Source organism: Microbispora sp. NPDC049633, assembly GCF_040675265.1.
Taxonomy (GTDB): domain Bacteria; phylum Actinomycetota; class Actinomycetes; order Streptosporangiales; family Streptosporangiaceae; genus Microbispora; species Microbispora maris.
Genome location: NZ_JBFAOO010000015.1, coordinates 1 through 56959, shown reverse-complemented (window position 1 = coordinate 56959; position 56959 = coordinate 1). Strand labels below are relative to the sequence as shown.

The 56959-nt window shown below is 71.1% G+C and carries 48 protein-coding genes, 2 tRNA genes and 1 pseudogene (1 of these 51 cut by a window edge); 28 read left to right on the top strand and 23 right to left on the bottom strand.

What is annotated here, in order from left to right; translation table 11 throughout:
• Positions 1–1054 carry the 5' portion of a helix-turn-helix domain-containing protein gene (locus AB0J39_RS06635; RefSeq protein WP_363462431.1) on the bottom strand. Its footprint begins 1196 nt before the window's first position, so only the first 1054 of its 2250 coding nucleotides appear in the window; its start codon is at positions 1052–1054; its stop codon lies off the left edge, out of view.
• Positions 1055–1221: 167 nt separating this feature from the next.
• Between AB0J39_RS06635 and AB0J39_RS06630 the strand changes: the two genes are divergently transcribed.
• Positions 1222–1677: a carboxymuconolactone decarboxylase family protein gene (locus tag AB0J39_RS06630; protein WP_363462430.1), complete on the top strand. Its 456-nt coding sequence runs from the start codon at positions 1222–1224 to the stop codon at positions 1675–1677.
• 56 nt (positions 1678–1733) lie between these two features.
• Positions 1734–2177: a DUF1801 domain-containing protein gene (locus AB0J39_RS06625; RefSeq protein WP_363462429.1), complete on the top strand. Its 444-nt coding sequence runs from the start codon at positions 1734–1736 to the stop codon at positions 2175–2177.
• A gap of 73 nt (positions 2178–2250) precedes the next feature.
• Here AB0J39_RS06625 and AB0J39_RS06620 read toward each other — a convergent pair whose 3' ends face one another.
• Positions 2251–3303: a serine hydrolase domain-containing protein gene (locus tag AB0J39_RS06620; RefSeq protein WP_363462428.1), complete on the bottom strand. Its 1053-nt coding sequence runs from the start codon at positions 3301–3303 to the stop codon at positions 2251–2253.
• Between the two features lie 118 nt (positions 3304–3421).
• On the opposite strand from AB0J39_RS06620, the gene AB0J39_RS06615 reads away from it, so the two are divergent.
• Positions 3422–4219, top strand: a complete 798-nt coding sequence (locus AB0J39_RS06615) for an endonuclease/exonuclease/phosphatase family protein (protein ID WP_363462427.1) — start codon at positions 3422–3424, stop codon at positions 4217–4219.
• Positions 4220–4310: 91 nt separating this feature from the next.
• Here the strand turns inward: AB0J39_RS06615 and AB0J39_RS06610 are convergent, their stop codons facing one another.
• Positions 4311–5303, bottom strand: a complete 993-nt coding sequence (locus tag AB0J39_RS06610; protein WP_363462426.1) for a 2-dehydropantoate 2-reductase N-terminal domain-containing protein — start codon at positions 5301–5303, stop codon at positions 4311–4313.
• Positions 5304–5393: 90 nt separating this feature from the next.
• On the opposite strand from AB0J39_RS06610, the gene AB0J39_RS06605 reads away from it, so the two are divergent.
• On the top strand, positions 5394–5963 hold the full coding sequence (locus AB0J39_RS06605) for a TetR/AcrR family transcriptional regulator (RefSeq protein WP_363462425.1): 570 nt from the start codon (positions 5394–5396) through the stop codon (positions 5961–5963).
• Between the two features lie 139 nt (positions 5964–6102).
• Here AB0J39_RS06605 and AB0J39_RS06600 read toward each other — a convergent pair.
• Positions 6103–6179, bottom strand: a tRNA-Thr gene (locus AB0J39_RS06600).
• Between the two features lie 427 nt (positions 6180–6606).
• Here AB0J39_RS06600 and AB0J39_RS06595 point away from each other — a divergent pair.
• Positions 6607–8136 carry an alpha/beta hydrolase gene (locus AB0J39_RS06595; protein WP_363462424.1) on the top strand — a complete coding sequence of 510 codons (1530 nt, stop codon included), beginning with the start codon at positions 6607–6609 and terminating at the stop codon, positions 8134–8136.
• Positions 8137–8142: 6 nt separating this feature from the next.
• Here AB0J39_RS06595 and AB0J39_RS06590 read toward each other — a convergent pair whose 3' ends face one another.
• Positions 8143–9087 (bottom strand): Gfo/Idh/MocA family oxidoreductase, encoded by a 945-nt coding sequence (locus AB0J39_RS06590; RefSeq protein ID WP_363462423.1) that lies wholly within the window; start codon positions 9085–9087, stop codon positions 8143–8145.
• Between the two features lie 144 nt (positions 9088–9231).
• Here AB0J39_RS06590 and AB0J39_RS06585 point away from each other — a divergent pair, with 144 nt between their 5' ends.
• From AB0J39_RS06585 to AB0J39_RS06575, 3 genes are all read left to right on the top strand, one after another.
• Positions 9232–9360 carry a hypothetical protein gene (locus tag AB0J39_RS06585; protein WP_363462422.1) on the top strand — a complete coding sequence of 43 codons (129 nt, stop codon included), beginning with the start codon at positions 9232–9234 and terminating at the stop codon, positions 9358–9360.
• Between the two features lie 420 nt (positions 9361–9780).
• The gene (locus AB0J39_RS06580; RefSeq protein WP_363462421.1) at positions 9781–9969 is read left to right on the top strand and encodes a hypothetical protein; all 189 of its coding nucleotides are present in this window, start codon (positions 9781–9783) and stop codon (positions 9967–9969) included.
• A 291-nt stretch (positions 9970–10260) separates the two neighbouring features.
• Positions 10261–12051 carry a family 43 glycosylhydrolase gene (locus AB0J39_RS06575; protein WP_363462420.1) on the top strand — a complete coding sequence of 597 codons (1791 nt, stop codon included), beginning with the start codon at positions 10261–10263 and terminating at the stop codon, positions 12049–12051.
• A 238-nt stretch (positions 12052–12289) separates the two neighbouring features.
• Here the strand turns inward: AB0J39_RS06575 and ricT are convergent, their stop codons facing one another.
• The 6 genes from ricT to AB0J39_RS06545 form a co-directional block, all read right to left on the bottom strand.
• Positions 12290–13141, bottom strand: coding sequence for a regulatory iron-sulfur-containing complex subunit RicT (gene ricT / locus AB0J39_RS06570; protein WP_363462443.1), 852 nt, complete (start codon positions 13139–13141; stop codon positions 12290–12292).
• 139 nt (positions 13142–13280) lie between these two features.
• Positions 13281–14879 carry a hypothetical protein gene (locus tag AB0J39_RS06565; RefSeq protein ID WP_363462419.1) on the bottom strand — a complete coding sequence of 533 codons (1599 nt, stop codon included), beginning with the start codon at positions 14877–14879 and terminating at the stop codon, positions 13281–13283.
• Positions 14876–15388: a SigE family RNA polymerase sigma factor gene (locus tag AB0J39_RS06560; protein ID WP_363462418.1), complete on the bottom strand. Its 513-nt coding sequence runs from the start codon at positions 15386–15388 to the stop codon at positions 14876–14878. The genes AB0J39_RS06565 and AB0J39_RS06560 overlap by 4 nt, the downstream gene beginning before the upstream one ends.
• 85 nt (positions 15389–15473) lie before the next feature.
• Positions 15474–16652, bottom strand: coding sequence for a DNA polymerase III subunit delta' (locus AB0J39_RS06555; RefSeq protein ID WP_363462417.1), 1179 nt, complete (start codon positions 16650–16652; stop codon positions 15474–15476).
• A 164-nt stretch (positions 16653–16816) separates the two neighbouring features.
• The gene (gene tmk, locus AB0J39_RS06550; protein WP_363462416.1) at positions 16817–18886 is read right to left on the bottom strand and encodes a dTMP kinase; all 2070 of its coding nucleotides are present in this window, start codon (positions 18884–18886) and stop codon (positions 16817–16819) included.
• A gap of 151 nt (positions 18887–19037) precedes the next feature.
• Complete coding sequence (locus tag AB0J39_RS06545) at positions 19038–20339, bottom strand: metallophosphoesterase (RefSeq protein ID WP_363462415.1); 1302 nt, start codon at positions 20337–20339, stop codon at positions 19038–19040.
• Between the two features lie 270 nt (positions 20340–20609).
• On the opposite strand from AB0J39_RS06545, the gene AB0J39_RS06540 reads away from it, so the two are divergent.
• Complete coding sequence (locus tag AB0J39_RS06540) at positions 20610–21773, top strand: cellulose binding domain-containing protein (protein ID WP_363462414.1); 1164 nt, start codon at positions 20610–20612, stop codon at positions 21771–21773.
• Between the two features lie 60 nt (positions 21774–21833).
• On the opposite strand, the gene topA is transcribed toward AB0J39_RS06540, so the two are convergent.
• A complete protein-coding gene (gene topA / locus AB0J39_RS06535) occupies positions 21834–24512 on the bottom strand; it encodes a type I DNA topoisomerase (protein ID WP_363462413.1) in 2679 nt (892 codons plus the stop codon).
• Between the two features lie 268 nt (positions 24513–24780).
• Between topA and AB0J39_RS06530 the strand changes: the two genes are divergently transcribed.
• A complete protein-coding gene (locus AB0J39_RS06530; RefSeq protein ID WP_142624889.1) occupies positions 24781–24966 on the top strand; it encodes a DUF5703 family protein in 186 nt (61 codons plus the stop codon).
• A gap of 337 nt (positions 24967–25303) precedes the next feature.
• On the opposite strand, the gene AB0J39_RS06525 is transcribed toward AB0J39_RS06530, so the two are convergent.
• The 3 genes from AB0J39_RS06525 to AB0J39_RS06515 all read right to left on the bottom strand — a co-directional run bounded on the left by AB0J39_RS06525 (position 25304) and on the right by AB0J39_RS06515 (position 29683).
• Positions 25304–27445, bottom strand: a complete 2142-nt coding sequence (locus tag AB0J39_RS06525; protein WP_363462412.1) for a chaplin family protein — start codon at positions 27443–27445, stop codon at positions 25304–25306.
• A gap of 204 nt (positions 27446–27649) precedes the next feature.
• Complete coding sequence (locus AB0J39_RS06520; RefSeq protein WP_363462411.1) at positions 27650–28276, bottom strand: hypothetical protein; 627 nt, start codon at positions 28274–28276, stop codon at positions 27650–27652.
• A gap of 111 nt (positions 28277–28387) precedes the next feature.
• Positions 28388–29683: a M20/M25/M40 family metallo-hydrolase gene (locus AB0J39_RS06515; RefSeq protein WP_363462410.1), complete on the bottom strand. Its 1296-nt coding sequence runs from the start codon at positions 29681–29683 to the stop codon at positions 28388–28390.
• 212 nt (positions 29684–29895) lie between these two features.
• Between AB0J39_RS06515 and AB0J39_RS06510 the strand changes: the two genes are divergently transcribed.
• Positions 29896–29981: transfer RNA gene (locus tag AB0J39_RS06510), tRNA-Leu, on the top strand.
• Between the two features lie 102 nt (positions 29982–30083).
• Here AB0J39_RS06510 and AB0J39_RS06505 read toward each other — a convergent pair.
• Both AB0J39_RS06505 and AB0J39_RS06500 read right to left on the bottom strand, forming a co-directional pair.
• On the bottom strand, positions 30084–32567 hold the full coding sequence (locus tag AB0J39_RS06505; protein WP_363462442.1) for a SpoIIE family protein phosphatase: 2484 nt from the start codon (positions 32565–32567) through the stop codon (positions 30084–30086).
• A 190-nt stretch (positions 32568–32757) separates the two neighbouring features.
• Positions 32758–32967, bottom strand: coding sequence for a hypothetical protein (locus AB0J39_RS06500; protein WP_363462444.1), 210 nt, complete (start codon positions 32965–32967; stop codon positions 32758–32760).
• Here AB0J39_RS06500 and AB0J39_RS06495 point away from each other — a divergent pair.
• Positions 32927–33622 (top strand): annotated as a pseudogene (locus tag AB0J39_RS06495) (amino acid ABC transporter ATP-binding protein); the annotation flags it as partial. The gene AB0J39_RS06500 and the pseudogene AB0J39_RS06495 sit on opposite strands and share 41 nt — an antisense overlap.
• Before the next feature lie 80 nt (positions 33623–33702).
• Here AB0J39_RS06495 and AB0J39_RS06490 read toward each other — a convergent pair.
• Positions 33703–34197, bottom strand: coding sequence for a DUF1707 domain-containing protein (locus AB0J39_RS06490; RefSeq protein ID WP_363462409.1), 495 nt, complete (start codon positions 34195–34197; stop codon positions 33703–33705).
• Positions 34198–34364: 167 nt separating this feature from the next.
• On the opposite strand from AB0J39_RS06490, the gene AB0J39_RS06485 reads away from it, so the two are divergent.
• Both AB0J39_RS06485 and AB0J39_RS06480 read left to right on the top strand, forming a co-directional pair.
• Positions 34365–35057, top strand: a complete 693-nt coding sequence (locus tag AB0J39_RS06485; protein WP_363462408.1) for a helix-turn-helix domain-containing protein — start codon at positions 34365–34367, stop codon at positions 35055–35057.
• Between the two features lie 54 nt (positions 35058–35111).
• Positions 35112–35528, top strand: a complete 417-nt coding sequence (locus AB0J39_RS06480) for a hypothetical protein (protein ID WP_204051744.1) — start codon at positions 35112–35114, stop codon at positions 35526–35528.
• 133 nt (positions 35529–35661) lie between these two features.
• Here AB0J39_RS06480 and AB0J39_RS06475 read toward each other — a convergent pair whose 3' ends face one another.
• The gene (locus AB0J39_RS06475; RefSeq protein ID WP_363462407.1) at positions 35662–36027 is read right to left on the bottom strand and encodes a VOC family protein; all 366 of its coding nucleotides are present in this window, start codon (positions 36025–36027) and stop codon (positions 35662–35664) included.
• 55 nt (positions 36028–36082) lie between these two features.
• Between AB0J39_RS06475 and AB0J39_RS06470 the strand changes: the two genes are divergently transcribed.
• The 4 genes from AB0J39_RS06470 (at position 36083) to AB0J39_RS06455 (ending at position 38320) form a co-directional block, all read left to right on the top strand.
• Entirely contained in the window at positions 36083–36529 is a 447-nt protein-coding gene (locus AB0J39_RS06470; protein ID WP_363462406.1) for a MarR family transcriptional regulator, read from the top strand.
• Between the two features lie 229 nt (positions 36530–36758).
• Positions 36759–36986, top strand: a complete 228-nt coding sequence (locus tag AB0J39_RS06465) for a hypothetical protein (protein ID WP_363462405.1) — start codon at positions 36759–36761, stop codon at positions 36984–36986.
• A 310-nt stretch (positions 36987–37296) separates the two neighbouring features.
• The gene (locus AB0J39_RS06460; RefSeq protein ID WP_363462404.1) at positions 37297–37707 is read left to right on the top strand and encodes a MerR family transcriptional regulator; all 411 of its coding nucleotides are present in this window, start codon (positions 37297–37299) and stop codon (positions 37705–37707) included.
• 172 nt (positions 37708–37879) lie between these two features.
• The gene (locus AB0J39_RS06455; protein ID WP_363462403.1) at positions 37880–38320 is read left to right on the top strand and encodes an ATP-binding protein; all 441 of its coding nucleotides are present in this window, start codon (positions 37880–37882) and stop codon (positions 38318–38320) included.
• A 15-nt stretch (positions 38321–38335) separates the two neighbouring features.
• Here the strand turns inward: AB0J39_RS06455 and AB0J39_RS06450 are convergent, their stop codons facing one another.
• From AB0J39_RS06450 to AB0J39_RS06440, 3 genes are all read right to left on the bottom strand, one after another.
• Complete coding sequence (locus tag AB0J39_RS06450) at positions 38336–39319, bottom strand: AraC family transcriptional regulator (RefSeq protein WP_363462402.1); 984 nt, start codon at positions 39317–39319, stop codon at positions 38336–38338.
• Positions 39320–39447: 128 nt separating this feature from the next.
• Positions 39448–40464, bottom strand: coding sequence for a LacI family DNA-binding transcriptional regulator (locus tag AB0J39_RS06445; protein WP_363462401.1), 1017 nt, complete (start codon positions 40462–40464; stop codon positions 39448–39450).
• Positions 40448–42883, bottom strand: a complete 2436-nt coding sequence (locus tag AB0J39_RS06440) for a glycoside hydrolase family 3 N-terminal domain-containing protein (protein WP_363462400.1) — start codon at positions 42881–42883, stop codon at positions 40448–40450. The genes AB0J39_RS06445 and AB0J39_RS06440 overlap by 17 nt, the downstream gene beginning before the upstream one ends.
• A gap of 337 nt (positions 42884–43220) precedes the next feature.
• Here AB0J39_RS06440 and AB0J39_RS06435 point away from each other — a divergent pair, with 337 nt between their 5' ends.
• The 5 genes from AB0J39_RS06435 (at position 43221) to AB0J39_RS06415 (ending at position 49925) form a co-directional block, all read left to right on the top strand.
• Complete coding sequence (locus AB0J39_RS06435) at positions 43221–44585, top strand: extracellular solute-binding protein (RefSeq protein ID WP_363462399.1); 1365 nt, start codon at positions 43221–43223, stop codon at positions 44583–44585.
• A 2-nt stretch (positions 44586–44587) separates the two neighbouring features.
• A complete protein-coding gene (locus tag AB0J39_RS06430) occupies positions 44588–45508 on the top strand; it encodes a sugar ABC transporter permease (RefSeq protein WP_363462398.1) in 921 nt (306 codons plus the stop codon).
• A gap of 2 nt (positions 45509–45510) precedes the next feature.
• Positions 45511–46413: a carbohydrate ABC transporter permease gene (locus AB0J39_RS06425; RefSeq protein ID WP_363462397.1), complete on the top strand. Its 903-nt coding sequence runs from the start codon at positions 45511–45513 to the stop codon at positions 46411–46413.
• A gap of 276 nt (positions 46414–46689) precedes the next feature.
• Positions 46690–48402 (top strand): glycosyl hydrolase family 18 protein, encoded by a 1713-nt coding sequence (locus tag AB0J39_RS06420; RefSeq protein ID WP_363462396.1) that lies wholly within the window; start codon positions 46690–46692, stop codon positions 48400–48402.
• A 302-nt stretch (positions 48403–48704) separates the two neighbouring features.
• Positions 48705–49925, top strand: coding sequence for a transposase (locus AB0J39_RS06415; protein WP_363462395.1), 1221 nt, complete (start codon positions 48705–48707; stop codon positions 49923–49925).
• 17 nt (positions 49926–49942) lie between these two features.
• Here the strand turns inward: AB0J39_RS06415 and AB0J39_RS06410 are convergent, their stop codons facing one another.
• Positions 49943–51835, bottom strand: a complete 1893-nt coding sequence (locus AB0J39_RS06410) for a helix-turn-helix domain-containing protein (RefSeq protein WP_363462394.1) — start codon at positions 51833–51835, stop codon at positions 49943–49945.
• A gap of 362 nt (positions 51836–52197) precedes the next feature.
• Between AB0J39_RS06410 and AB0J39_RS06405 the strand changes: the two genes are divergently transcribed.
• From AB0J39_RS06405 to AB0J39_RS06385, 5 genes are all read left to right on the top strand, one after another.
• A complete protein-coding gene (locus tag AB0J39_RS06405) occupies positions 52198–52818 on the top strand; it encodes a methyltransferase (RefSeq protein WP_363462393.1) in 621 nt (206 codons plus the stop codon).
• 268 nt (positions 52819–53086) lie between these two features.
• Positions 53087–54274 carry a 3-deoxy-7-phosphoheptulonate synthase gene (locus tag AB0J39_RS06400; RefSeq protein WP_363462392.1) on the top strand — a complete coding sequence of 396 codons (1188 nt, stop codon included), beginning with the start codon at positions 53087–53089 and terminating at the stop codon, positions 54272–54274.
• Positions 54275–54341: 67 nt separating this feature from the next.
• Positions 54342–55112 (top strand): 2,3-dihydro-2,3-dihydroxybenzoate dehydrogenase, encoded by a 771-nt coding sequence (locus AB0J39_RS06395; protein WP_363462391.1) that lies wholly within the window; start codon positions 54342–54344, stop codon positions 55110–55112.
• 14 nt (positions 55113–55126) lie between these two features.
• Entirely contained in the window at positions 55127–55762 is a 636-nt protein-coding gene (locus tag AB0J39_RS06390; protein WP_363462390.1) for an isochorismatase family protein, read from the top strand.
• Positions 55763–55770: 8 nt separating this feature from the next.
• Positions 55771–56959: chorismate-binding protein (locus tag AB0J39_RS06385; protein ID WP_363462441.1), on the top strand; the 1189-nt coding region annotated here is incomplete at its 3' end.

The following is a 56959-nucleotide window of genomic DNA, read 5'->3' as shown; positions in this document are numbered from 1 at the left end:
GCGGCATATCGGTGAGCGCGCCCGCCACCGCCGCGTCGAAGTCGGCGCCCGGCAGCACGCCCAGCAACCGGAACATGCGACGCTCGGCGGCGTCGAGCTGATGCAGCGACATGCCGAAGACGGAGTCGAAGCGGCCGGGGGTGGCGTGCAGCCGCTCGGCCAGCACCGCCACGGTCCAGCCCGGGCGGTGGCGGAGCCGCGCGCCCGCCATCCGCAGCGCCAGCGGGAGCCCGCCGCACTGCCGCAGCACCTGGCCGACCGCGTCCTCTTCGGTGAGCGCGAGCCCGGCCGCCCGGGCGAGCAGATGCACCGCGTCGCCGTCGGCCAGCGGCTCCAGGGACACCGGCGGCACTCCGTCCAGGCTGACCAGCCGATGGCGGCTGGTGACCAGGACCGCGGACTTCCCCGCGCCGGGCAGCAGCGGGCGCACCTGCTCCGCGTCGACCGCGTTGTCGAGCACGACGAGAACCCGCCGGCGGGACAGCTCCGACCGCCAGAGCGCCGCGCGTTCGGCGGTGCCGGCCGGGGGGTGCGTGACGTCCAGCGCGTCCAGCAGCCGGCCCAGCGCGGCGTGCGGTTCCAGTGGCTCCTGACCCGGGGTGAAGCCCTGCAGGTCGAGATAGAGCCCGCCGTCCGGATACGAAGGGGCGAGCCTGTGGGCCACGTGCACGGCCAGGCTCGTCTTGCCCACGCCCGCCATGCCGTCGACCGCGGCCGCGCCGGTGGTGCGCAGCAGCTCTTCGACCAGCGCGGACTCCGCTTCCCTGCCGGTGAAGTCGAACAGGTCGCCCGGCAGGTCGTTGCGGCGCCGGACGGGCGCCGCGCCGGCTTCGGTCGCCTCGGCCCACAGCGCGCGCAGTGGCCGGGGATCGCGTCCCACGGCCCGGCACAGCGCCACGACGGCCTCCCACGGCGGCACGAGCTGTCCGGTCAGGTATCTGGACAAAGACGAGCTGCTCAGACCCGTCTGGCGGGCGAGGGCGCGCAGGCTGAGCCCGCTCAGCTCCTTTATCCGGGCGAGCTGGGCCACCAGTCGTTCCTGGGGGCTGGACACGTGGAACACCGTACCCGTCCCGGCCCACGCGGACGGATCAGCGGTACGTCCGCGCTGCTCAGCCGGGTTCTGCCTGTCCCACGGTGTCCCACGGACCAGGCGGGCCCGGGCACGCCGATGGTCACATGGTCCTTGTCGGAAGAAACACCCGCGACGAAGGAGAAGCGATGTCGACCGAGCGCATGCCGAACCCGGCGGCTCTGATCCCCGAGGCGATGGAGGCCCTGATGGCGGTCAACAGGGCCGTCGCGGGCGCCGGAGTGGACGGCAGGCTGCTGGCGCTGAGCCACCTGCGGGCCAGCCAGATCAACGGCTGTGGTCCTTGTGTCGCCGGGGGCGTCCACCAGGCCCAGCGGCACGGCGTGACCGCGGACCAGGTGCACGCCGTCGCCGCGTGGCGGGAGACGCCGTGGTTCAGCGACGAGGAGCGCGCCGTGCTGGCCCTGACCGAGGCCGTGACCCGGCTCGCCGACCGGCCGGACCCGGTGCCGGACCAGGTGTGGGACGTGGCCGCCAAGCACTTCGACCAGAAGGAGCTCGCCGCGCTGCTGCTCAACATCGCGCTCGCCAACGCCTTCAACCGGCTCAACGTGCCGACCCGCCAGCAGGCCGGCAAGTGGTGACACCGGTCCCGTCCAGCACCGCCCCCAGCCACACTCAGCAGAGAGAGGAAGTCCTCATGTCGACCACGCGGAAGACCACCACCACCAAGGGCGCTTTCACCGAGCAGGAGCGCGACGCGATGAAGGAGCGCGCCAAGGAGCTGAAGAGCGCCCGGCGGGGCGCCAAGGCCGACACGGAGAGCGAGGTGCTCGCGAAGATCGCCGAGATGCCGGAGCCCGACCGGGTGATCGCCGAGCGGTTGCACGCCGTGATCAAGGCCAGCGTCCCCGCCCTCACGCCCAAGCTCTGGTACGGGATGCCGGCGTACTCCCACAACGGCAAGATGATCTGCTTCTTCCAGGCCGCGGCGAAGTTCAAGGCCCGCTACGCGACGCTCGGCTTCAGCGACGCGGCCAACCTCGACGACGGCGCCATGTGGCCGGCCTCGTACGCCCTGGCCGAGCTGACCGCCGACGTCGAGGAGAGGATCGGGGCGCTCCTGCGGCAGGCGGTGAGCTGAGGACCGGCGCCTTCTCAGTGGACCGCCGGCGGTCCCTGCACGGCCATCGCGGTGCAGGGCCGCCGGTCCCGGCCTAGTCGGGAATCGGGCCGAGCCCGAGAACGGCACGCAGCGCGTTCTCCAGGTCGGTGGCGCGGTCGAAATCGCCCGCGTGGCCGGTGAGGAAGGCGAAGGTGTAGCCCGCGGCTCCGGCGTAGTTGCCGCCCAGGCCGCCCATGCCGTAGTCGTCGCCGTCGATGCCGAAGCCCAGCCCCCAGGTCGCCTGCGTCCCGAGGACCGCGTCCGTCCCCGAGCATTGGGCGGTGGTGGCCTCGGCGAGCAGGCCGGCCGACAGCAGCCGCGGCAACGCGGCGTAGAACCCGGCGGCCGCACGGGCGGTGCCATGGCCGTTGACGGCGGGGATCTCCGCGGCCCGCCAGGCGGCGGAGTTGACCACAGCCGGGTCCTGGGCGCCGGGCGGGTTGCCGACGGCCCGCCGGTAGAGGTCGGGCTTGCCGTCCAGCGCGGCAGCCCGGTAGGCCGGGGTCAAGCCGGTCAGCTCGACGGCCCGCGCCTGTCGCCCGGGGCCGAGGCCGATGTGGAAGTCCAGCTCGTGCGGGCCGCAGACCTCCTCGGCCAGGAAGCGGCCGAGTGTCCGCCCGTCGGTGCGCCGGACCAGCTCGCCGAGCAGGTGCCCGTAGAACAGCGCCGACTCGCCGTGCGCGGTGCCCGGCTCCCACGACGGCTCCTGCGCGGCGAGAAGCGCGCACATCCGGTCCCAGTCGTAGAAGGTCTCGGTGGGCACCGGCCGGTCCAGCGCCACCACGCCCGCCTGGTGCGACAGGACATGCCGTACGGTCGCCGGCGCGGTGAACTCCGGCCAGTAGCGCCGCATCGGGGCGTCCAGCTCCAGCACGCCCCGATCCACGAGGAGCAGCACACAGACCGCCGCGAACGGTTTGGTCACGCTGTACGGCATCACGACGCTGTCGCGGGACCAGCCGGGCCCGCCCCACAGGTCGACGATCCAGCGGCCGTCCAGTTGGGCGGCCACCGCCGCCCCCGCTCCGCCGGCCTGCCGCTCCAGCACATCGGCGAACACGTCCCGTACCTGCTCGAAACCCGGTTCGACCGTTCCGTGGATCACGGCCACCCACCCTAGGAAGGCAGGTCGGCCGCAGGCAATCGGAATTCGGTCACGGCAGATGACCTGGCGGCGGCGAACGGCGTCCGGGCGCGGTTCGGGTCTGGTCTAGGTTTTCAGCGTGCGGATCATCTCTCTCAATGCTTGGGGCGGCGCGATGTTCAGCGAACTCGCTGCCTGGCTCGACAGCTGTGACGCCGACATCCTGTGTCTGCAGGAGGTGACACACACCCCGACCACCCATGGTTGGACCCGATTCGACGACGCCGAGCGATCACTGCCGCAGCGAGCGGACCTCCTGGGAGATGTCCGTTCACGCCTTCCCCGCCACCATGGCCTGTTCACCGCGAGCGACTCCGGACCCGTCCAGGACCACGCAGGCGGTTCACATCGGCAGGATTTCGGGCTCGCCACCTTTGTCGGCGAGACGCTCCCCATCGTGGGCATGCGATCCGCGTTCGTCCACGGCGGTTACGTCGAACATCACGACGGATGGCCGGCCGACGGCCGCCCCCGCGCCGCTCTGGCCGTGCGCGTCTTCGACCGCGCGGCACAGCGGTTCGTCACCGTCGTCAACCTCCACGGCCTGCGGGACGCACATGGGAAGACCGACACCCCCGCTCGCCGCGCACAGGCCGAAAGGCTCGCCGGCCTCGTCACCGGCGTGCGCGAGAACGGCGACCTCACCGTGGTGTGCGGCGACTTCAACGTGCTGCCCGACAGCGAGACGTTCCGGATCCTCGCCAAGCTCGACCTCACCGATCTGGTCCGGGACGCCGACACCCGAACCTCCCGATACCCCAAGCCCGTACGGCATGCGAGCTACATGCTCGTCTCCGAACCCACCGCCGTCCGCCGATTCGAGGTCATGACCGCACCCGAAGTGTCCGATCATCGTGCCCTGATGCTCGACCTCTAACGCTGAGCGACATCACCTCTCGCGGAGGAACGGGAGGCGCCGACCGGCGGTGCGAGGATGAGGCGGCGTGTCCGGTGCGGTTGCTGACCGGTCAGGGCAGGGTGGGCAGGACCCGGCCGCAGACTCGACCCGTCCCCCCGCGGGCGAAGTTCGGTTCCGCCGCTTCCAGTCGCGGTACCGAGATGCCCAACCGTCGTGCTTCGGCCAGGGTGTCCCGGCAGACCTCACGCGGCTCCTCGGCGTCGGGGTCGGTGTGCGCCGCGAAACTCACGCGCAAGAGCTCGACATGAGCGGTCAGCCAGGCGAGCGCGGGGGCCGTCAGCCAGGTGGGCGCACGGAACAGCAGCACAGCGCCCCGGTGACGTCGCAAGTCAACGCCGCGCGCCTGGAGGAGCGGCAGAAGCTCCCGGCCGGCCAGCAGCCCTTCGCGCAGGTCGCCCCTTGCTCCGGCGAGCTTGGACAGGGAACCCAGCCGCAGGCCCTGTGAGAGTAGGCCGGCATCCGACACGAAATGAACCCACAGCCAGCCGCGGAAGTCAGGCCGCTCCTTGAGCCGGAGCCCGGCCTTGCGAAACGCCTGGCGCACGGCCCGCTCACGGTCGGTCGGGGGCCGGCCGAGGGTGCCGAAGACGACCGACGGCAGCAGCGCCCCGCGGAGCACGCCGTCCGCGCCGAAACCGCCACCGGCCTGGGGAAAGCCCCAGGCGATCTGGTCGACAGGGAGTGCGCCGATCGCGGCCGGCGGCTCGGTCCAGATGTTGCCGAAGACCAGCACCGTGGCGTGGCCGACACGTGGGGACAGGAAGGCCGTCGCCTCCGCGAGGCGATGATGCGGCACGCTGAGCACGATCAGGTCGAAGTCGTGGTCCGGCTCCAGCGTTTCGCGGTAGCGCACCGGCCACCTCTCGACGACGCGCTGCCCCCACACCCGGCGCCGCGTATCGAGCAGGTCGAGGTCCACCGCGTCTCCGTACGTCGCCGCGCGTCCCGGCCGGACGTAGAACTCGACGTCGTGGCCGGCCCGTTCCAGGGCCCAGCCGTAGATGGTGGCGATCACGCCTCGGCCGAACATCAGGATCTTCACGCTGCACCTCGTGGGGTACGATCGATCTGGAGACAATCTCCATTTCGCAAAATATGGAGGTAATCTCCACTTGTCAACGCGAGGTAGCACATGACCGCCCACAAGCCGCTGCGTGCCGACGCCCAACGCAACCGCGATGTCCTGATCGCCAAGGCGCGAGAGGTCTTCGACGCCGGTGACTTCTTCGACCTGCGCTTCGATGACTTCGCACGCCTGGCCGGGGTGGGCACCGGCACGCTGTACCGCAACTTCCCCACCCGGGAGGCGCTGGCCGAGGCGGTCTACCACGGGGAAGTCGTCGCGCTGTGCGACCGCGCCCGCCGGCTCCAGGCCACGCTGCCCGCGGCGGAGGCTTTGGCGACCTTCCTACGCGGCATGGTCGACCACATAGATGCCCACGAGGGCCTGGCCCGGACGCTGGCCACGCTCATGGCCGATCGCTCGGGCGCGCTCGCCGAGGGCAGCCGGGCGCTGGAGCAGGCTGTCACCGACCTGGTGTCCGCCGCCGTGCGGGACGGCGCCGTTCGCGACGACGTGGATGCCGGTGCCGTGATGATGGCGCTGCACGGCATCGGTGCGGCCCATGACCGCCCCAATTGGCGGGCCGAGGCCGACGATGTCATCACCCTCGTGCTGGACGGGCTGCGCCGCCCGCTGTGAAAGGTGAGACACGAGGTCGCATGCGCGAGCGAAGGATCCAGTCGGTCGTACGGCGGCGACGATGCGGTCCGGGGTGGCCACCCGGCTGATGCCGGTTACGAGAAAGGCCCTCCCGGGTGGTCCGGGAGGGCCTCTGAGGTGGAGCCGCCTAAGGGAATCGAACCCTTGACCCCTTCATTACGAGTGAAGTGCTCTGGCCGACTGAGCTAAGGCGGCACGCCGCGAACGGCTTCGCACAGTCTACAGGGTCACCACGGTTCTCGTGCACCCGTCACCGCCCGGAGCGGCGCGCCTCCTCGGGGCCGTGGTCCGGAGCCGGGCAGGCTCCATGGAGACCGGTAAAACTTCCCCGGCCGTCCGGCGGCCCTCCCTTTACCGTACGGCCAGCGGAAACGGGGCGTACCAGACGCATCTGTCACAGGAAAAGCGCCCTGTCCCGCCTGACGGCGCCGACGAGCCGCCAGACAATCGACCTGATCCTTCGCCACCGTGGCCGGTACGTCACCGCCCGTCCTCCGCAGGCGGCATGCTGGTCTTCGTCACGCAGGCGACGGCAGGGGAAACGACGGGTATGCGATCGGCCGGGCAGAAAGCGAAGCTCACACCGTCTCGTACGCGGTACGGCGGCGGTCCGAGCCGGCGAATGGCGATCGCGGCGCTGGCCGCGCTGCTGCCGTTCACGGCATGCTCCACCCACACGCCGGCCACCTCCGATCAGCCCAGCACGGGCGCGCAGGCGCAGCCGCCGGTCGAGGCCCCCACGGCGGAGCTGCGGCCGTTCTACGCCCAGCGGCCCGCCTGGCGCGACTGCGGCGACGGCTTCCAGTGCGCGAAGATCCAGGTGCCCCTCGACTACGAGAAGCCCACCGGCGAGCGCATCGACCTCAGCGTGATCCGCCTGCCGGCCACCGGCAAGCGCGCCGGCTCCCTGCTCATCAACCCCGGCGGGCCCGGAGGCTCGGGCATCCAGTACGCCCGGGCGGCCCGTTCCGTGGTCAGCGACAAGGTGCGCGCCCAGTACGACGTCGTGGGGTTCGACCCCCGCGGCGTGGGCGAGTCGACCCCCGTCACGTGCATGACCGCCTCCCAGCTCGACACGTACATCGGGATGGACTCGAGCCCGGACACGCCGGCCGAGGTCACGGCGCTCGACAAGGCGTCCAAGGAGTTCGCCGACAACTGCGGCGCCAAGGCGGCCCGTCTGCTCCCCCACGTCGGCACGGCCGACGCGGCCAGGGACATGGACGTCCTGCGCGGCGTCCTCGGCGACCCCGGTCTCACCTATCTGGGCAAGTCGTACGGCACCTTCCTCGGCGCGATGTACGCCGATCTGTTCCCCAAGCGCGTGCGGGCGCTCGTGCTCGACGGCGCGGTCGACCCGGCGGTGCCGTCGCTGAAGTCCAACGAGGTGCAGGCCAAGGGCTTCGAGGTGGCGCTGCGGGCCTTCGTCGAAGACTGCCTTGCCAGCCGCTCCTGCCCGTTCAAGAGCCGTACGGTGGACGGCGCGTTGCAGGAGATCAGCGACCTGCTGGTGAAGGCCGACCGGCAGCCGCTGAAGAACGACCTCGGCGACGGCCGGAAGGTCAACGAGGCGTGGACGGTGATCGGCATCGCCACCCCGCTGTACGAGCGGGCGGCCTGGCCCCGGCTGCGGGAGGCCCTGGGCAAGGCGATCAACCAGGGCGACGGGACGGACCTGCTCCAGATGGCCGACCTGCTGGTCGACCGGCGGCCCAACGGCTCGTACTCGAACCAGACCGAGGCCAACATGGCCGTCAACTGCGTGGACCACCCCTACCCGAAGGCGCTGAACGCGTACCGGCGGGCCGCGGGTGAGGCCGCCAAGGCGGCGCCGCACTTCGGGCAGTTCGTGATGTGGGGTTCGCTGCCCTGCGCCTACTGGCCCGCGAAGTCCGTCGGCGCCGACAAGCCGCTCAAGGCCGAAGGCGCGCCGCCGATCCTCGTGGTCGGCACCCTGCGCGACCCCGCCACGCCGTACGAGTGGGCGCAGGGGCTCGCCAAGGAGCTGACCTCGGGCGTGCTCCTGGGGTACGACGGCGACGGGCACACGGCCTACCGCAGCGGCTCCGCCTGCGTGGACAGCGCGGTCGACGACTACCTGCTCGCTCTGCGCTCGCCCAAGAACGGCACGGTCTGCCCGAAGACGGGCTGAGCCCTCTCAGGGCCTCGAATGGTGCAGCTCGGTGATCTTCGCGGTCGTGTCGAAGCCGAGCACGGGGTCGGGGGCGCCGGACAGCAGGCTCTCGTACAGCGGCCGGTGCCGCGCCGTCTTCCTGGGCGTGCGGCCGTCGTGGCCGTACGCCGCGAGCAGGGCGCCCGCCCGCGCGGCGAAGCCGGTGTTCGCGGTGTGGTCGATGACCACCTCGACGTCGGTCTCGCCGAGGGTGAGCGTCGTCCCCTTGCTGCTCTCGCCGGTGAGCCAGCTCGATCGGAGCGAGGCGAGACCGGTCCTGCCGCGGGAGCGGAACTCGCACGTGGCCCAGGCGCTCGCGCCGCCGTCCATCTCGTGGAGTGAGGTCAGCGCGGTCGGCTCGGCGAAGCGGGCCAGCATGCTGAGCTGGTTCACCCCCGAGTCCGTCCAGCTCGACACGTAGGACGCGAAGGCCTGCTCGCCCCGCAGGACGTACGGGTCGTAGAAGGCCGAGGTGATCCGGGTGATCGGGCCCCACTCGGGATGCCCGGCGATCTGCTCCGCCGCCCAGCGGACCTCGGGCGCGAAGGCGAAGTGGTGCGCGGTGAACACCCGGCCGCGTACGTCGGTCTCCCCGTCCAGTTCGCGGAGCCGGGCGAGCGCGGCGAGGTCGTGCACGAGCGGCTTCTCCACCAGCACCGTCGCCGACGACAGCGTCAGCGCCCGCATCGTCAGGTCCACATGAGTCGGCGTCGGCGTGGCGATCACGAGCAGGTCCGGCTGGTGGGCGTCCAGCGCCTCGGCGAGGTCGCGGTAGTGCGCCGCAGTGGTCGCGCGGAACGCGGGCGGCTCGGTGACCCCGGGGTCGACGGTGAACTCCAGGGCGACCTCGGGCCGCTGCTCGAGCACCGCGAAGTGGCTGCGAGAGGTGATCCCGAGCCCGACGAACCCGACCCTGACCTGATCACCCATGAAGACCGTCCTCCTCGCTCGACGCGCTCAACCGTACAGGTGAGTACAGAACCATCCTCAACTCCTTTTTCGGGCGGGCCGCCAGGCGGGTACAGTCCCGAGGCGCCGGGGGCCGCCCCCGGCAGCACGCCGGCGCCGGGCGCCATGGTGTCCTGGCCGGTCCGGGAGCCGTCCGGACAGGTCACGAGCAGGGTCCAGGACCTGTACGGCATCGTCGAGGGCGAGGCCGTACGCGGAGAGTTGGCGGCCCGCCTCGGCGGGGCGTACCGGTAGCGCACGACGGGCAGGGGCGAGACCGAGCCCGTCGCCCGAAGGTGGGGTGCACGACGAGGAGGCGCGCGCCGAGAACCGGCGCGTCGAGATCTCCTACCGGATCCGGCCGCGTACCGCCGGCTCCGGTGCCGCAAAAACCGGCGGCACGGAAGGGGGACGGCCGGCTGCCTTCCACGCCGAGGACGGCGAGACCGTCGCCAGCCGGACCTCCACCGGGCAACCGTCCGGGCGGCGGCTCCGCATCGACGTGAAGCCCTTCTACCGCGACGGCGCCTATCTCGTCGCGGTGTTCGACGTCGTCAACCTCGGCCCGGGGGACCTCGGCGCGGGCACGGGATACGGAGGGGACGTCGCCTACATCGGCGGCTGGTACACCGCCTCTCCGTCGTCGATCCGGCGTCGCGCACCGTCTACCGGGCCGTGCGGATGGGACCGGACGATCCGCGAGGCCCCGACGACTATGTGGACCCGGGCTGGGCGACGTTCGACGTCAAGCCGGGCACGGCCAACCGCGGCTTCTTCTACGTGCCCCCGCCGCCGCCGGGCGTCACCAGCGTGACCTTCGACGCCGGCCTCTTCGGCGAAATCGACGACGTGCCCGTACGTTAACTCCCTCAAAGGGTGAAAGTTTCACATCCCCGCGGGGGTCGGCGGCTCGCTCGGCGAAGCTCCGGAGCCAGCTCAGCACCGTTGCGCGGATCGGAGCCCGCCAGGCCCGCAGGGCCCGCTCCATGTCGGCGACCTTGACCGTCCCTCATGCCTGAGGTTGGCTCCGCCGCATGACCACGGTCGCCTACCGTGAATTGTTAACGCTCACATTCACAGGTGTCGTTAACGCTCACATGAGGGTCTCGACGGCCCGGCGCGCACGGTGAGCGACCACCACCTCAGGAGGCGCATGTGAGATACGCGTTTTCACTGTCCAGGCGCACCGCGACCTGGATCGTGGGCCTGCTGTGCATGCTGGCGTTACTCCCGGCCACCGCGGCCAGGGCGGACAACCCGATAATCCAGACCATCTACACCGCCGACCCGGCGCCTCTCGTCCACAACGGCCGGGTCTACCTCTACACCGGCCACGACGAGGACGGCTCGACGTGGTTCACGATGAACGAATGGCGGGTCTGGTCGTCGGCCGACATGGTGAACTGGACCGACCACGGCTCGCCGCTGAGCGTCGCCAGCTTCAGCTGGGCGAAATCCGACGCGTGGGCGGGCCAGACCATCTACCGGAACGGCAAGTTCTACTGGTACGTCCCCACGACCAGCCGGGCGTCCGGCAGGATGGCCATCGGCGTGGCCGTCTCCGACAGCCCCACCGGCCCCTTCAAGGACGCCCTCGGACGCCCGCTGGTGGAGAACGGCGAGATCGACCCCACCGTCTTCATCGACGACAACGGGCAGGCCTACCTCTACTGGGGCAACCCGAACCTGTGGTACGTCAAGCTGAACGCCGACATGATCTCCTACTCCGGCAGCCCTACGAAGATCAACCTCACCACCGCCGGGTTCGGCACCCGCACCGGTGACGCCAGCCGCCCGACCCTGTACGAAGAGGGACCCTGGGTCTACAAGCGGGGCAACCTGTACTACAACGTGTTCGCGGCGAAGTGCTGCTCGGAATTCATCGCCTACTCCACGGCCACCAGCCCCACCGGGCCGTGGACCTACCGGGGCACGGTCATGCCCACGCAGGGCGGCAGCTTCACCAACCACCCGGGGATCGTCGACTTCAACGGCGGTTCGTACTTCTTCTACCACAACGGCGCGCTGCCGGGCGGCGGCGGTTTCACCCGCTCGGTGGCCGTGGAGAAGTTCAGCTACAACGCCGACGGCACGATCCCGACGATCACCATGACCACGACCGGGGCGCCCCAGGTCGGCACACTGGACCCGTACGTCCGGCAGGAGGCCGAGACCATCGCCTGGGAGTCCGGCGTCGAGACCGAGCCGTCCAACGAGGGCGGCATGAACGTCGGGTTCATCGACAACGGCGACTACATCAAGGTCAAGGGCGTCGCCTTCGGCACCGGCGCCAGGTCCTTCAGCGCGCGGGTCGCCTCGGGCTCCGCCGGCGGCAAGATCGAGGTGCGGCGGGATAGCGTCAGCGGCACGCTGATGGGGACGTGCGACGTCCCGGGCACCGGCGGCTGGCAGACCTGGACGACCGTCTCCTGCCCGGTCACCGGCGCGACCGGCACCCACGACCTGTATCTCAGGTTCACCGGCGGGAGCGGCTACCTGATGAACGTGAACTGGTGGCAGTTCAGCGGCAGCGGGCCGACCTCCTCGCCTTCGCCGACACCCCCGGTCTCGCCCTCCCCCACGCCGCCGACTTCGCCGTCGCCGACACCCCCGGCTTCACCGTCGCCCAGCCCGGCCCAGTCGCCGGCCGGCGGTGCCTGCAGCGCGACCTACCGCACCACCAACTCGTGGGGCGGCGGCTTCCAGGGCGAGGTCACGGTCACGGCCGGCGGCTCGCCGATCAACGGCTGGACCGTCAAATGGAACCTCAGCAACGGCCAGAGCATCAGCCAGGTCTGGAACGGCACGCTGAGCACCAGCGGCTCGGCCGTGTCGGTGAAGAACGTCTCGTACAACGGCTCGCTGGGGGCCTCCGCCTCGACGACCTTCGGTTTCACCGCCGGTGGCACGCCGTCGACGCCGTCCCTCACCTGCACGAGCCCGTGAGCACCACGGACGAGTTCGTGAGCACGACAGCGGGAGGCCGCTGAAGGACGAGGTGGCGAACCCACGGCACCCGGGCGCGCGAGGGGCTGTGGGTTCGCCTCCGCCAGACACCACCGCTTCGCCGCGCCGTCAGACACCGTGGGCTCGCCGCCGTCAGGCATCATGGGCTCGGCCGTCAGACACCGTGGGCTCAGCCGCCGTCGGCCGGGCCTCCCCGGCCGTGCCGCGACGGCGCTCGTCAGCTCTCGGATGTGCCCTCGGCCACCGGCTGCGCTTCGCCGTACATGGAGTCGTGGGCCTTGCGGGGCGCGCAGACGCTGGCCTTGGAACACGCGCAGCGGCGGCCGCCCTCGTTGAGGCGGACGATGACGGAGTCGGACGGCACGTTGTGACCCACCACCGTGCCCGGGCCCTGTGGGGTGTCCACCGCGAGGCCCGCGCGCGGCGCCGACGCCCGGAACTCCTGATAGAGCGGGTGCTCGTACTTCAGGCAGCACATGAGCCGGCCGCAGGCGCCCGCGATCCTGAGCGGGTTGACCGGAAGGTCCTGGTCCTTGGCCATCCGCACGGAGACCGGCTCGAAGTCCTTCAGGAACGTCGCGCAGCACAGGTCGCGGCCGCAGGGGCCGATGCCGCCCTGGAGCCTGGCCTCGTCGCGCGGGCCGATCTGCCGCAGCTCGACCCGGGCCCGCAGGTTGCGGGCCAGGTCACGCACGAGCGCGCGGAAGTCGACCCGGTGGGGCGCGGAGAAGTACACGGTGTAGACGTTGTCGGCGTCCAGGTAGTCGACGCCGACGACCTTCATCGGCAGCTCATGGCGCTTGATCAGGCGCTTGGACACGCTCCTGGCCTCCGCCCTGCGGCGGCGGTTGGCCTCGTCCCTGGACAGGTGCTCCTCGCCCGCGATGCCCTGGCAGACGGGCAGGCCCTCGACGTCCTCGCTCACGTACTGCGGCGCCCACGCGCACTCGGCGACCTCCGGGCCCGAGTCGGTGGGCACGAGGACCTTGTCGCCCACCTTGGGAGAGTGACCACCGGGATCGAGGTAGTAGAGCCGTCCGTAGCGGGTGAAGCTCACCGCCATCATCATGCCCAAGCGCCGGCCCTCCTCGATCCTGTACGGCTAACGCGTCCGAACCCACCATACGTGTCGTACGGCGCCGGCAATCATGGCCTGTGGACAAACCCACGGCGGGGCCGGGAGACCCGGCCCCGCCGGAGTGGTGTGCCTACCAGGCCGCTTTGCCGACGGGCGCGCCCTTCGGGGAAATGCCGTAGGAGTGCAGCGTCCGGTAGCCGGACGGAGTGATCTCGCCCAGCTCACCGGGTCTGGAGACCAGGAAGTTCCGGCCGGTGCCGTCCACGTCGAGCATCCCGGTCGGAATCACCCCTCTGCCGGCGCGGGCATGAAGAACCTCGATCTGACGCCCTTCGAGGTCGTACGCCACGATGCCGTCGACGTCGTCCTTTATCGCGTCCTCCCCGGCCGTGCTCAGCTTGAGGGTCGTCTGCGCGGCGATCACTCGCGACCCGTCGGGTGTGATCGTGACCCCGAGAATCAGGGCCGGGGACGTCCCTGTCGTAGGCGTCAGCCTGATCACACGGGCGTCGTCGAGGGTGCCGGCGACGCCGGTGTCGAGCAGCATCGGATCCTGCGGACCCGAGCAGGCCCAAACGACCTTCGCATCCGGAGTGTCCTCCGGAGAGCCACTGGGCTCCGCGCCCGTCGACCGCGCCCTGCATCCCCATCCGTCCGGCGGGGACCCGGGGAGATCGGACACCGCGACGGCGACGTCGGCCCCGGGGCCGTCCGGCGCGGAGGCCGCCGCCGACGCACCGGCCTCGCCGGGCGCTCCCGAGTCCGGCGCGGGGGGCGCTCCGGTCTCGGTCCCGGCCGGCTCTACCGCCTCGCGGCCCGCGGCCACACCCGCCTCGGTCCCGGCGGGCCTCGCCGCGGGGTCGGCGGATGCCGGCTCGGAAGTCACACTCGTCTCCGCACCCGGCGCGGACGTGGCCGCGTTGACCGGTGAAGGCTCCGCCCCCGAGGCCGGGGGCTCCGACATGGAAAGCCGGGGTACTTCCGAGATCCCGAAGGCCGTTCCCATGGCCCTGGTGAGGAGCACGCGGCGTCCGTCCTCGGTCAGGGAGAGATCCCGGACGCTCGCCGGACGCGTCGACGTCCACGTACGGCTGCCGCCGGTCGCGGTGTCGGTGACGACGAGGGACACGCGCGGCTGCCCCGGCTCGCAGGAGAACAGCCCGTACGCGAGCGTCGCACCGTCGCCGCTCACCGCGAGCGCGGTGATCTCGGTGCCCGCCGGCGGCGCGTACGGAAGCTCGCCTTGTGAGGCGACCCTCCCCTCCCCGTCCAGGGTGAACTGGTACAGCCGCGAGCGGCAGCCGTCCGAGACGGTGGCCGCGTAGAAGACCCGGTTGTCGCGCGTCGCCTGCACCACGGCGAATCCCTCGTCCGTCGCGGGCCGCGGCACGACGTCGGTGCTGTGCCCGTCGGCGACGCTCCTGATCGTGATGTCGCCGGGGTCGCCGATCTGTGCGAGGAAGGCGGGGTCGGCGGCCGGGCCGACGGCGATGCCGGCGGCCGTGTCGCCGGTCACGCCACCGTGGCGCGCGACGGCCGCGCCGCCCGCGACCGCGAGCGTCACGGCGGCCGCCGCCGCGACCGGCATCAGCCACGTCCTGCCCCGTCCAGTGCTCACGCGCGTACGGCGGCGGACCGGGGCGGTCTCCGGGACGAACGGCGGGACGGCGTCGACCGTCTCCCCCACCGCGTGGGCGGCGTCCTGCAACCGGCGGATGACGTCGTTCATCGGGTCTCTCCCAGGAGGCGGCCGAGCGCGTCGAGCGCCCGGGAGGTGGTGGACTTGACGGTGCCCCGGCTGATCTTCATGACCCGCGCCGTCTCCTCTTCGGACAGCTCGGCGTAGTAGCGCAGGACCAGGGCCTCCCGCTGGCGCCGGGGCAGGCGGTGGAGGGCCTCCATGACCTCCCGCCGCTCCGCGCCGAGGATCGCGGCCGACTCGGCCGACCAGACGGGCGGGTCGTACGTGCCGGCGAACCAGGACGGCAGCCGCCGCCTGCGCAGCACGCTGCGGGCGTTGTTGAGCACCGCGGCGCGCACGTAGACGAGCGCCTTGTCCCGGTCACGCAGGCCGCCGAAGCGCCGGTGCAGACCGAGGAACGCCTCCTGCACCACGTCTTCGGCGCTCTCCCGGTCGCCGACCATGATCAGGGCGAGCCGGGTGAGGCCGAGGGCGTGCTCGGCGTAGAGACCACTGATCGTGTCGTCGGCGCCCGCCGACAGAGGCGGGACGCTCACGGGCCCCCCGGGTTGCTGATCGAGATCGAGCGTTTCGGCCTTCATGTACCAGAGACGCCGTACGCCCGCCGGGGTTGCTCGCGTCCTACGCGGGAGAGCGGAGGGCGAGGGTCATGGCCTCGACCGCGATCTGCGGGTTCACGTTGGCCGCCAGCCGCTCCCGGCACTTCATGATCGCGTCCGTACGGCGGAGCGTCTGCTCGGGAGTGGACGCGCGGGCGAGGGTCTCCACCTCGTGCCTGCGGTCCTCGTTAGCCAGCTCGACCGGAGCCCCGAACTGCACGGCCAGCACGTCGCGGTAGAACGCCACGAGTTCGAGCAGCGCGAGGTCGAGGGAGTCGCGCTTGATGCGGGTGGCCCGGGACTTCTGCATGGTCTCGAGCTCCTTGAGCGCTCCCGCGCCGCCCCGTACGAGGCCCTTGTTGAGCCCCTTGCCCGAGGAGCCCTCACCGTAGACCTTGCGCAGTTCGGCGGTCTCGGTCTCGTTCAGCGCGGTCGTGGCCGCGTCGGCGTCCTCGGTGGAGGTCTTCACCAGCCGCTCGGCGGCGGTGATGCACTCCGCCACGCCGGTCAGCGACCGGGGGATCGACAGCACGTCGTCGCGGCGGCGCCGCACCTCCTCGTCCAGCGCGAGCCGCCGCGCCCTGCCGATGTCCCCCTGGGCCGCCCGCGCGGCGTCGAGCGCCACGTCGTGGGGCACTCCGTCGCGGGTCACCAGCACGTTCGCGACCGCCTCGGTGGAGGGCGTGCGCAGCGTCACGACCCGGCAGCGCGAGCGGATCGTGATGATCATGTCGTCCGGGGAGGGCGCGCACAGCAGCCACACGGTCCGCGGCGGCGGCTCCTCGATGGCCTTCAGCAACGCGTTCGCCGCCGCCTCCGTCACCCGGTCGGCGTCCTCGAACAGCACGATCCGCCACCGGCCGAGCGTGGGCGCCCCCGCCGCCTTGAGCACGAGTTCGCGCGTCTGCCGCACGCTGTACGACAGCCCCTCGGGCCGTACGAACGTGACGTCCGGGTGCGAGCCGACCTCGACCTGGTGGCAGGCGTCGCAGTGGCCGCAGCCCCGCTGACCGCAGAGCAGCGACGCCGCGAACGCCTTGGCGGCCGTGGACCGCCCCGATCCCGGCGGCCCGGTGAACAGCCAGGCGTGGGTCATGCCCGCGCCGCGGCCCCCGGCGACGGCCTCCGCGGCGGCCGAGGCCGCCTGCCCCAAGACGTCGATCGCCCGGTCCTGCCCGATCAGATCCCCGAAAACGCTCATGCCACCCCCTCGCCTGGCGGCTCGGGGTCGCATTCGCGAATCGCGCTGTGCTTGTCGATTCGCTCGCTCCGCTCGCTCATGCCACCCCCTCGCCTGGCGGCTCGGGGTCGCATTCGCGAATCGCGCTGTGCTTGTCGATTCGCTCGCTCCGCTCGCTCATGCCGCTATCCGAAGTCGCGGATGGCGGGCATCGTGCCGGTGGCCTCCTCGGCCTCCTGCGGCACCGGATCGGGCAGGATCTCCCGCACCCGATCCTGGATCAGGCGCGTCACCTCGCGCTGGTCGAGCGTGCCGTCCACCACGAGATACCGGTCGGGATCGGCCGCCGCCAGCGCCCGGAACTCCCGCCGCACCCGCTCGTGGAACTCCAGCGGCTCGGCCTCGATGCGGTCGGCCGGCGAGGCCATGCGCCGCAGCCCGACCGCGGGCGGCACGTCGATGAGCACGGTGAGGTCGGGGACGAGCCCGCCCGTCGCCCACCTGTTGATCCTCGCGACGTCCTCCTTTTCGAGCGACCGCCCGGCGCCCTGGTAGGCCAGCGACGAGTCCACGTACCTGTCGCAGACCACCGTCGAGCCCCGCTGCAGCGCCGGCCTGATGACCTTCTCCACGTGCTCGGCCCGGTCCGCCGCGTACAGCATCGCCTCGGCCCGCGGGGACAGGCCCTGGTGCGCGGCGTCGAGCAGGATCGCCCGTAACCGCATGCCGACCTTGGTCGAGCCCGGCTCGCGGGTCTGCACGACGTCGAAGCCCTGGTCGCGCAGCCAGATCGCGAGCAGCCGCGACTGGGTGGTCTTGCCCGAGCCCTCGCCGCCCTCGAAGGCGATGAACAGCCCGCGCTCGGGGTTCGTCTCCTCCTCCTGGACGAACCGCCGCCCGCGCAGGGCGTTCAGCAGGTCGACCCCGATGGGGACCTCGGGACGGTCGTCCATGTGCCGCAGCGCGACCACCCCGACGGCGATCGCGAGCAGCGCGCCGAGGAGCAGCACGAGGTTGGTGCCGTCGAAGCGGTAGCTGAGCCCGGCTATCCGGACGACGTGCGCGCCGAACAGCGCAGCGAGGGTGGAGGCCAGCGCCACGACCAGCAGCAGCACCACCCGGGCCAGCGACTGCAGGAATGAGAACGTACGGCCGCGCAGCCCGTCCTCCACCTCCAGGCCGATCACCGTGTAGCCGATGATCCAGGCGATGCCGGCGCAGGCGCCCAGCACCACGGTCAGCACGACGACGACCACGAGGTTCTGGATGAGCGAGACGGCGGCCAGCGTCAGCCCCGCGAGCACGATCGACAGCCCGAACAGCCGCCGCCTGGACAGCCCCTTCAGCAGCCGCAGGCCGAAGAACATGCCGAACGCCATGCCGAGGAAGACGGCGCAGAACACCGCGCCGTACCCCGCGTCGCCGCCGCCCATGGCCTGCACGTACGCCTTGGCCACACCGACGACCGCGCCGCCGGCGGCGAAGGCGCCGAGCATGCCGATGATCAGGCCGCGCACGATCCGGTCGCCGCCGGCGAACCGCCAGCCCTCGGTGATCTGCCGGAACACCGACGGCGCGGCCACGTGCCTGACGTGGTTCTTGGGGATGGCCCGCAGCGTGAAGACCATCGCGGCGGAGGCCAGGTAGGCCAGCGCGTTGGCGTACAGCGCCACGCTGGTGGCCGCGACGGTGAACGACGGGACGGCCGCCGAGATCGTCGTCACCACAGCGGACACGATCGCGAACAGCGCCGCGGCCACGGGGGCCGTGCCGTACGTGACGAGAAGGTTGAGCTGGTTGGCCTCCTCGAGCCGCTCCTTGGGCACGAGGTTGGGCACGGTGGCGTCCTTGGCGGGCACCCAGAAGAGGTTCACGCACTCGACCAGGAACGTCGCGACGATCACCCACTGGTAGACGCCGACCAGCGGGATCGACAGCACCACCGCGAACCTCGCGAGGTCGGCGACGACCATCGTCAGCCTGCGGTCGAACCGGTCGGCCACCGCTCCCGCGAGCGGGCCGAGCAGGATCGCGGGCAGCATCTTGGCGACGAAGACGCCGCCGATGGCGAGGCTCTGCGCCTGGAAGCCGGATCCGGCGGTGAGGTTACCGGCCAGGGCGGTCAGCGCGATGATGTTGAGCCAGTCACCGAGGCTGCACGTCGCCATCGCCGTCCACAGCCTGCGGAACGGCGCGTTCGCCAGCACGTGCGGCTGCTTGCGTCGCGCGGCGGCGGCACGGCCAGGGATGCTCATGATGTCAGCGTATCCAGGTGCTAGCTGGGCTTGGGAGACGGACGAGCGGGCCGTGGAGGCCTGCTCGTCGCCTGAGGGTATTACGTCCGCCTCGTCCTCGCTGTCGAGATGGCGCCAATGTTCTGCCGGATTCCCGTGTTCCGGGGAGCGGTCAGGCCCGCAACTCGACGAGGGTGATCTCGGGTGGCGCGCCGACCCGTACCGGCGGCCCCCAGAAGCCCGCGCCCCGCGTGACGTAGACCTGGGTGTCGCCGCCGCCCGCGCGCGGCACGCTCGCCAGCCCCGCCACCACGGGCTGCTGCAGCGTCACCAGCAGGTTGAACGGCGCCATCTGACCGCCGTGGGTGTGCCCGGACAGCTGGAGGTCGACGCCGTGGGCGGCGGCCTGCGTCACCTGGACGGGCTGGTGGGCCAGGAGCACGACGGGCCGGTTCGCGTCGCGGCCCCCGAGAGCCCTGTCGAAGTCCGGGCCGTCGCCCGACGGCGCGCCGTTCAGGTCGTTGACTCCCGCCAGGTCGAGCACGGCTCCCGCGTGACGGATCTCGACTCGCTCGTTGCGCAGCGGCCGGACGCCCAGCGAGCGCAGCTCCTCGATCCATTCCAGGGGGCCGCCCGCGGTGTAGTACTCGTGGTTGCCGGTCACGAAATACGCGCCATAACGGGATTCGAGGGACCGCAGGGGCGTGGCGAGACGGCCCAGTTCGGCGACCGTGCCGTCCACCAGGTCGCCCACGATCGTCACGGCGTCGGCCTCCAGGCCATTGATCATCCGGACGATCCGCTCGGTGTGGCCCCGGCCGGTCAGCGGGCCGAGGTGGATGTCGCTGACGACCGCGATGCGCAGGCCGCTCATCCGGGGGTCGAGCCGGGGCAGTCGGACCGGCACCCGCTCGATCACCGGGTCGCCGAGAGCGCGGGTCACGCCGTAGCCCACGGTCGCGAGCGCACCCGCGGCCACGACTGCGGAGGCCGTGCGGGAGATGAACAGCCTGCGGTCGATCGCCGGCGCACCCGTGCCGATCCCTTCCACCGCCTGCCCGCCGGTCGCGGCCGTGCCGGGCGCGGGGGAGCCTCCCCCGGCCGCCGCACCCGCGAGCACCACCTCGTCCACCGGCGCCGCCTCCCCCTCGGCCCGCTCGCCCGCAGCCACGGCCGTCGTACGGCGGCGCCTGGACACGAGGAACGTCGCGACCGCCCGGGGCACCTCCATGACCAGCCCGAACACGAACAGGTAGAACATCATGGCCAGCCACAGGTAGCCGGGCCAGGCCACGACGCGCTCGACGTCCATGCCGAAGGACCGGCTGCCGACGAACGTCACCACCATCAGGGCCGCCAGGGCCACGAGCACCCACGTCAGCACCCGGCGCGAGCGCGATCCCGGCGTCGTCGACGCCCTGACCAGCCGCCGCCACAAGTAGAGGTGCACGACGACCACGGCTGTCAGGATCATGCCCACGAACCCCACGAGAACTCCCCTCGACCGGCTGGCGATCACGGCCCGGCCGACGACGATGCTACGAGCTCACACCGGCGGCCGCGTTCCCGGGTGCGACGGCGAGAATCGGCGCCCGCTGAAATTTTCACCGTCGAGTCGGCCTCATGCCGTGCCACCACCGGTGATCTTTGCCCACCCCGGAGAACGGGCGGACGATCGCGACGGAAGCGTTCTGGAGACGATGCCTCCGGCAGATCTCCGGGGGCGGACGACACGAGGTGACACATGAGAAGTCCCCGGCATTTGGCGTGGATGGCCGCAGGAGGGGTGGCCGTCGCGGCGATCGCGCTCCACGGCACGCCCGCTGCGGCGGTGGACGCCACGCCCTCCCCCACCCCGCGAACCAGCGTGAGCCCGTCGCCGAACAGCGATCCGGCCGTGCCGACCACGCCGCCGAGCGTGCGGCTGTGCCCGCCGCCGGTGCCGGCCGGCACCACCGAGGGATACGTCGGCCTGTGCTGGAGCGCGTCCACCGACGACGTCGGCGTCACCGGCTACGAGGTCTACCGGCTCACGGCCGACGGCTTCGTCAAGACGACGTCGACCACCGGCACCACCGTCGTGATGGGCGGCCTGGCGTACGGCCGGACCTACACCTTCTACATCGTGGCCAAGGACGCCGACGGCCACACCAGCCCGCCGACGGCGCTGATCAACGCGCAGGCGGTGACCGGCATGGTGGTCAGCCCGAGCCCGGTGACCGGAGACACCACCTCGCCCAGCAAGCCCACCGGGCTGCACGACGGCTGCGTGGCCGACTTCCCCGGCACGGAGTTCTGCTGGTCGGCGTCGACCGACAACGTCGGCGTCACCGGTTACGTCGTCTTCCGGCTGACCGCGACCGGCTGGGTGCGGGCCGGCGCCGCGTCCTCCACCTATTTCATGGAGGGCAACCTGGTGACGGGCCACAAGTACACCTACGTGGTGGTCGCCAGGGACGCGGCCGGCAACCTCAGCCTGCCGTCCGACCCGATCACCACTGTGGCCCGGCAGGGGTTCCCCACGTACAGCCCGTCGCCGAGCCCCCCAGTGAGCCCCTCGCCGAGCCCCTCGGCGACTCCCGCCGCCACCTGCGAGGTCGGCTACACCCAGTCGACGTGGAGCACGGGCCTCACGGCCGACCTGGTGATCACAAACACGGGCACCACGCCGATTTCGGGCTGGACGCTGCGGTTCGCCTTCCCGTCCGCGGGCGAGCGCATCGTCCAGGGCTGGTCGGCCGGCTGGAGCCAGGCGCCGGGGAACACGGTCACGGCCACCAGCCTGCCCTGGAACGCCACCCTCGCACCGGGCGCGTCCGCGCGCATCGGCTTCAACGCCTCCCACACCGGCGTCTCCGCCCCGCCGAGCGCTTTCACGCTCAACGGCACGACCTGCACCACAGCCTGACCTGCGCAGGCGCGGACGGCACCCGGGTGGCGGCCGTCGGCCGCCACCCGGGGCCGTGGATCACGACTTCGTGGCGGGCTTCTTCGCGGCGGTCGTCCTGGCGCGGGTCGTGCGCTTGGGAGCGGGCGCCCGCTCCCGCCGCTCGGCCAGCAGCTCCGCCGCCCGCTCCAGCGTGATGTCCTCGACCGTGTCGCCCTTGCGCAGGGACGCGTTGGTCTCGCCGTCCGTGACGTACGGGCCGAAGCGGCCCTCCTTCACCACGATCGGCTTCTTGGAGTTCGGGTCCTCGCCCAGCTCGCGCAGCGGCGGCGCGGCGGCGGCCCGGCCGCGTCCGCGCGCCTTCGGCTGCGCGAACAGCTCCTTGGCCTGCTCGATCGTGACCGTGAGCAGGTCCTCCTCGGAGCCGAGCGAACGCGAGTCGGTCCCCTTCTTGATGTAGGGCCCGAATCGGCCGTTCTGCGCGGTGACCTCCTCGCCGTCGATCTCGCCGACGACCCTGGGCAGCTGGAGCAGCTTGAGCGCCTGGTCCAGCGTGATCGTGTCCAGCGACATCGTCTTGAACAGCGAGCTGGTCCGCGGCTTGGGAACGTCCGCCTTCTTCGTCCGCTTCTTGCCCTCCGCGGGCGCGGGCTCCTCGGGCAGGATCTCGGTGACGTACGGGCCGAAACGGCCGTCCTTGGCCACGATCGTCCGGCCGGTCGCCGGGTCGACGCCCAGCTCGCGGTCGCCGCTCGGGCGCGAGAACAGCTCCTCGGCCTTCTCCGCGGTCAGCTCGTCGGGCGCCATGTCCTCGGGGATGTTCACCCGGGCGCCGTCGCGGTCGAGGTACGGCCCGTAACGGCCGACCCTGATCACGATGTCCGTGCCCTTGATCGGGAACGAGCTGATCTCCTTGGCGTCGATCTCCCCGAGGTCGGTGACCATCTCCTTCAGGCCCTCGTCGCCGTCCCCGCCGCCGAAGTAGAACCTGCGCAGCTCGGGCACCCGTTCGGCGCGGTCGTTGGCGATGTCGTCGAGGACCTTCTCCATGTCGGCGGTGAAGTCGTAGTCGACCAGGTTGCCGAAGTGCTGTTCGAGCAGGTTGACCACGGCGAACGCGAGGAACGACGGCACCAGGGCGGTGCCCTTCTTGAACACGTAGCCCCGGTCGAGGATCGTTCCGATGATGGACGCGTACGTCGAAGGCCGCCCGATCTCGCGGTCCTCCAGCTCCTTGACCAGCGACGCCTCGGTGTAACGCGCGGGCGGCTTGGTCGAGTGCCCCAGCGCGGTCAGCTCGGCCGCCGTGAGCCGGTCGCCCTCGGTCAGCGTGGGCAGGCGCTTCTCCGAGTCGTCCCGGTCGGTCGAGGGGTCGTCCGCGCCCTCGACGTACGCCTTGAGGAAGCCGTGGAAGGTGATCGTCCGTCCGGTGGCGCTGAACTCTACGTTCTCTCCAGCGCTGGAGGTGCCGCCGACCTTGACCGACACCGACTCGCCGACGGCGTCCTTCATCTGGGAGGCGACCGTACGCTGCCAGATCAGCTCGTACAGCCGGAACATGTCCCCGGACAGGCCGGTCTCGCCCGGTGTGCGGAACTCCTCACCGGACGGCCGGATCGCCTCGTGCGCCTCCTGGGCGTTCTTCACCTTGCTGGTGTAGACGCGCGGCTTGTCCGGCACGTACGCCGAGCCGTACAGCTTGATCGCCTGGTTGCGGGCGGCGGCGACGGCGGTCTCCGACAGCGTGATGCTGTCGGTACGCATGTAGGTGATGTAGCCGTTCTCGTACAGCCGCTGGGCCACCTGCATCGTGTACTTGGCGGAGAAGCCCAGCTTGCGGCTCGCCTCCTGCTGCAAAGTGGTCGTCCGAAACGGCGCGTACGGCTTGCGCGTGTACGGCTTACGCTCGACCGAGCGCACGGCGTAGGACACGCCCTCGAGACGGGCGGCGAGAGCCCTCGCGGCGGCCTCGTCGAGGTGGAGGACGTCGGCGCCCTTCAGCTTGCCGGTGGAGGCGAAGTCGCGGCCCTGGGCCACGCGCCTGCCGTCCACACCGGTGAGGCTGGCGGAGAACGTCCGGGGGTCGTCGCCGGCGCGGCCGGTGTCGAACAGCGCCTGCAGGTCCCAGTAGTTGGCGGCGGTGAACGCCAGCCGCTCCCGCTCGCGCTCCACGACCAGCCGGGTCGCGACCGACTGGACACGGCCGGCGGACAGCCGCGGCTTGACCTTCTTCCACAGGACCGGGCTGACCTCGTAGCCGTAGAGGCGGTCGAGGATGCGCCGGGTCTCCTGCGCGTCTACCAAGCGGAGGTTGAGGTCGCGGGGGTTGGAGACCGCGTCTCTGATCGCGTGCGGGGTGATCTCGTGGAACACCATGCGGTGCACGGGAATCTTGGGCTTCAGCACCTCGCGCAGGTGCCAGGCGATGGCCTCGCCCTCCCGGTCCTCGTCGGTGGCGAGGTAGAGCTCGTCGGCTTCCTTGAGAAGCTGCTTGAGCTTGGACACCTGTGACTTCTTGTCCGGGTTCACGACATAGAGCGGCTCGAACTCGTGGTCGACGTTCACCCCGAGGCGGGCCCAGGCCTCGCTCTTGTACTTCTCCGGGATGTCATCGGCCTTCTCCGGAAGATCACGGATGTGGCCGATGCTCGATTCGACGATGTAGCCGCGCCCGAGGTACCCGGCGATCGTCTTCGCCTTCGCGGGCGATTCCACGATCACCAGGCGGGTTCCGCCGGCGTTGCCGTTGTTGGCTGGCACGCTGCTTCCTACCTCGCTGTCCGCTGTCATTCCCCGTGCTGCCGGGCTTCGTGCTCCCGGCTCATGACACCCTCGTCGTCCGGGCCGGGGGCGATTACCCCCTTGGGGCGCCGAGGAGGCGCCGCTTTGAAGGTACCTGCCGCCGCACGTTCCTCCCCCTCGGGCTACCCGGTTATGTCCGGGAATGTAACCCGCCTGGCGCTGTTATCCACGGAGACGCAGAATAGAGCCCAACGAGTTCCCTAGCACGCCCCGGAGACCAATGGCTGTGCTCGACTACTCCTACCTGGACCTGTATCTCCCTCGGGACACCCCTCGTGAGGTGGCGAGGCAGATGCTCACCGAGCATGCCGAGCACGGGGACTGGGAACTGGAGCGGCTACGCCTTTATCCCGACGGCAGCAGGCGCGTCCGGCTGCGTCGGAAGATCATACGGGCCGCCAGGACCATGTGAGCCGCCGGGACGCGGACGCGCACGGTCAAAAGGGCTTTGCCCGTTCCCGGTCCGCCGGCGCGCGCGTCAAACGTGCGCCGACCCGTCTTGCGAAGATTACTCGGCAAATGAGCTTTGCCCGTCCCGGGCCGCGCCCCCGGAACGGGCAAAGCGTTCGTGCCTCCACCCACTGGCGGTGGGAAGGCGTCCTGGTCGCCCGCGCCGGGAGCCTCTGTCGAACGCTCCCTGGCGCGGGCGAGTGATATCCCTCGCCTCCGTCAGCCGCGCGCCGCCGGATCACATCCGTGCGGCCGTCGCCGCCGGAGGTGTTCCCGCGCCGACACGCGCGGCCGTACGGCTACTTGCGGCCGAGCCGGAAGCGGCGGGTGACGGCGAACAGGCTCGCCGAAGCGGCGAACATGGCGCCGAGGGCCAGAGCGAGGAACGAGGCCGGGTTCATCCCGGTCAGGCCGACCGGCTGCTCGGCGCTCATCAGCTTGAGGCCGCTCAGCTTGCCGAGCGGCAGCACGTCGGTGCTCTTGCTCAGGTCGCCGGTCGGGAGGCTGCGCGCCGTGTCGGCGACAGGCAGCGAGGCGGTCGCGTCCTCCAGCGTCTGCTGGGCGGGCAGCGTGCGGGTCGCGTCGCCCAGCGCGCCGCCGGCCTTGGAGACGGCCGCCGGGGTGCTGCCGCCCTTGTTCCCCTTCTTGGCGGGGGCGCCGGGCAGGCTCGGCGTCTCCGGCAGGCCGAGCATGTTCGGCAGATCGCCGATGACCGGAGCGGAGGGAGTCGCGGCGGCGCTCATCGGCTGCACCGTGTGCTTGCCGGACAGCATCGACGCACCCGGCATGGCCGGCATGACCGCACCACGGGCGGCCTTGTGCTGCGGGTAGCCGTGGTGCTTCCAGCCGCCGCCCACCTGGGCACCACCCAGGCACCCCGCGGCGGCGTCGCCGAGCACGGCGACCGCGTTGCCGCAGAGGTTGATCGGCGCGGTGATCGGGGCGACGATCTGGTTGCCCGCGAGGATCCCGTGCCTGCCCGAGGTGATGTTGCCGCCCGCGCCGCCCCCGCCGCCGAGGACCGAGGCGCCGCCACGGCAGCCCGCCTGGGACCGGCCGATGACCGACACCGCGTTGCCGCAGACGTTGACGGGGGCCGTGATCGGGGCGACGATCTGGTTGCCTCCGAGGATCGAGCCACGACCGGACGTGACGTTGCCGCCGGCACCCCGGCCGCCGTGCTTGGTCCAGCCGCCGACCACGGTCGCGCCGCCGCGGCAGCCCGCGAAGGCGTCACCGATGATCGCGACGGCGTTGCCGCAGACGTTGATCGGCACGGTGATCGGCGCGACCACCTGGTTGCCGCCGCCGACGCTGTGCACGCCACTGGTGACGTTGCCGCCCGCGCCGCCGCCGGACCAGCCGCCGTGCCCGCCATGCCCGTGGCCACCGTGCCCGTGCCCGCCGTGCCCGTGGCCACCGTGACCGCCGTAGCCGCCCTTGCCGCCGTGGCCGGGCTTGGAACCGCCCTGGCAGCTGCCCGAGCCGTTGCCGCAGACGTCGGCCGGCGTGACGATCGGCGCGACCACCTGCGTGCCGCTGCCCACCGAGAAGCGGCCGTCGTTGTCGTGTCCCGTCGAGCCGGGGCGGTGCGTGTGACCGCCCCCGTGGTGACCGCCGTACCCGCCGTGGCCACCGTGACCACCGTGACCACCGTGACCGCCATGGCCTCCTTGACCGCCGTGACCGTGACTGCCGTGGCCGCCGGAGCCGCCCACGGATGAGCCGCCGTGGCAGCCCGAGAACGCCTCGCCGATGATCGCGACGGAGTTGCCGCATACGTTGATCGGTGCGGTGATCGGGACGACCACCTGGTTGCCGCCCAGGACCGAGCCGCGGCCGCTGGTGCGGTTGCCGCCGGCGCGGACGCCGTCACGGCCGCCGCCGACGAAGGCGCCGCCACGGCACCCGGCGGTGGCGTCGCCGAACACGGCGATCGAGTTGCCGCACAGGTTGATCGGCGCGGTGATCGGCGCGACCACCTGGTTGCCGCCCCCGATGCTGTGCACGCCGCTGGTGCGGTTGCCGCCCGCGCTCGCGCGCTGTCCCGAGCCCTTGACCGCCGCGCCGCCACGGCAGCTCGCGTCGGACCGCCCGATGACCGACACCGCGTTGCCGCAGGCGTTGACCGGGGCGTTGATCGGCGCGACCACCTGGTTGCCGCCGAGGATGCTGCCCGCTCCGGAGGTCTTGTTCCGCCCTGCGCCCACGCCCGCGCCCTGCACGGCCGCGCCGCCCAGGGAGGAGGCCCGGGACTCGCCGACGACCGCCACCGCGTTGCCGCTGATGTCGATCGGCAGGGTCACCGGGATGTCGACCTGGTTGCCGCCGAGCACGGAATGGCTGCCGTCGGTGTCGGCGAAAGCCGCACCGTTGCCAAGGGCCATGACGCCGGCGGCCAGAAACGCCGCGGAAGCCGAGCCCTTCGCCCACGTTCGCATGATGAATGCTCCTAGTGGTTCTTCTAGGGGGTTACCTGACAGCTCGCGACGCATGTCCAGGCTGTATGAGCACAGCGGAGCCGTGGACGGTCACGAGGATGGGAGATTCCGCGTCACCCGCGGGAGCCTGCCGCCCGGGCACCACGAGCGAGGGCAGGCGATGGCACCGGTCGCCGTACGACGGGGACCGGCACGAAGGCGGGATCAGTCAGGAGAGAAAGACGGGTCGTCCGCCGCTGTGCGGACCACCGGGGGAACAACCGCCGCCAGTGGGGCGGGCAGCTTGGTGAAGCGCGGTTCGAACACATCCCGCGCGACATCCCCGAACAGGATGCTTCCACCGCTCGACTGCGGGACCAGGCCCTGGTCTGCGGGCGCGTGGTCCGCGGTGGAGGGCGGCGGGAGCAGAGGCTTCGACTGGCTCGTGAGCCCGTCGACCGTGCGCCCCGCCATCGCCTCGGCGTTCACCGAGACGTCGTTCGTCGCCGTGGGGAAACCGTCGGTGCTCTCCCCATGGGACCCGGCCGCGCCCGGTGAGGACGTCAGGCCGAGATCCGGACCTGTGAGACGGTCGGGAAGAACCGACCCGGCGACATCATGTGAGGGTGCGGCCCCGGCCACGGACGTCGCCGTGCCGAAGACGCCGAAGACCACGCCGAGCAGCCATCCGGCGGCGATCAGCCCGCCGATGACCAACAGGCGGCCCAGACGGGAACCGGCCGCGAACCGCGCCATCCGGCCCCGCTCGACGGAGCCGGGAGACGTGACGCGCACGCCGGGAGCGGTGACGGGCCTGTCGGCCCCCCACTGCTCCTGCGACGTGCGCGTCACGCGACCTCCCCAAACCGCTGAGTCGAACAGCCCGCCGGGTCAACCCGGAGCGGATCCAACCCCCAACGGAGAGTTACTGTAGCGGCACGGCATGTGATCGCAAGAGCTTTCTCAGCAGTATTCGAGGAAACGGTCAAGGACCCGGACGCCAAAGCGGAGCGAATCGACCGGAACCCGCTCGTCGACGCCATGGAACATCCCGGAGAAGTCCAAGTCTTCGGGAAGCCGCAGGGGCGCGAAGCCGTACCCGCTGATGCCGAGACGGCTGAACGCCTTGAGGTCGGTGCCGCCGCTCAGCGTGTACGGAACGGCCCGCGAGCCCGGGTCCTCCTCGTGCAGCGCGTCCGCCATCGCCTTGACCAGCGGGCCCTTGAAGGGGGTCTCGACCGCCACGTCGTGATAGACGAACTCCCGGGTCACGTTCGGCCCGAGCAGCTCGTCCACGGTCTGGAAGAACTCGTCCTCGTAGCCCGGCAGGAACCTGCCGTCCACGTGCGCGCTCGCGATCTGGGGGATGACGTTCGCCTTGTACCCGGCCTGGAGCATGGTCGGGTTGGTCGTGTTGCGGAGGGTCGCGCCGATCATCCGGGCCAGCGGCCCCAGGGTGGCCACCGCCGCCTCCGCGTCCTCCGCCTTGACCTCCGTGCCGAAGACCTCCTCGAAGAACGCCTGCACGGTGGGCGTGAGCCTCACCGGCCACTTGTGCCGGCCGATCCTGCCGACAGCCTCGGCGAGCTCGGTCACGGCGTTGTCGTCGTTGAGCATCGAGCCGTGCCCGGCCCTGCCCTTGGCGGTCAGGCGCATCCAGGCGATGCCCTTCTCCGCCGCCTCGATCAGGTACAGCCTGCCCTGCTCTGTGGTCACGCTGAAGCCGCCGACCTCGCCGACGGCCTCGGTGCAGCCCTCGAAGACGTCCGGGTGCCGCTCGGCCAGCCACTGGGCGCCGTAGTGCCCCCCGGCCTCCTCGTCCGCGGTGAAGACGAGGACGACGTCCCTGGGAGGCCTGCGCCCCTCGCTCAGCCGCCGCCGCACCACGGCGAGGATCATCGCGTCCATGTCCTTCATGTCGACCGCACCGCGGCCCCAGACGCACCCGTCGGCGATCTCGCCGCTCAGCGGGTGATGGGTCCAGTCGGCGGCGTCGAACGGCACGACGTCCAGATGGCCGTGGAGGACCAGGGCGTCCCTGCTCGGGTCGGCGCCCTCGACACGGGCGACCACGTTCGCCCGCCCGGGGTCGGACTCGAGGATCCGCGGCTCCAGGCCGACCTCCGACAGCTTTCCCGCCACGTATTCCGCGGCCTCACGTTCCCCTGGCCCCGCGTTGTCCCCCGCGTTGACCGAGTCGATGCGGATCAGGTCGCGGCACAGCTCGGCGACCTCGTCCTCCCCGTAGCGTGGGGTCATTGCGCCTCCTCCTGCCGGCGGATCCGTCCGAGGTCCGGCCCGCCCTTTTCACGTCGTACGGCTCGCGCCTCCATCCTGCCGCCGTACGGGCGTGACGTTCACCCCCGGGCTGCCGCGAGCCGCGCCGGGCGCATTCCCGGTATGAAGCAGGGCGGAGAGAGTGCTAACCTGTATCCGCCGACGCGGGATGACGATCCTGCGTAAGGCACCACGTCCGGGTGGCGGAATAGGCAGACGCGCTAGCTTGAGGTGCTAGTGCCCAGTGATGGGCATGGGGGTTCAAGTCCCCCCTCGGACACAAGTCATTTCCTCATGTGAGGGCTGAGATTCGTCTTGGCCCTCACTTTTGTTTACCCGAGCGGTAGGTCAGCCGTAGGGATGAGCCCGACGGTGTCGCGTCTCATGCCGCCCTGGAGACTTCGTCGCCAGGTGCCCCGTCCGTGCTCGGCATGGGGGGAGGCAGGGCCTGTTCGCACCAGATGGTTTTGCCACTGATCGTCTGCCTCGTGCCCCAACTCTGCGTGAGCTGTGCGACCAGCAGCAGCCCGCGGCCTCCCTCGTCGAAGACGCGGGCCCGGCGCAGGTGCGGTGCGGTGTTGCTGCCGTCCGAGACCTCGCAGATCAGTGTGCGGTCGCGGATCAGTCGCAGCTGGATGGGGCCGGTCCCGTGGCGCATGGCGTTGGTGACCAGCTCGCTCACCACGAGGCCGGTGACGAACTCCATTTCGTCCAGTCCCCACACGAAGAGCTGCTCGATGGCGAGCTTCCGGGTGGGTGCGACCAGGGCCGGGTCGGCGGGGACGTCCCACGTGGCGACTTGGTCCGGGGAGAGGGCTTCGGTGCACGCGAGGAGAAGGGCCGCGTCGTCGGCCGCGCGGCCGTTCAGCAGGGCGCCGGTCACGGCGTCGCAGGTGTCTTCGAGTGACGCCGCCGGCAGCGCCAGGGCACGGCGCAGCTCGGCGAGGCCCTGGTCGATGTCCCGGTCGCGGGCTTCGACCAGGCCGTCGGTGAACAGGGCGATGACGGTGCCCTCGGCCAAGCGCAGCTCGGTGCTCTCGAAAGGCAGGCCGCCGACACCGAGAGGAGGGCCGACCGGCCCGCTCACCAGTTCCGTGGTGCCGTCGGGAGTGAGCAGGACAGGCAGCGGGTGACCGGCGGTGGCCGCGGTGCACACGCGTGAGACGGGGTCGTAGACGGCGTACAGGCACGTGGCGCCCAGCTCGGCGAACGCCGCCGTGTCGCGTTCCGCCACGCCGGGCTGTTCGTCGCTGGTGAGGTGGATGACCAGGTCGTCCAGGTGGGTGAGGAGCTCGTCAGGTGGCAGGTCGACGTCGGCCAGGGTGCGTACGGCGGTGCGCAGCCGGCCCATGGTGGCGGCGGCGTGGATGCCGTGACCGACGACGTCCCCGACGACGAGGGCGACCCGGCAGCCGGACAGCGGGATCACGTCGAACCAGTCGCCGCCCACCCCGGTCTGCGCGCTCGCCGGCAGATAACGGGAGGCGATCTCCACCGCCGGCTGCACGGGCAGCCGCTGGGGCAGCAGACTGCGCTGCAGGGTCAGCGCGGTGGTGCGTTCACAGGTGTAACGGCGGGCGTTGTCGATGAGGACGCCCGCCTTGGAGGCCAGTTCCACCGCGTAGGACAGATCCTCCTCGTCGAATCGCCCGGGCAGACGCGAGCGCCAGAAACTGACCACGCCCATCCGCATCCCCTGGGCACGTAGCGGAGTCGCGATCAGGGAGTGGATGCCGTCGCCCAGGATCCGATCGGTCTCTTCCGGGTCCCGGGACCGCCACGCGGTGGAAGCCCGCAGATCGGGCTCGATCACGGCGAGGCCACCGTCAAAACTGCGGGCCTGAGGCGTGGACGGGGCCCACGTGATCGGCACGCCGGGCGGGTGGAACGACGCGGTGTCTTCGATGCCTCCGACGGCCACCCGGCACAGCGTCTCGCCCTCGTCCGGCGGCTGGTGGTCATCGCCTCGCAAGACACCCGCTACCAGGTCGACCGTGACGAAGTCGGCGAACTCGGGGACCACTACCTTCACCAGCTCTTCCGCGGTCCGCCTCACATCGAGGGTAGTGCCCATCGCCGTGCTGGCGTCGTACAGCAGTTTGAGGCGCCTGTGCGCCCTGTCTGTCAGCTCGCGGCTCTCCTCCAGCGAGCGTCCCATGCTGTTGAACGCGACTTCGAGCTCGCCGATCTCGCCGGCACCGGTTTCCGGCATGCGCGCCGTGAGGTCTCCGCCGGCCAACCGGGAAGCGACTGCGGCCGCTTTGCGGACCGGCCGGACGATCGACCGGATCAGGTAGGCGTCGAAGAGAAGGATGAGCAGGATCGACCCCGCCACACCGGCCGCCGCCGCCACGGTGGCCCGGACAGCGGCATCGGCGGCACGCTCTTGCCGCGACGCGAGAAGTTGATTCTCAAAATTCACGAAGCGCTCGAATTGGCCCCTTATCGCGTCGACACGGCGCTTCCCCTCTGCCGTCACCGCCACGGTTCGGACGGATGCCGGATCTCGCCGCGCGGCCTCCACGGTCGGCATCGAATAGTCACGGATGTAGGCCTCGATGGACTGCTTGATCTGGCGCGCTCGGTCTGCCTGCGCGGCGCTCTGGACGCTCGCGAGCCGCTCCAGGGTGGCCGCCTGCTCGGGGATGGAGGCACGGGCCTGTCTCCACGGTTGCAGGAAGCTCTCGTCTCCGGCGATGACGAACCCCCGCTGACCGGTCTCAAGGTCGATGACGAGCCTGTGGAGGTGGTTCGCGGTCGTCAGCACATGCCTGGAGTGGTTTGTGAGATGCACCGCCTCACGAAGACCCGAAATCGCCGGCAGGAGGAACGCGAAGGCGCCGCAGATGAGGCCCAAGATCAGCATGCTCACCACGATCGTGCGCCGGGTCAGTCCGCCTTTTCCCTCGGCCCATCGTGTGCGACGCGAACCGCTCACCCGCATGGCATGCCTCGTGACCAGCAGGAATAACACCTACTTCGTCATCCTACGACTATGACTCCTGCGCTGCCGGAAGGCAGCGGCCGCCGGCCCCACGACGGTCGCAGCAGCGGGGTCAGCGGAGGGCCAGTTCGGCGACCCGGCGGGCGAGCAGGCGGGCGGGGTCGACGACGGGGACGGGGACGCGGGAGGCGTCCAAGGCCAGGACGATCTCGGTGCACGCCGCGACGACCCGCTCGGCGCCGCGGTCCACGAGGGAGCGCGAGACATCCTCGAGACTCAGCCTGAGCTGCATCATCGGCCCGTCGGGCTCGGGCAAGTCCACGTTCCTACGGTGCGTCAACGGCCTGGAGCCCGTGCTGGGCGGCAGCCTGCGCGTGCTCGGGGAGGAGGTCGGCCACGCGCTGCGCGACGGCAGGTACCACCCCTGGACTGCCAAGGAGTTCGCCGTCTTCCGCAGGAACATCGGCATGGTGTTCCAGCGATTCAACCTGTTCGCCCACCAGAGCGCGCTGGAGAACGTCGCGTGCGGGCCCGTCCACGTGCTGGGCATGTCCCAGGACCGGGCACGGACGCTGGCGATGGAGCACCTGGACCGCGTGGGCCTGGCCGACCACGCGCACAAGCGGCCCCACCAGCTCTCCGGCGGCCAGCAGCAGCGGGTGGCCATCGCGAGGGCGCTGGCGATGAAGCCCACGCTGATGCTGTTCGACGAGCCGACCTCCGCCCTCGACCCCGAGCTGGTGGACGAGGTGCTCGAGGTCGTGAAGGGCCTGGCGGCCGATGGGATGACGATGGTCGTGGTGACCCACGAGATCGCCTTCGCCCGGGAGGTCGGCGACCGGCTGACCTTCTTCGCCGACGGCGTGGTCGTCGAACAAGGCCGTCCCCGCGACCTTCTCGCCGCGCCGGAGCACGAGCGCACCCGCGCGTTCCTGTCCAGCGTCCTGGGCGGCAAGGAGGGCTCCACCACGAAGTGAGCGCCGGTCGCAGGGGCCGCGGTCCACGGACCGGCGAGGCTCCTCGGCCCGGTGCGAGTCCACCCACCCTGGCGAGGTGGTCAAGCGAGCGACTTGGACCTCTCCCGGCGCTCGCGGGCGCGGATCGCCAGGGTCACGGGTACGGCGTGGCCCAGCACTCCGGCGCCCCAGCCCAGGACGGGCCAGATCGGCCACGGATACCAGAAGTCCGTCGCCCGGCCGACGGCGAGCCAGACGACCACCATGAGGAGCGACACGCCGGCGTAGACGCCGGCGTGGATTCGCACCCCGAGCCTGGCCGCCCTGGCCTTCCGGGCCCTGCGCAGCGCCCGGTCCCTCGACGTGCGCAGCTTGGCCGGCAGGTCGGCGAGAAGAGCGTCGAGCTCGCCGCGGTGCCGCGCCCGCGTGGCGATGTCGAGGCGCTCGTCGAACTCCTCCTTGGTCAGGTAGCCGGTGCCGAACGCGTCGCCGAGCAGCTCGATGGCGCGGTCACGCTCTGCGGCGCCGGCCCGGGGAGCGGTGGCCGGGGCGGCGGCGGGCCTGGAGCCCAGCGCTGTGCCGGAGTCGGTGGTCAAGGGGGCCTCCAGGAGTCGGGCAGACGATCTCCGCGATTGTGGATAACGCAAGCGTCGCATGAACGCATTGGCTAATGCAAGACGCTATAGTTAACATGCGTAAACACAAGAGGGGAGACAGACCGATGGAGGGGTCCTCGACGACCGGTCCTTCACGACGCCAGAGGGTGCGTGACGCCACACTGCGCGAGCTGATCTCGGTGAGCCGCGGGATCCTGACGGCCCAGGGCGTCGAAGCGCTGACGATCCGGGCGGTCGCCCGGGAGATGGGGATGACCCCGCCCGGTGTCTACCGCTACTTCGACAGCCACCGCGCCCTCCTCGACGCGGTCATCGTGGCGATCCTGGACGAGCTCACCGCGTTCGTCGCCGGCAGGGTCGGCGAGGTGGACGAGGCGGACACGGCGGGCCGGCTCGTGGCCGCCAGCAGGGCGTTGCGGCGCTGGGGGGTCGAGCACCCCCGGGAGTTCCACCTCTCCCTGGTCGCGTCCCCTCCGGAGGAGGAGCAGAACCAGGCGGTCGGCCGTGCGCGAGGCCAGGTGGGCAGGCTGTTCGGAGTGATCTTCGTCGAGGCGTGGCGGGACTACGGCAGCGCCTCCCCCGCTCCCTGGCCCCGCGAGCCCCGGATCGAGCCGCTGGCCGAGCGGTTCGTCCGGATGCTGGAAATCACGATGCCCTCCACGGCCGCCGCGGCCGCCTTCACCCGTTGCTGGACGCGGCTCTACGCAATGGTCTGCCTGGAGTCGCTCGGCCTTCCGCGGATCATCGGTGACGAGGAGGGCGATCTGTTCGAGGCGGAGCTGACCGACCTCGCGCGGACACTCGGTCTTCCCGAGGCCGCCCTGGACGCCGGCCGCTGACGTTCACCCACCGCCGTCCCCGTACGGCCTCACCATGTCCGAACAGGAGAGCCCATGACCCCCCTGCAGCTCAGTCAGCCGACCCAGCTGATCGCCGGCGCCGTCCTGCTGACCGTCGTGACCATCGAGTTCGGCGGGTGGTTCCTCACCCGGATCGTCCGCGGCGCGGTGCCGATGACGCCCTTCCAGCAGACGTTCGCCCGCGCCGGCCACGCGCACGCGGGGGTGCTGGTCACCCTCGGGCTGGTGTGCCTCCTCTTCGTCGACGCCACCGGCCTCGACGGCGTCGCCCTGTGGACCGCCCGGCTCGGCGTGCCGGCAGCCGCCGCGCTGATGTCCGCCGGATTCTTCCTGTCGTCCCTCGGACGGGACGTGACCCGGCCGAACCGTCTGATCATCCTGCTCTGGCTCGGCGCGCTCTGCCTGGCGGCGGGCGTGCTGACACTCGGCATCGGCCTGCTGACGAGCTGATCGGGGCGATCGGCGCGCGAGAGCTGTGCATACCACCCGCTTCCCGGGGTACGCGAGAGCGGGAGAGTGCGCTACGGGGCCCGCGCGGGACGGCGGCGGACAGGTCATCCGTCACGTCCCGTGCGGGCCTCGCTCACCTGTCGTGGACGGTGACCACGTACCCGTCGGGATCGCTGAAGGAGAACGTCCGGCCGAACGGCCCGTCGACCGGCGCGGACACGATCGGCACCCCGGCCGCGGCGAGCTCGTCGTGGAGCCGCTGGGCGTCGTCGGCTTTGAACCACAGCGCCACCCCCAAGCCGGGACGCGGAGCCTCCTCCAGGTCGACGCCGGGCAGCGGCTCGCGCACCGCGAACGGGATGGGCGTGGTGGCGAACACCACGGCGTGCGGCGGTCCCGCGGGGTCACGCCGCAGCCCGAGGCGCTTCTCGTAGAACGCGGCCGCGGCCTCCAGGTCACGGACCTGCACTGCCACGAAGTCCACTCCGGTGACGGTCATGATTGCCTCCATTGTCAGAGCTTTGACATAGAGGACTGTATGTCAGAATGTTGACATGAAGCAAGAGAGCGATGGCACGGACCTCGGGCGCCTGGTGGGCTACCAGCTGAAGAGGGTCCAGGCGGCGCTGCGCTCGACCATGGACGCCGCTCTGCGCCGCCACGACCTGACCACTCCGCAGTACGTCTGCCTGGAACTGCTCGACCAGCGGCCGGGGCTGTCCAACGCCGAGCTGGCCAGGGACGCCTTCGTCACCCGGCAGTCGATGAACGTGTTGCTCCGCAACCTGGAGGACGCCGGGCTGGTCGAGCGGCCGGCGTCCGCGCCGCAGGGCAGAGCCCTGCCCACCACGCTCACGGCCGAAGGCAGAGCCCGGCTCGGCGCCGCGCGCGGCGACGTGTTCGAGATCGAACGGCGGATGACCGCCCACCTCGACGCGGAGCAGGCCGAGCTCCTGCTGGGCCACCTGGAGCGGATGACCCGCGCTCTGGAGGTCCGGTGACCGCCCACAGCCGGAAGCGCTCGGGCAGCCGCGTTCGGGGAGCGTCTACTCTGACGTCAGAGTAGGGTGATGCTGGTCACGTGGTTCTCCCGGCCGGCGCGCCGCCCCGCGGCACCCCGCACCCCCGCGTCACGGCCACCGGGAGGCCGGGGATCCAGGGCGGCCCGCACGGGGGCTTCCTCCGCGGCGGTCCGCCGGCACCGGAGACCGCACGTGCAGAGGGAGGACGATGTCCGTCTACCGCGTCAGGATGTACAGCGGGTTTCAGCGCACCCTCACGGCCGACCGCGTCGTCGTCAACGGCGACAACGTCTGTTTCGAGCGGAGCAGGAACGGGTCCTGGGTGGCGGCGCTCCAGGTGCCGGCCCAGCTGGTCACCCGGGTCCGCCGGCGGTGCGTCCATGCGGACGGCACGGTCACCTGGAACGTCGAGAGACCGGGGCCCAGCACCTACTGACCGGGACGCTCATTCCCGATCACAGCCGTCATTGCTCACCAACCTTCCGTGAGAGTAGAGTCTGCCCCGCTTGCGGTGGGACTCCGCTTCGCCGCGTGCCGCCCATCGCAGGCGTCAACGCCACCGCACGGCCCGCCCGGCCCTTCCCCCTCGCCGGGCGCGCCGTCGCGGTGGATCCCGGCACGCGAAATCCCCGCGAGAGGTATGGTCACCGAGGCGTTCAGCGGACTGTGCCGCGGAACGGATCCCTCACGCGAGGGGAGGCGGCGGCACCGCGCACGCGCGGGGGGCAGGAAGGGTGAGCGGAGCGATGCCTGAGGGTCTGGTGCAGATCGGCGAGGTCGCCGAACGGCTCGGGCTGTCCCTGCGCACCATCCGCCACTACGAGGAGGTCGGCCTGATCGTGCCCGCCCGCACGCAGGGGGGCTTCCGCCTCTACAGCGAGGAGGACGTGCAGCGCCTGGCGCTGATCAAGCGGATGAAGCCGCTGGGGTTCACGCTGGAGGAGATGCGCGACCTGCTGGAGATCACCGACCGGCTGGCCCGCGGCGACGACGACGCCGGCCTGCTCGCCCGGTTGCGGCTGTTCGAGAAGGCGGTGGCCGAACGCGCCGACAGGCTGCGCGAGCAGCTCGCGATGGCCAGGGAGTTCGCCGAGCAGCTCCGCCGCCAGCGGGTCGACGCCCCGAAGCCCGCGGCCGTCCGGACCGCGTCCGGGTAATGGTTCGTTATACGGATACCCGCCTTCGCCTTGGGGATAGCAAGCCCCAGGCCAACCCGCATAGCCTGCGGTAAGTGACGCTCTTTCCGACCGTATGGCGTGCCACGTGCGGAGCAAAAGGGGCGCTTCTCCACGTGAGTCCGCCGCGATGGTGACCAAGGAGCACGACACGATGAACTCGCAGACCATGGACCGCATGGACGTCTCCGCGGCCGAGGCGGTCACTTTCGTATACACGTGTCCGGTGCCGCACTCTCCTGAGGCGGTCAGCGGCGTGCGGCGACGCGCGCTCCGTGCGCTGGTGGCCTGGGGAACGCCCGGGGCCGCCGCCGAGGAGGCCATGCTGGTGATCTCCGAGATGGTGACCAACGCCGTCCTCCACGCCATGCCGCCGGCCGAGCTGCGGCTCTTCGTCTACGCCGACGGCGACCGCCCGGTCATCCGGGTCGAGGTCACCGACGCCGGGGCGGCGCCGGTGTGGCCGGGGACCGAGCCGTCTCCGGACGAGAGCGGGCGCGGCGGCGTCGTCGTCGACGCCCTCGCCATCCGGCACGGCTCCCTGACCCGTCCCTCCGGCACCACCACGTGGTGGGCGGATCTGCCGGCCCGCTGAGCCGTACGCCCGCCCTCAGCAGTGACGCAGGGTCTCCGAGGGAGACTCCCCGAAACGCCGGCGATAGGCGAGGGCGAACCGCCCCAGGTGGACGAACCCCCAGCGATAGGCGACGTCGGTGACCGAGGTGGTGCCCGGGTCCCGGACCGCGAGTTCGGCGTGGACCCGATCGAGGCGCACCTCCCGCAGATAGCTCGTGGGCGTCGTCTCCAGCTGACGCCGGAACCCCTCCTGAAGCGCCCGCGCGCCGACGCCCACCGACTCGGCGATCTCCTCCACGCTGAGCGGTTCCGCCGCCCTCGCCTCGATGAGGTCCACGGCCCGTTCCACCGCCGTCGGCGCGACACGGGGCTGGCCGCCCGACAGCGCCTCGCTGTAGTTGCTGGGCTGGGCCAGCAGCAACTGCGTCATCAGCAGCGCCTCCAGATGCCTGAGCGCGACGGGCTGCTCCAGCATGGCGCCGCCGGTCTCCGCCTCCCGCCTCAGCAGGTCGACGACCGAGAGCCATGATCGGACAGGGGGCCGGGTCAGGTCCATGCCGAGGGAGAAGGTCAGCGGCCTGCGCGGCGCGCGCCCCATGAGCTTGCAGAGATGGGCTTCGAGCGCCGCTCGATCGAGACGGGCGATCAGCGACGCGTGCCCGGGGGCCCAGTGCATGGTCATGGGCCGCGTCAGCGACAGTACGGAGGCGAGCTCGGGCGTCGACACGATCCGTTCGCGGCCGTGGGACACCTCGGCGGCGCCGATCAGGGGGATCTCGACGAGCAGGTGCTTGTCCAGCGGCTGCGGCGTGATCAGCACCTCCGTGCCGTAGCCGAGCGAGTACAGCCCAATTCCGTCGAACGTCATCCCGTTCATGCGAACGTCGAGGCGGATCTCCGGATCCACCGGGCGCAGCCCGTGGTCGCCGAGGTCGTTGCCGACCTTCGTACGGGCCTCGTCGACGTCGTGCGTGCGCACCCGCCGATGCGTGGCGAGTGGTAGCGGCTGTTCGGCCATATCGCCTCCCCGAGTGGGCAGGCCCCCCGTTCCCGCAGGTGGCGGGCGTGATACAAGCCTATGCGCGCAGGCCACGCGGGCGGAACGCGGCCACGGTGAGAACCTGGCCGGGTGATCGCCTCCCCGTCCTACCGGGCGGCAGGGGCGGTCGAGCCGCGCACCACGAGCTCCGTGGCGAGTTCGACGTGGTGGGACTCGATCCGTTCCCCGGCCGCCAGGCGCAGCGCCGTACGCACCGCGACGGCGCCCATCTCCCGCAGCGGCTGCCGCACGGTGGTCAGGGGCGGCGAGGCCATCCGGGCGATCTGGGTGTCGTCGAAACCGACGATGCTCAGGTCCTCCGGCACCCGCAACCCCCGCTCCCTGGCCGCCTCCAGCACGCCGAGCGCGATGTCGTCACAGCCCGCGAAGACCGCCGTGGGCGCCTCGGGCAGGTCGAGCAGCGCCGCCCCGCCCGCCAGGCCGTCGTGGTAATGGAAGTGTCCCGTCCGTACGTACCCGGGCAGGACGGGCGTGTCCCCGGCCTCCATGGCGGCCCGGTAGCCGTGCAGCCGGGCCTGGTTGCAGGTCGCGGTGGTCGGACCGCCCAGATAGGCGACACGCCGGTGGCCCAGCGCGAGCAGGTGCTGCGTCGCGGCCAGGCCACCGGCGAAGTTGGTCGAGCCGACGCTGATCACCCGGGTCCGCGGCAGGTTCAGCGGGTCGATCACGACCAGGGGCAGCCGCGCCCGGGCCAGCGCGGCGAGCTGCCCGGAGGTCAGCTCGCCGGTGACGGCGACCAGCGCACGCCGTCCGGCCGCGACCAGGTCGCGCGCCCACCCCGCGGTGCGGTCGGCGTTGCGCCGGATGCTCACCACGACCGCCACGTCGAGATCGGCCCCGGCCTGCACCGCGCCCTGGACGATCTCGGTGGAGTACGCGTTGAGGTCCGCGTCGAACTCCACCTCGATCGTGTCGGGCGCGGGCTCACCCCGGCGCTGCGGCGGCGCGACGTAGTCGTGCTGCTCCAGCAGCGACAGCACCAGGGAACGGGTCTCCGGCGCGACGTCGCTGCGACCGTTCAGCACCTTCGACACGGTCGCGACCGACACCCCCGCGGAGGCCGCGACCGTGGCGAGAGTGGCCCGCCTACGACTGGGCGGCATCTGTTCCTCCCTGCTCGGGACCCGCCGCCGGGCGAACCTCCGCGGGGGTGACCAGCCGCCGGCCGCGGCCGACGTGGCGCAGCGGGCCGGTCAGCCGTACGCGGCCCCGGCACGGCAGGTCCGACGCGGAGGTGCCGACGAACACCTCGACGTCTCCGGGCTCGACGATCCGGCGCAGGTCGCGGCCGGTGAAGGCGGTCCTGTCCGCGTGCACCGCGAAGGTCGCCCGCGCGCTCTCGCCGGGCTCCAGGCGCACCCGGGCGAACCCGGCGAGCTGCCGCACCGGCCGGGTCACCTGGGCGAGCACGTCGTGCAGGTAGAGCTGGACGACCTCCTCACCCGCCCGGCCGCCGGTGTTGCGCACGCGCACCGACACGGTGAACTCCCCGTCGGTGGGCACCTCGTCGCCGCTGATCTCCAGGTCGTCGACCTCGAACGTCGTGTAGGACGTGCCGTGGCCGAACGGGAACAGCGGCGTCGGGTCGAGGTTGCTGATGCCGTGGCTGTCGGAGCCGAGCGGCGGCTGCAGGTAGGTGCCCGGCTGCCCGCCCGGGTTCCGCGGGATCTGCACCGGCAGCTTCCCGCTGGGCTGCACCCGGCCCGACAGGACGCCGGCGACGGCCGCCCCGCCCTCCTCGCCCGGCATGAACGCCTGGACGAGCGCGGCGGCCCGGTCGCGCACCCGCCCCAGCGCGTACGGCCGGCCCGACACGACGACCACCACGACCGGCGTCCCGGTGGCGGCCAGCTCGATCAGCAGGTCCTCCTGCGCTCCGGGCAGCCGCAGGTCCTCGACGTCGCAGCCCTCACCGGAGGTGCCGTTGCCGAAGAGCCCGGCGAGGTCGCCGACGACGGCCACGCACAGGTCGGCCTCGCGAGCCGCCCGGATCGCGGCGTCGAAGCCGGAGCGGTCCTCGTCACGCCAGTCGCAGCCCCGCTCGTGGACGATCTCGGCGTCCGGCAGCTCGGCCCGCAGCGCGTCGAGCAGGCTGGGGGCCTCCAGGCCGAGGCCGAGCCCGGGGTAGCGGGGCAGCACGTGGTTGGGGAAGGCGTAGCAGCCCATGAACGTGCGGGGGTCGTCGGCGCAGGGCCCGACCACCGCCAGCCGCCGCGGCCCGGTCCGCCCCTCGCCCAGCAGCGGCAGCGCGGTTCCGGCGTCGAGCAGCACGATCGACCGCTCGGCCAGCTCCCGGGCCAGCGCCCGGTTGTCCGGCGAGTCGAGGTCCACGGCGTCCGCCCCGGCCACCGACTTCTCCGGCGTCCAGTCCGGGTCGAGCAGCCCGAGTTCCACCTTCTGGGTGAGCAGCCGGCGCGCGGCCCGGTCGATCAGCGACTCCGGCAGCTCACCCCGCCGCACCCGCTCGGCCAGGTGCTGGCCGAAGCCGAGCGTGTCGGGCAGTTCGACGTCGAGGCCCGCGGTCAGCGCGAGCACCCCTGCCTCCTCGTGGTCCGCGGCGACCTGGTGCATCTTCGCGAGGAACGCGATCGCCCAGTAGTCCGAGACGACCGTGCCGGTGAAGCCCCACTCGTCGCGCAGCACCTCGGTCAGCAGCCACGGGTCGGCGGCGGCGGGGACGCCGTCCACGTCGGAGTAGGAGTTCATGACCGAACGGGCGCCGCCCTCGGCGATGGCGGTCTCGAACGTCGGCAGGATCATGTCCATCAGCTCGCGCCTGCCCATGGGCACCGGGCCGTGGTTGCGGGCCGCGCGGGAGGCGGAGTAGCCGGCGAAGTGCTTGAGCGTGGCGATGACCCCGGCGCGCTCCAGGCCGCGCACGTAGGCGGCGCCGAGCGTCGCGACGAGGTACGGATCCTCGCCGATCGTCTCCTCGACCCGGCCCCAGCGGTAGTCGCGCACCACGTCCAGCACCGGCGACAGGCCCTGGTGGACGCCCACGGCGCGCATGTCCCGCCCGATGGCGGAGGCCATCCGCTCCACCAGCTCAGGGTCGAACGTCGCCCCCCAGGCGATGGCGGCCGGGTAGACGGTCGCTCCGTAAGTGGTGAAACCGGTCAGGCACTCCTCATGCACCAGCGCCGGGATGCCGAGGCGGGAGTGCTTCACCACCTCCTGCTGCAGCCGTACGACCTCCGCCGCGCCCTCCGCCGCGGTCACCGGAACGCTGCCGAAAACCCGCGTCAGGTGGCCGAGACCGTGACGTGCCGCCTCCTCGATCGGCACCGTCCCGGAGGCGGCGAAAACGTCCTGCATCGGGGCGACGTTGTGCGCGCCGTCAGGCTCCACCTCCTGCTCGGGCTGCATGTCGTTTCCGATCCACCGGCTGCCGAGCTGGCCGATCTTCTCCTCAAGGGTCAGTTCCGCGAGGAGGGCCTCGACCCGGTCGGCCACAGGAAGTGCCGGGTCCTGCCACGCCCGGAGCGTCCCGTCCGCCGTTTGCGTCCGATCTGGGGCCGTCATCTGCTCTCCTCAAGATGTTTCGAAACATTTCGGCGTCTGCGGCGATTTCGCGTTCAGTGTTTCATTCCGATCAAGATCGCCCGGTAGACGCCTGTTCGCCGGTACTTTACACACGCCGCACGCTGAGCTGGAGGGGTCGTGAGAGCGCTCTTGACAGTCAGGTACCGCAAATCTAGATTGGCGTGCCACGCGGCTTGTGTCGAAATGTTTCGAAACGAGCTGAATTCAAGAAGGAGTGGACAGTGGCACCGGGGTGCCGATCCACATCGCCCCCCGCCGCGTCCGAGTCGTTTTCAAAGCCGCGGCCAGCCTCGGCATTCGACGTACGGAGATCAGCGTGGAGTCCAGGACACCATCCCGCCGCAACTTCCTCAGCCTTTCGATGGGCCTCCCCCTCGGTGCCGCGTTAGCGGCCTGCGGCACGTCCGGCCCGGCTCCGTCCGGCGGAGGTGCCTCGGGCGGCGCCGCCGGCGGCAACGGCGGCGGCGGGGGCAAGGCCAGCTACTGGTTCCTCCAGGGCCCGCCCGGCGAGGCTCCCCGCACCGCGGCCGTCGAGCGGTTCAACAAGGCCAACCCCAACGGCCAGATCGCGATCACCACGATCCAGAACGACGCCTACAAGACGAAGATCAAGACCGCGATCGGCGCGAACCAGGCGCCCACCATCATCTGGGGCTGGGGCGGCGGCGGTCTGCGCAGCTACGTGCAGGCCGGCCAGGTCGAGGACCTCACCTCGTGGTTCGGTGAGAACGCCGCCGTCAAGGACCGGCTGTTCCCCGGCGCTTTCGGCGCCGCGACGATCGACGGCAAGATCTACGCGATGCCGTGCGAGACCGTGCAGCCGATCGTGCTGTTCTACAACAAGAGGGTCTTCGAGAAGGTCGGCGTCCAGCCGCCGCAGTCGTACGGCGACATTCTCGAACTGGTGAAGAAGTTCAACGCGGCGGGGATCGCGCCATTCTCGCTGGCCGGCCAGTCGCGCTGGACGAACATGATGTGGCTGGAGTTCCTCTTCGACCGCATCGGCGGTCCCGAGGTGTTCCAGGCCGTCTTCGACGGTGAGAAGGACGCCTGGAACAACCCCGCCTCCATCGAGGCCCTGACCAAGATGCAGGAGCTCATCAAGGCCAACGGCTTCATCAAGGGCTTCTCCTCCGTCACCGCCGACTCCAACGCCGACCAGGCGCTGCTGTACACCGGCAAGGCCGCGATGATGCTGCACGGCAGCTGGTCGTACGGCATCCAGCAGGAGCAGGGCGGCGACATCGTCTCCAGCGGCGGCCTCGGCTGGATGAACTTCCCGGGTGTCGACGGCGGCAAGGGCGACGCGAGCAACACCGTCGGCAACCCCGGTCAGTACCTGTCGATCTCCTCCAAGGCGACGCCCGAGGAGAAGGAGATCGCCAAGAAGTTCTTCGCCACCGGCGTGCTCGACGACGCAGAGCAGAAGCAGTGGGTCGAGACCGGCGGTGTGCCGATCGTCAAGGGCTCCGACAAGCTGTTCGCCGGCTCCAAGGACGCCGAGTTCCTGAACTTCGTCTACGGCGTCGCCAGCAACGCCAAGGTCTTCGCCCAGTCGTGGGACCAGGCGCTCAGCCCGACCGCGGCCGAGGTGCTGCTGGACAACATCGCCAAGCTGTTCCAGCTGTCGATCTCGCCCCAGCAGTTCGCCACGAACATGAACGCGGTCATCGGTAAGTAAGCATGTCCGCTATCACTGCTCGAAGGACGTCGTCCGCCGTCGCGCCCGAGGCGCGCGGCGGCGGCGTCCTGCCGTGGCTGGCTCTGCCGGCCCTGCTGGCCTTCGTGGCCTTCGCACTGATTCCGCTGGTCGGGGTCCTGCTGCTCAGCTTCACGTCCTGGGACACCCTGGGCGAGATCAAGCTGACCGGGCTCGACAGCTGGCGGGCCGTCCTCACCGACCCCGGCCTGCCCCACGCGCTGTGGGTCACGTTCCTGATCATGCTGCTCTCCTGGGCCTTCCAGACCCCGGCCAGCATCCTGATCGGAGTGTTCCTGGCGGGACGGCAGCGCTACCGGGAACTGCTCGCGGTGCTGTACTTCATCCCGCTGCTGCTCAGCTCGGCGGCCATCGCGATCACCTTCAAGGCGCTGCTCGACCCGAACTTCGGACTCGGCGCCGGACTGGGCATCGATCTCCTCGTCCAGGACTGGCTCGGCGAGCCCGGCCTCGCCTTCGGCGTCGTCATCTTCGTGGTGTCGTGGCAGTACATCCCGTTCCACTCGCTGCTCTACCAGGGCGGCGTACGGCAGATTCCGCGTTCGCTGTACGAGGCCGCGGAACTGGACGGGGCGGGGCGGGTCCGGATGTTCTTCAGCATCACGCTGCCCCAGCTCAAGTACACCATCATCACGTCCTCCACGCTGATGGTCGTCGGCTCCCTGACCTTCTTCGACCTGATCTTCGTGCTGACCGAGGGTGGTCCCGGCGACGCCACCCGCGCGCTCGCGCTGGACATGTACAAGCGCGGCTTCCAGGCCAACCTCATGGGAGCGGCCTGCGTGATCGGTGTCATCCTCGTCCTCGTGGGCCTCGCCCTGGCGCTGCTGCTGCGCCGGCTTGGCGGGCGTGACCCCCAAGCCAGTCAGTTGGAAGGGGCCTGACCGTGACCGCGACCCACACCTCGAGGGCAGCCAACCGCGCCGGAGCGTCCGGGGCGCACGGACGCCGGCCGGCGAAGAGCCGGCAGCGCCCGAACTGGCTGGGTGGGCTGGTGGGCTGGCTCTGGCTGGCCGTGGTGATCGTCCCGATCTACTGGATCGTGATCACCAGCCTCAAGACGCAGTCCAACTACTACGCGACCAACCCGCTCGCGCCGCCCTCGGATCCGACGCTGGACAACTACCGGCTCGTGATCGAGATGGACTTCCCGCTGTACTTCCTGAACAGCATCCTCGTCGCCATCGGCACGGTGATCCCGTCGGTGCTGTTCTCGTTCATGGCGGCGTACGCGATCGTCCGCAGCGGGGGCGCCGGCCGCTTCCTGCGCGGGGTGAACTCGCTGTTCCTCATGGGCCTGGCCATCCCGCTGCAGGCGACGGTCATCCCGGTCTACCTGCTGATCATCAAGCTGCACCTCTACGACTCGCTGACGGGACTGGTCCTGCCGTCGGTCGCCTTCGCGATCCCGCTGTCGGTGCTGGTGCTGTCCAACTTCATCAGGGACGTGCCGAAGGAGCTGTTCGAGTCGATGCGGCTCGACGGCGCGACCGAGTGGAAGACCCTGTGGGGTCTGGCCTTCCCGCTCACGCGACCGGCCGTGGTGACGGTGTCGATCTACAACGCGCTGCAGGTCTGGAACGGCTTCCTGCTGCCGCTGATCCTCACCCAGAGCCCGGACAAGCGAACGCTGCCGCTGGCGCTCGCGGCGTTCCAGGGTGGGCCGTACGGCGTGAACGTGCCCGCCGTGCTCGCCTCCGTCGTGCTGACCATCGTGCCGATGCTGGTCCTCTACGCGGTCGGCCGCCGTCAGCTGCTCAGCGGTCTGACCGCCGGTTTCGGCAAGTAGGCCGGGACCAAGAAGGAACGGCCTCACGCTCCGCCGTACAGACGGCCCATGTCGACGAGTTCGACATCGGGCCGTCTTTCGGCGTACCGGGCCAGTGCGTCCGAGAATCCGGGACGGGCGAACAGAAGGGTCTTGAACGGGCGTCTTTCCGGGGCTACGCTCACGCCACAACTATTAGGAAACTTTCCTAAGCGAAGGGAAGGCCACGCGACCGGCCGTCGTGTCACCCGACGCCTCCTCGCGGACGCCGATCGGCACCCCGGAAGGACGGCACTGATGAAGAAACGGCTCCTCGGCGCGTTGTTACTCGCGCTGGGTCTCTGTCTGGCAGGGGTCGGGACCGGCCCCGTTCCCGCGTCGGCGCAGTCCACCGCGGTCCTCGCGTACGCGGCCTGGGCGCCGAACACCTGGTACGCCGTGGGCACGCGGGTGACCTACAACGGCGCCGACTACGAGTGCGTCCAGGCGCACACCTCGCTGACGGGATGGGAGCCGCCCATCGTCCCCGCGCTGTGGAAGGCACTCGCGGGCGGGGGCGGCGACACCACGGCTCCGAGCGTCCCGGCCGGCCTGCGGGTGACCGGCACCACCTCGAGCAGCGTGTCGCTCGCGTGGAACGCCTCGACCGACAACACCGGCGTGACCGGCTACCAGGTCTACCGCGGCTCGCAGCTCGTCACGACCGTGACGGGCACGACGTACACCGACGGCGGCCTGGCCTCGGGCACCACCTACGCGTACACGGTCAGGGCACGGGACGCGGCGGGCAACGTGTCGGCGGCGAGCGCCGCCGTCTCGGCCACGACCGGCGCGGGCACCGGCACGCCCGGGCAGCCCGGCGCCCCCCGGGTGACCGGCAGCTCCGACACGTCGATCTCGCTGTCGTGGACCGCCTCCGGCGGGACCGTGACGGGTTACCGCGTCTACGAGGGCACGACCCAGCGGGCCCAGGTCACCGGCACCACCGCGACGATCGGCTCGCTCGGCGTCTGCACCGCGCACACCTACACCGTCAGGGCGTACAACTCGGCGGGCGAGTCCGCGGCGAGCGCCGCCGTCACCGGCACGACCACCGGGTGCTCCTCGGGCGGGGCGCTGCCCCGGCACATCCTCACCGGCTACTGGCACAACTTCGTCAACCCGGCCGTCGAGCTCAAGCTGTCGCAGGTGCCGCGGGACTACGACGTGGTCGCGATCGCGTTCGGCGAGGCGACCAGCACGCCGGGCCAGGTGAGGTTCGCCCTCGACCCCGGCCTGTCCACCGCCGTCGGCGGCTACACCGAGGCCCAGTTCAAGGCCGACGTGCAGGCGCTCAGGCAGCGCGGCCAGAAGGTCATCCTCAGCGTCGGCGGCGAGGCGGGCCACGTGCAGGTGGCCGGTTCGGCGGCGGCCACGGCGTTCGCGAACTCGGTTTACTCGATCATGCAGACCTACGGGTTCGACGGCGTCGACATCGACCTGGAGAACGGCCTGAACGCCACCTACATGGCCCAGGCGCTGCGCGAACTGCGGGCCAAGGCGGGCTCCGGGCTGATCATCATGATGGCTCCGCAGACCATCGACATGCAGTCGACCGGCATGGAGTACTTCAAGCTCGCGCTGAGCATCAAGGACATCCTCACCGTCGTCAACATGCAGTACTACAACTCCGGCGCGATGCTCGGCTGCGACCAGAAGGTCTACAGCCAGGGGTCGGTGGACTTCATGACCGCGCTGGCCTGCATCCAGCTGGACAACGGCCTGCGCCCCGACCAGGTCGGCCTCGGCCTGCCCGCGGGCCCCGGCGCGGCGGGCGGCGGCGTCGTCTCGCCGGCCGCGGTCACCAACGCGCTGAACTGCCTGGCTCGGCGCACCAGCTGCGGCTCGTTCGTCCCGTCGCGGACCTACCCGGACATCCGCGGCGCGATGACCTGGTCGATCAACTGGGACGCCTCGAACAACTGGAACTTCTCGAAGACGGTCAAGCCGTTCCTCGCCACCCTTCCCTGACGCCCTTCCGGAACACGCGGACGCCCCGCACCCGAGTGCGGGGCGTCCTGCACCCCCTACTAGGGCCGACCTCCCCCTACACGTTCTCGCGCGGCACGCGCGCGGCGTCGGTGCCGTGAGCACACCGGAGCCGACGCCGTACCGTGACGCTCGGATCAGCCGAACGTCCCCGATGGTGGACCGGGAACAGCCCGACGTCACAGACGGGTGTCCCTGCCACCTGGAAACCCGCCGGGGCCAGCCCTCATCTTTACAGCGGCACAGGCGTCCGTAAGCGAGGTTTCGATCAGCAGGGGGTTCTCATGGAAGATCGCCCTAGATCTTCGCGTGCTCTGCCGCATGCCGGCGGGTTCGACGACGTCACCGGCGAGCTCTACGCACAGGTGTTCGCGTCGCTGCACCGCAGCGACCAGCGCCGGAGGGCACAGCAGTACGTCCAGGGACTGCTTTCGGTCCAGGGACGCAAGTCGATGCGCGGCATCGCGGCCGTCGTCGCCGGCGAGAGCGCCGAGCAGAACCTGCACCATTTCATCAGCTCGTCCACGTGGCGGTGGCAACCGGTCCGCCAGGCGCTCGCGCGCTACCTCGACCGGTCCGTCGCCCCCCTGGCCTGGGTCGTGCGATCCGTGGTGATCCCCAAGGCGGGCAGGCACTCGGTGGGGGTCCAGGAGCGGTACGTTCCCCACCTCGGCCGGGTGGTCAACTGCCAGCAGGCGCTGGGCGTGTGGCTCGCCTCCGAGGAGGCGGCCTGCCCGGTGGACTGGCGCCTGGTGCTATCCGGCGACGGTGGCCGCGACACACCCTGGCCGCGTACGACGTCCGTGCGGGGCCGCACCGGCGTCTGGACTCCGGAGGCGTGCGCCCTCGACTCCGTCACCGGCATGGCGTCCACCTGGGGGATCACCCGCCGTCCCGTCGTCTTCGACGGCCGGGAGGTGGACGCCGCACGGCTCGCGGGACGGCTGGCCGCCGCCGGACTGTCCTTCCTGGCCCGGATCGACGGGACGACGCCCCTGGCCGCGGCGGACGCCGGCCCGGCAGGGGGCGGCGGCACACCGGTCCCGGCCCAGCGGCTCGTTCAGTCCGTCAAGAGGACGGGACGTCCCGTGGGATGGGTCGACCACTCAGGGGATCTCCATCGCGTCAACCTGGTCGCGACGATCCAGGTGACGCTCCCGGTCGCGGATCCGTCGGCCCGCGCGGCGGCGCTGCCGGCACCCGGCCCGCGACCGCTCCTGCTGCTCGCCGAGTGGAACGACGCGCGGCGCTGGCCCACTCGTCTCTGGCTCACCGACATGGCCGGGGCCTCCCCCGGCGCGCTGTTGCGCCTGTCCCGGCTGATCCGGCGGGTGGACAAGGACTTCTCCGAGGTGTCCGACCACGTCGGGATGCGCGACTTCGAGGGCAGGTCCTACGAAGGGTGGAACCGCCACACCACCCTGGCGTCGATCGCGCACGCCGCCTCGATGCTCACCGCGGCCGACATCCGCTCCACTCCGTACGCGGAGGAGAAGTCGGCCTGATGACCTTCCCCCACCGATCACCTGGCCCGGCTGAGCACGTTCCTGGCCCGGTGGAGACGCAGGGCGAGCTGGATCTCCAGCGACCGGGCCGGCTCCTGCCAGTCGGGTCCCAGCAGGTCGCCGATCCGTTCCAGGCGGCGGGAGACCGTGTTCGGGTGGACGTGGAGGACGGCGGCCGCCCGGGTCGGGCTGCCCGCGGCGTCGAAGTGCGCTTCGAGCGTGCGCAGGAGGCTGGTGCCGTTCTGCGTGTCGTACTCCAGCACCCGGCCCACGGCACGGTCGACGAACCCCGAGACGTCGGGGGTGTCGGCGAGGAGCACGCCGAGGAAGCCCAGGTCCTCCACGGACGCCACGGTCCCGCGCCCCCCGACCGCCGCCACCGCGTCCAGGCAGCGCACCGCCTCCTCGTACGCGCGGGCGATCTCGCCGAGGTTCGAGACGGGGCCGGCCGCGCCGATCGTCACCGGGGAGCCGAGGAGGGGCTCCAGCTCGGCGGAGACCGCCCGCGCGACCGCCCCGGCGTCCGACCCGGGAAGGAGCAGCGTGATCATGTCGCCGCGCCGGCTCTTCAGTCCGCCCACCCGGCTGGCGTACGAGGAGGCCCAGATGAACGCCCTGTTCTGCTGGCCGCGTTGCGGGGCTCCCACGACGATCACGTGCGGGCCGTCCAGGGTGAGGCCGAGCCTGTGGGCCCGTTCCCCCGCCGCGCGGGAGGGACCGGGGGCGGCGAGCAGGTCGTCGAAGACGTCGTCCCGCACGCGGACCTCGGCGATGGAGGAGTTGCTGCGCATCAGTATCAGGACGGCGAAGGCCCGCGCGGCGAACCGCAGGCTCTGCACGCCGCTCTCGTCGAGCCGCTCGACCCCCAGCAGCACCGTGCCGAGGTTCTCGCTGCCGGCGGTGATCGCGTCCACCCAGACGCCGTCGAGAGCGACCGGCGCCCCCGTGGCGTACGCGTTCATCAGCGCGCCGAGCAGCTCGTCCTCGTCCGGCATCGGCACCTCCCCGGCGGCGGCGAGCGTCGTGCCGTCGGCGCCGAGCACCCGCAGCGGGCCTCTGGAGGTCTCGCTGACCAGGGCCGCCAGGGTCGCGACGTCGCCGCCGGAGAGCAGCACGTCGAGAATACGCAGGTGCGCGTCGTTCGCCTGGGAGACCGAGACGACGTCCGCCTTCAACTGGGACATGTCCCATTCGAGCTCGACGACGGCCGAGCGGGCCTCGGCGAGGAGCTGGACCTTCTCGACGGCCGAGGCGGCGAAGTCCCCGAACGCCCCCATCAGGGCCACCTCGTCCGGCGTGAAGTGGCGCACCTGCCGGTCGGCGGCGTACAGCACGCCGAGTGGGGCGCCGCCGTGCCGCAGCGGCACCGCCATCACGGCGTGCAGGCCCTCGGCGCGGATCACCTCGTCGATCACGTCCACGTGGCGGATGCGGTCGTCGGCCAGGTAGTCGGCGGTCCAGAAGGGGGCGACGCTCTCGGCGGCGAGCCGGCCGAGGCCGCCGGAGCGGGGCACCCGGAATCCCACGGTGAAGCCCGTGACGTGCCCGTCGGCGGCGCGGACGTATGCGTCTCCGGCGACGGGGTCGAGGAAGCTGAGGTAGGCCATGTCGAGGTTCAGCAGGGTCCTCGCCCGCCGGACGATCATGGTGAGGAGCGGGTCCAGGTCGTGGATCGCGTGCAGGTCGCGTGCGGCCTCGACGAGCGCGCTGAGCCCCGCCTCGCGCTGCTGCCGCCTGCCGGTGATCGAGTGGATCCGCAGCGCGACGCCCCTGGCGTGGATCAGGGCCTTGAGCTCGGTGGGATCGGCGCCGCCGCGCAGGGCGACGCGGATCAGTTCGTCGAACGCGCTCGGCGGCGCCTCCTGGGCGAGCATCTCCAGCGCTTTGCAGACGTCCGAGGATTGCGGCACCGTCGTCTCGTCCGCCTGCTCGCCTCCGGGCCCCGCGCCTGTGCGCCGGCCGGAATGCGACTCCTGCGGCAGCCGGGGTTCGGTCTCCGAACGGGATGGGGGATATCCGGTGGTCGTCTCCGTACGTGTGATGGCGCCACCATTCACCCATCCACCATGTGTCATGAAATCACCTTATGCGATGTGAAGAAGGGTGGAAGAGTGTCCCGGAAGGACATCCGGCAGTGCCGTAAGACCGCCAGACGAAAGTTCGTCCACATCGCGTGAGGCAGGTAGCAATGTCCGAGGTCCGGGACTACCGACGATCGTTGGAGCGCAGCCACTCGGCGAGAACCCGACAGGATCGGCCGTCCCTATTCCAGATGTACGGTCGCGATTGGGAACTCCTTAATGAGGTATTCGCCCCGATCTATTCTCCTTCTACGGCAATCGCCCTCGATCTGCTCGGTTACACGGGAACGTCGTGGAACTCGCCGCCCGGCTCGATGCTCGAAATCGGCTGCGGAACCGGGCTCATCGCCGTGACGGCCGCACTCCACGGCTGCGAGCGCGTGGTGGCCGCGGACGTCAATCCCCAGGCGGTGCGCAACGCCGCACTGAACGCGGCGAGGCAGGGCGTGGCCGGCACGGTCAGAGCAGTGGAGAGCGACCTTTTCGACGGGCTGGGCGACGAGCGGTTCGAACTGGTTTTCTGGAGCTCTAACTATGTTCTCGCCCCGGACGGCTACGAGTATCGCAACCCCCACGAACGGGCTTATGTCGATCCCGGGTACGCGACCCACCGGCGATTTCTGCGGGAGGCGCCGTCGCGGCTGACCGCGGAAGGCCGCGTCTTGCTGCATTTCAGCAGCAGGGGGGACCAGGAGTTGCTGGAACGCATCGCGAAGGAGAACGACCGGGAGTTGCGCGTGGCCGGCCGCCGCGAGGTGCGCGAAGGCGACCACCTGGTCGAACACGTGCTCCTCGACGTCATCCCCACCTGATCCGGAAGTCCGATCCCGAGCCCCGGAGGGGCAGGGACCGTCTCAGAGACGGCCCCTGCCCCTTTTTCGTACATATCCGGCATTTGTGCCTGACAACCTAATCTGACCAAGTTTGGGTTATTTGACAGAGTATGTGATACGGCTTTGTCCCACGGGTCCCCGGCATCCCACCATTGACGAGGTGGAGATCTTCCACGTGCGTCGAGAGACGCTCACCTACAGACATCGGAGGACTCAGGTGACCATGGACCGGGGTGGACCGCAGCTCATGACGCGGCCTTCCCAGTTGGTCGAAGACGTGGCCGACCTCTGCGAAGCGCTCCCCGCTCTGCACCAGCCCGAGTGGGAGGACGTCTCTAACGTCGAACGGGTCAGGGACGAGCTGGAACGGCTGCCGGCGCTGGTGGAGCCCGGGGACGTCATCGCGCTCAAGGACCTCCTGGCGGAGGCCGCCGGGGGGAACGTGCAGGTCGTGCAGGCCGGCGACTGCGCCGAGGACCCCGCCGAGTGCACGCCGGTGTACGTCGCGCGCAAGGCGGCGCTGCTCGACGCGCTGGCCGGCGCGATGAAGATGAACTCACGCAAGCCGGTGGTGAGGGTGGGCCGGATAGCCGGCCAGTTCGCCAAGCCGCGCTCCCAGCCGACCGAACGCCACGGCGACGTCGACCTACCCGTCTACCGGGGGCACATGGTCAACGGCCCGGAACCCGACCCCGAGCTGCGCCGTCCCGACCCCGAGCGCCTGCTGACCTGCTACCGGGCGGCGAGTGACGCGATGGACATCCTGCGGCGCGTCCACGCCGCCGCGCGGGCCGAGGCGCCGGTGTGGACGAGCCACGAGGCGCTGCTCCTGGACTACGAGATCCCTCTGCTGCGCTACGACGACGAGGGACGGCCGCTGCTCACGTCCACGCACTGGCCCTGGGTCGGCGAGCGCACCCGCCAGGTGGGCGGCGCGCACGTCGCGCTCCTGGCGGGGATCGTCAACCCCGTGGCCTGCAAGGTCGGGCCGGCCATGACTCCCGGCGAGCTGGTGGCACTGTGCGCACGGCTCGACCCGGAGCGAGAGCCCGGCCGGCTCACGCTCATCTCCCGAATGGGCGCCGACCGGGTCGGGATCCTGCTTCCGCCTCTCGTGGCAGCCGTACGCGAGGCGGGCCATCCGGTGATCTGGCTGTGCGACCCCATGCACGGGAACACGATCAGGACGCCGGAGGGACTCAAGACCAGGCTGGTGGAGACCGTGATCCGGGAGACCCTGGGGTTCCAGGAGGCCGTCGCCGAAGGGGGAGGCGTCGCCGCGGGGCTCCACCTGGAGACCAGCCCCGAGGCCGTCACCGAGTGCGCGGACGACGAGGACGCGATCGGCGGCGTGGGTGACAAGTACACGAGCCTGTGCGACCCCCGGCTGAACCCGCGGCAGGCGATCACGGTCGCCTCCGCGTGGCGCGGATGAAACCCGTTCCCCCGCGGATCAACCCGTACCCCCCACCAAGTCCTACAGCGACATGGAGGCCAGGCACATGGAGGGAAAGGTCGCCCTCGTCACCGGAGCGGCGGGAGGCATCGGCACCGCGATCGTCGAGGCGCTGGTGGAGCGCGGCGTCGCCGTGGCCGCGGTCGACCGGGACGACGACAGGCTGGACCTGCTCGTCAAGGACACGGCCGACCTGGACGGACACGTGGCGGCGTTCGCCTGCGACGTCACGTCGAGGGCCGACGTGGAGCGCGTCGTGGACGACGCCGAACGAAATCTCGGGCCGGTGGACTACCTGGTCAACGCCGCGGGGATCCTGCGCCTCGCCGAGGCCGGGGCCCTCACCCGCGAGGACTGGGACATGACTCTCGCCGTCAACGCCACGGGCGTCTTCAACGTCTCCGGTGCGGTGGTCAACCGGATGATCCCGCGCCGCCGTGGCGCGATCGTGACGGTGGCGTCGAACGCCGCGGGCACGGCGCGCACCGGGATGGCGGCGTACGCGGCGTCCAAGGCCGCGGCGGCGATGTTCACCAAGTGCCTCGGTCTGGAGGTCGCCAAGCACGGCATCCGGTGCAACGTCGTCGCCCCCGGGTCGACCGACACGCCGATGCTCAGTTCGATGTGGCGGGACGGGAACGGCGCCAGGGCCTCGATCGAGGGGGTGCCCGAGTCGTTCCGCGTGGGCATCCCGCTCGGCCGGCTGGCCGTGCCCGCGGACGTCGCGAACGCCGTGCTGTTCCTGCTCTCCGAGCAGGCCGCGCACGTCACCCTGCACTCCCTCACCGTAGACGGCGGCGCCACACTCGGCGTCTAGAGAAGGGACGTTCGATGCCCGGCATCCCTACGATCTCGCCCTATCCCATGCCGACGGAAGGCGATCTTCCGGAGAACACGGCGCGGTGGACGGTGGACCCCGGCCGCGCCGTCCTGCTGATCCACGACATGCAGCACTACTTCCTGCGGCCGTTCCCGGCCGGCGAGGCCCCCGTCACCGACCTGCTGCGCAACGTCACCCTGCTGCGCGACGGCTGCGCCGAGGCGGGTGTCCCGGTGGCGTACACCGCGCAGCCCGGCGGGATGACCGACGAGCAGCGCGGCCTGCTGAAGGACTTCTGGGGGCCCGGCATGACCGTGTCCCCGGAGGACCGGCGGGTGGTCGACGCGCTCACGCCGGCCCCGGGTGACTGGGTCTTCACCAAGTGGCGCTACAGCGCCTTCTTCAAGACCGACCTGCTGCGGCTGATGCGCGAGTCCGGGCGCGACCAGCTCGTCGTGTGCGGCGTGTACGCGCACGTGGGCGTGCTGATGAGCGCGTGCGACGCGTTCACCTTCGACATCCGGCCGTTCCTGGTGGCCGACGCGGTGGCGGACTTCTCGCCGCGCTATCACCGGCTGGCGCTGGAGTACGCGGCGGAGCGCTGCGCGGTCGTCACCACCACCAAGAGCGTCCTGGCGGGTCTGTGATGAGCGCCATGGCGACCGGCGCCGATCTCCTGGAGCGGGTGCTCGCGCCGGAACCCCCTCCGTTCGCCGTGCTGCACCGCCCCGAGGCGGCCGGTCCCGGACGGGTCGACGTGCTCGTCGGCGAGGTTTCCACGGCGGGCAGGCTCGCCGAGATTCCGCTTCCCGACGCGTCGGCGACGCCGGGGACGGCCCGGCACGACGTGCTGGTGCTCGTCCCCTATCGCCAGATCGCCGAGCGCGGCTACGCCTGCCACGACGACGGCGAGCCCCTCATCATGCTGAACGTCCGCGAGCAGGCCGCGCTGCCGCTCACCGAGGTGCTGCGCCGCCTGCCGGACGTCCCCACCGACCTGTACGGAGGCCACTTCGACATCGACGACGAGACATACGCGGAGACGGTGCGCGAGGTCGTCGCCGACGAGATCGGGCGGGGCGAGGGGGCCAACTTCGTCATCAAGAGGTCGTTCGTCGCCGGCATCGGGAACTACACGACCGGCAGCGCGCTGGCGTTCTTCCGGCGACTGCTGGAGCGCGAGCAGGGCACGTACTGGACGTTCATCGTGCACACCGGGTCGCGCACCTTCGTCGGCGCGACCCCCGAGCGACACGTCAGCCTGGCCGGCGGGACCGCCGTGATGAACCCGATCAGCGGGACCTACCGGTATCCGCCCTCGGGCCCGGCCCTGCCGGAGGTCATCGCCTTCCTGTCCGACCGGAAGGAGGCCGACGAGCTCTACATGGTCGTCGACGAGGAGCTGAAGATGATGGCCCGGGTGTGCGACTCGGGCGCGCGGGTCGTCGGCCCCTACCTCAAGGAGATGGCCAGGCTCGCGCACACCGAGTACTTCATCGAGGGCCGCACCTCCCGCGACCCGGTCGAGATCCTCAAGGAGACGATGTTCGCGCCGACGGTGACGGGCAGCCCGCTGGAGAGCGCCTGCCGGGTCATCAGGAAGCACGAGCCGGGGGGCCGCGGATACTACAGCGGCGTCGTGGGCCTCATCGGCCGCGACGGACGGGGCGGGTACACCCTGGACTCGTCCATCCTGATCCGCACGGCGGACATCGACCACACCGGCCGGATGCGGATCGGCGTCGGGGCCACGCTCGTACGCGAGTCCGACGCGGCTTCCGAGGCCGCCGAGACCAGGGCCAAGGCGGCCGGCCTGCTGACCGCGCTGGAGTCGCGGGCGGCCG

What these genes read in the sequence shown, in the direction of transcription:
- ricT (WP_363462443.1), bottom strand. Translation starts at nt 13,141, where the DNA reads ATGATGATGGCGGTGAGCTTCACCCGCTACGGACGGCTCTACTACCTC.
- AB0J39_RS06430 (WP_363462398.1), top strand. Translation starts at nt 44,588, where the DNA reads ATGTCCGCTATCACTGCTCGAAGGACGTCGTCCGCCGTCGCGCCCGAG.
- AB0J39_RS06415 (WP_363462395.1), top strand. Translation starts at nt 48,705, where the DNA reads ATGGAAGATCGCCCTAGATCTTCGCGTGCTCTGCCGCATGCCGGCGGG.
- AB0J39_RS06505 (WP_363462442.1), bottom strand. Translation starts at nt 32,567, where the DNA reads ATGCTGATCTTGGGCCTCATCTGCGGCGCCTTCGCGTTCCTCCTGCCG.
- AB0J39_RS06525 (WP_363462412.1), bottom strand. Translation starts at nt 27,445, where the DNA reads ATGCGAACGTGGGCGAAGGGCTCGGCTTCCGCGGCGTTTCTGGCCGCC.
- AB0J39_RS06395 (WP_363462391.1), top strand. Translation starts at nt 54,342, where the DNA reads ATGGAGGGAAAGGTCGCCCTCGTCACCGGAGCGGCGGGAGGCATCGGC.
- AB0J39_RS06585 (WP_363462422.1), top strand. Translation starts at nt 9,232, where the DNA reads ATGGTGTCCTGGCCGGTCCGGGAGCCGTCCGGACAGGTCACGAGCAGG.
- AB0J39_RS06440 (WP_363462400.1), bottom strand. Translation starts at nt 42,883, where the DNA reads ATGACGGCCCCAGATCGGACGCAAACGGCGGACGGGACGCTCCGGGCG.
- AB0J39_RS06605 (WP_363462425.1), top strand. Translation starts at nt 5,394, where the DNA reads ATGACCGCCCACAAGCCGCTGCGTGCCGACGCCCAACGCAACCGCGAT.
- AB0J39_RS06465 (WP_363462405.1), top strand. Translation starts at nt 36,759, where the DNA reads ATGTCCGTCTACCGCGTCAGGATGTACAGCGGGTTTCAGCGCACCCTC.
- tmk (WP_363462416.1), bottom strand. Translation starts at nt 18,886, where the DNA reads ATGAGCATCCCTGGCCGTGCCGCCGCCGCGCGACGCAAGCAGCCGCAC.
- AB0J39_RS06400 (WP_363462392.1), top strand. Translation starts at nt 53,087, where the DNA reads ATGACGCGGCCTTCCCAGTTGGTCGAAGACGTGGCCGACCTCTGCGAA.
- AB0J39_RS06470 (WP_363462406.1), top strand. Translation starts at nt 36,083, where the DNA reads ATGAAGCAAGAGAGCGATGGCACGGACCTCGGGCGCCTGGTGGGCTAC.
- AB0J39_RS06405 (WP_363462393.1), top strand. Translation starts at nt 52,198, where the DNA reads ATGTACGGTCGCGATTGGGAACTCCTTAATGAGGTATTCGCCCCGATC.
- AB0J39_RS06545 (WP_363462415.1), bottom strand. Translation starts at nt 20,339, where the DNA reads ATGATCCTGACAGCCGTGGTCGTCGTGCACCTCTACTTGTGGCGGCGG.
- AB0J39_RS06515 (WP_363462410.1), bottom strand. Translation starts at nt 29,683, where the DNA reads ATGACCCCACGCTACGGGGAGGACGAGGTCGCCGAGCTGTGCCGCGAC.
- AB0J39_RS06460 (WP_363462404.1), top strand. Translation starts at nt 37,297, where the DNA reads ATGCCTGAGGGTCTGGTGCAGATCGGCGAGGTCGCCGAACGGCTCGGG.
- AB0J39_RS06555 (WP_363462417.1), bottom strand. Translation starts at nt 16,652, where the DNA reads ATGAGCGTTTTCGGGGATCTGATCGGGCAGGACCGGGCGATCGACGTC.
- AB0J39_RS06565 (WP_363462419.1), bottom strand. Translation starts at nt 14,879, where the DNA reads ATGAACGACGTCATCCGCCGGTTGCAGGACGCCGCCCACGCGGTGGGG.
- AB0J39_RS06420 (WP_363462396.1), top strand. Translation starts at nt 46,690, where the DNA reads ATGAAGAAACGGCTCCTCGGCGCGTTGTTACTCGCGCTGGGTCTCTGT.
- AB0J39_RS06595 (WP_363462424.1), top strand. Translation starts at nt 6,607, where the DNA reads ATGGCGATCGCGGCGCTGGCCGCGCTGCTGCCGTTCACGGCATGCTCC.
- AB0J39_RS06455 (WP_363462403.1), top strand. Translation starts at nt 37,880, where the DNA reads ATGAACTCGCAGACCATGGACCGCATGGACGTCTCCGCGGCCGAGGCG.
- AB0J39_RS06480 (WP_204051744.1), top strand. Translation starts at nt 35,112, where the DNA reads ATGACCCCCCTGCAGCTCAGTCAGCCGACCCAGCTGATCGCCGGCGCC.
- AB0J39_RS06540 (WP_363462414.1), top strand. Translation starts at nt 20,610, where the DNA reads ATGAGAAGTCCCCGGCATTTGGCGTGGATGGCCGCAGGAGGGGTGGCC.
- AB0J39_RS06450 (WP_363462402.1), bottom strand. Translation starts at nt 39,319, where the DNA reads ATGGCCGAACAGCCGCTACCACTCGCCACGCATCGGCGGGTGCGCACG.
- AB0J39_RS06625 (WP_363462429.1), top strand. Translation starts at nt 1,734, where the DNA reads ATGTCGACCACGCGGAAGACCACCACCACCAAGGGCGCTTTCACCGAG.
- AB0J39_RS06390 (WP_363462390.1), top strand. Translation starts at nt 55,127, where the DNA reads ATGCCCGGCATCCCTACGATCTCGCCCTATCCCATGCCGACGGAAGGC.
- AB0J39_RS06475 (WP_363462407.1), bottom strand. Translation starts at nt 36,027, where the DNA reads ATGACCGTCACCGGAGTGGACTTCGTGGCAGTGCAGGTCCGTGACCTG.
- AB0J39_RS06590 (WP_363462423.1), bottom strand. Translation starts at nt 9,087, where the DNA reads ATGGGTGATCAGGTCAGGGTCGGGTTCGTCGGGCTCGGGATCACCTCT.
- AB0J39_RS06630 (WP_363462430.1), top strand. Translation starts at nt 1,222, where the DNA reads ATGTCGACCGAGCGCATGCCGAACCCGGCGGCTCTGATCCCCGAGGCG.
- AB0J39_RS06445 (WP_363462401.1), bottom strand. Translation starts at nt 40,464, where the DNA reads ATGCCGCCCAGTCGTAGGCGGGCCACTCTCGCCACGGTCGCGGCCTCC.